54 protein-coding genes (2 of these 54 only partly in view) are annotated in these 55474 nt (G+C 59.4%); 27 read left to right on the forward strand and 27 right to left on the reverse strand.

What is annotated here, in order from left to right; all coding sequences use genetic code 11:
* Both Q1K31_RS13420 and Q1K31_RS13425 read right to left on the reverse strand, forming a co-directional pair.
* Window positions 1-1780: the 5' end (the start) of an NAD-glutamate dehydrogenase gene (locus Q1K31_RS13420; RefSeq protein WP_300380500.1), read on the reverse strand. The gene continues 2966 nt to the left of window position 1, outside the view; only the first 1780 of its 4746 coding nucleotides appear in the window; it begins with the start codon at window positions 1778-1780; its stop codon lies beyond the left edge, outside the window.
* 111 nt (window positions 1781-1891) lie between these two features.
* Window positions 1892-4627: a M1 family metallopeptidase gene (locus tag Q1K31_RS13425; protein WP_300380502.1), complete on the reverse strand. Its 2736-nt coding sequence runs from the start codon at window positions 4625-4627 to the stop codon at window positions 1892-1894.
* A 117-nt stretch (window positions 4628-4744) separates the two neighbouring features.
* On the opposite strand from Q1K31_RS13425, the gene Q1K31_RS13430 reads away from it, so the two are divergent.
* The 3 genes from Q1K31_RS13430 to mtgA are packed head-to-tail and all read left to right on the forward strand — an operon-like array spanning window position 4745 to window position 7263.
* Window positions 4745-5419 carry a glutathione S-transferase family protein gene (locus Q1K31_RS13430; RefSeq protein WP_300380505.1) on the forward strand — a complete coding sequence of 225 codons (675 nt, stop codon included), beginning with the start codon at window positions 4745-4747 and terminating at the stop codon, window positions 5417-5419.
* Window positions 5420-6550 carry a tRNA epoxyqueuosine(34) reductase QueG gene (queG, locus tag Q1K31_RS13435; protein WP_300380508.1) on the forward strand — a complete coding sequence of 377 codons (1131 nt, stop codon included), beginning with the start codon at window positions 5420-5422 and terminating at the stop codon, window positions 6548-6550.
* 47 nt (window positions 6551-6597) lie between these two features.
* Window positions 6598-7263, forward strand: a complete 666-nt coding sequence (mtgA, locus tag Q1K31_RS13440; protein ID WP_300380510.1) for a monofunctional biosynthetic peptidoglycan transglycosylase — start codon at window positions 6598-6600, stop codon at window positions 7261-7263.
* Here mtgA and Q1K31_RS13445 read toward each other — a convergent pair.
* Window positions 7260-7922, reverse strand: a complete 663-nt coding sequence (locus Q1K31_RS13445) for a hypothetical protein (protein WP_300380513.1) — start codon at window positions 7920-7922, stop codon at window positions 7260-7262. The two genes, mtgA and Q1K31_RS13445, sit on opposite strands and share 4 nt — an antisense overlap.
* A 63-nt stretch (window positions 7923-7985) precedes the next feature.
* Between Q1K31_RS13445 and Q1K31_RS13450 the strand changes: the two genes are divergently transcribed.
* Window positions 7986-8843 (forward strand): SDR family NAD(P)-dependent oxidoreductase, encoded by an 858-nt coding sequence (locus Q1K31_RS13450; RefSeq protein ID WP_300380516.1) that lies wholly within the window; start codon window positions 7986-7988, stop codon window positions 8841-8843.
* A gap of 90 nt (window positions 8844-8933) precedes the next feature.
* Entirely contained in the window at window positions 8934-9806 is an 873-nt protein-coding gene (yghU, locus tag Q1K31_RS13455; protein WP_300380519.1) for a glutathione-dependent disulfide-bond oxidoreductase, read from the forward strand.
* Between the two features lie 85 nt (window positions 9807-9891).
* Here the strand turns inward: yghU and metH are convergent, their stop codons facing one another.
* The 5 genes from metH to Q1K31_RS13480 are packed head-to-tail and all read right to left on the reverse strand — an operon-like array spanning window position 9892 to window position 15889.
* Window positions 9892-12534 carry a methionine synthase gene (gene metH, locus Q1K31_RS13460; protein WP_300380521.1) on the reverse strand — a complete coding sequence of 881 codons (2643 nt, stop codon included), beginning with the start codon at window positions 12532-12534 and terminating at the stop codon, window positions 9892-9894.
* Window positions 12531-12962, reverse strand: a complete 432-nt coding sequence (locus Q1K31_RS13465; protein WP_300380523.1) for a gamma-glutamylcyclotransferase — start codon at window positions 12960-12962, stop codon at window positions 12531-12533. The genes metH and Q1K31_RS13465 overlap by 4 nt, the downstream gene beginning before the upstream one ends.
* The gene (locus Q1K31_RS13470; RefSeq protein ID WP_300380526.1) at window positions 12959-14005 is read right to left on the reverse strand and encodes a homocysteine S-methyltransferase family protein; all 1047 of its coding nucleotides are present in this window, start codon (window positions 14003-14005) and stop codon (window positions 12959-12961) included. The genes Q1K31_RS13465 and Q1K31_RS13470 overlap by 4 nt, the downstream gene beginning before the upstream one ends.
* A gap of 1 nt (window position 14006) precedes the next feature.
* Window positions 14007-14915 carry a methylenetetrahydrofolate reductase [NAD(P)H] gene (gene metF, locus Q1K31_RS13475; protein ID WP_300380529.1) on the reverse strand — a complete coding sequence of 303 codons (909 nt, stop codon included), beginning with the start codon at window positions 14913-14915 and terminating at the stop codon, window positions 14007-14009.
* Complete coding sequence (locus tag Q1K31_RS13480) at window positions 14912-15889, reverse strand: metalloregulator ArsR/SmtB family transcription factor (protein WP_300380532.1); 978 nt, start codon at window positions 15887-15889, stop codon at window positions 14912-14914. The genes metF and Q1K31_RS13480 overlap by 4 nt, the downstream gene beginning before the upstream one ends.
* A gap of 161 nt (window positions 15890-16050) precedes the next feature.
* Between Q1K31_RS13480 and Q1K31_RS13485 the strand changes: the two genes are divergently transcribed.
* Together Q1K31_RS13485 and Q1K31_RS13490 are read left to right on the forward strand one after the other, a co-directional pair.
* Entirely contained in the window at window positions 16051-16839 is a 789-nt protein-coding gene (locus tag Q1K31_RS13485; RefSeq protein ID WP_300380534.1) for a VacJ family lipoprotein, read from the forward strand.
* 4 nt (window positions 16840-16843) lie between these two features.
* A complete protein-coding gene (locus Q1K31_RS13490; RefSeq protein ID WP_300380538.1) occupies window positions 16844-17464 on the forward strand; it encodes a phospholipid-binding protein MlaC in 621 nt (206 codons plus the stop codon).
* A 166-nt stretch (window positions 17465-17630) separates the two neighbouring features.
* Here the strand turns inward: Q1K31_RS13490 and Q1K31_RS13495 are convergent, their stop codons facing one another.
* Window positions 17631-18503, reverse strand: a complete 873-nt coding sequence (locus tag Q1K31_RS13495; protein WP_300380541.1) for a PRC-barrel domain-containing protein — start codon at window positions 18501-18503, stop codon at window positions 17631-17633.
* 209 nt (window positions 18504-18712) lie between these two features.
* On the opposite strand from Q1K31_RS13495, the gene Q1K31_RS13500 reads away from it, so the two are divergent.
* A complete protein-coding gene (locus tag Q1K31_RS13500; protein WP_300380544.1) occupies window positions 18713-19822 on the forward strand; it encodes an S-(hydroxymethyl)glutathione dehydrogenase/class III alcohol dehydrogenase in 1110 nt (369 codons plus the stop codon).
* Here Q1K31_RS13500 and Q1K31_RS13505 read toward each other — a convergent pair.
* A complete protein-coding gene (locus Q1K31_RS13505) occupies window positions 19819-20910 on the reverse strand; it encodes a glutathione S-transferase family protein (protein WP_300380547.1) in 1092 nt (363 codons plus the stop codon). The genes Q1K31_RS13500 and Q1K31_RS13505 overlap by 4 nt on opposite strands.
* Window positions 20911-20968: 58 nt before the next feature.
* Here Q1K31_RS13505 and Q1K31_RS13510 point away from each other — a divergent pair, with 58 nt between their 5' ends.
* The 3 genes from Q1K31_RS13510 to fghA all read left to right on the forward strand — a co-directional run bounded on the left by Q1K31_RS13510 (window position 20969) and on the right by fghA (window position 22670).
* The gene (locus tag Q1K31_RS13510) at window positions 20969-21289 is read left to right on the forward strand and encodes a hypothetical protein (protein WP_300380550.1); all 321 of its coding nucleotides are present in this window, start codon (window positions 20969-20971) and stop codon (window positions 21287-21289) included.
* Between the two features lie 167 nt (window positions 21290-21456).
* Window positions 21457-21759: a hypothetical protein gene (locus Q1K31_RS13515; protein WP_300380553.1), complete on the forward strand. Its 303-nt coding sequence runs from the start codon at window positions 21457-21459 to the stop codon at window positions 21757-21759.
* A gap of 71 nt (window positions 21760-21830) precedes the next feature.
* Window positions 21831-22670, forward strand: a complete 840-nt coding sequence (fghA, locus tag Q1K31_RS13520) for an S-formylglutathione hydrolase (protein ID WP_300380556.1) — start codon at window positions 21831-21833, stop codon at window positions 22668-22670.
* A gap of 71 nt (window positions 22671-22741) precedes the next feature.
* On the opposite strand, the gene Q1K31_RS13525 is transcribed toward fghA, so the two are convergent.
* The 6 genes from Q1K31_RS13525 to ectA all read right to left on the reverse strand — a co-directional run bounded on the left by Q1K31_RS13525 (window position 22742) and on the right by ectA (window position 29403).
* On the reverse strand, window positions 22742-24217 hold the full coding sequence (locus Q1K31_RS13525) for a sodium/proline symporter (RefSeq protein ID WP_300380558.1): 1476 nt from the start codon (window positions 24215-24217) through the stop codon (window positions 22742-22744).
* Window positions 24214-25557 carry an MFS transporter gene (locus tag Q1K31_RS13530; protein WP_300380561.1) on the reverse strand — a complete coding sequence of 448 codons (1344 nt, stop codon included), beginning with the start codon at window positions 25555-25557 and terminating at the stop codon, window positions 24214-24216. The genes Q1K31_RS13525 and Q1K31_RS13530 overlap by 4 nt, the downstream gene beginning before the upstream one ends.
* On the reverse strand, window positions 25557-27002 hold the full coding sequence (locus tag Q1K31_RS13535; protein WP_300380564.1) for an aspartate kinase: 1446 nt from the start codon (window positions 27000-27002) through the stop codon (window positions 25557-25559). Before Q1K31_RS13535 ends, Q1K31_RS13530 begins: the two co-directional genes overlap by 1 nt.
* Window positions 27003-27092: 90 nt before the next feature.
* Complete coding sequence (locus Q1K31_RS13540; RefSeq protein WP_300380567.1) at window positions 27093-27479, reverse strand: ectoine synthase; 387 nt, start codon at window positions 27477-27479, stop codon at window positions 27093-27095.
* A gap of 5 nt (window positions 27480-27484) precedes the next feature.
* A complete protein-coding gene (ectB, locus tag Q1K31_RS13545; protein WP_300380570.1) occupies window positions 27485-28786 on the reverse strand; it encodes a diaminobutyrate--2-oxoglutarate transaminase in 1302 nt (433 codons plus the stop codon).
* A 53-nt stretch (window positions 28787-28839) separates the two neighbouring features.
* Entirely contained in the window at window positions 28840-29403 is a 564-nt protein-coding gene (ectA, locus tag Q1K31_RS13550) for a diaminobutyrate acetyltransferase (RefSeq protein WP_300380572.1), read from the reverse strand.
* Between the two features lie 182 nt (window positions 29404-29585).
* Here ectA and Q1K31_RS13555 point away from each other — a divergent pair, with 182 nt between their 5' ends.
* The 3 genes from Q1K31_RS13555 to Q1K31_RS13565 all read left to right on the forward strand — a co-directional run bounded on the left by Q1K31_RS13555 (window position 29586) and on the right by Q1K31_RS13565 (window position 32565).
* Window positions 29586-30152: a MarR family winged helix-turn-helix transcriptional regulator gene (locus Q1K31_RS13555; RefSeq protein WP_300380575.1), complete on the forward strand. Its 567-nt coding sequence runs from the start codon at window positions 29586-29588 to the stop codon at window positions 30150-30152.
* 105 nt (window positions 30153-30257) lie between these two features.
* On the forward strand, window positions 30258-30815 hold the full coding sequence (locus tag Q1K31_RS13560; protein WP_300380578.1) for a cytochrome c family protein: 558 nt from the start codon (window positions 30258-30260) through the stop codon (window positions 30813-30815).
* A gap of 97 nt (window positions 30816-30912) precedes the next feature.
* Entirely contained in the window at window positions 30913-32565 is a 1653-nt protein-coding gene (locus Q1K31_RS13565; protein WP_300380580.1) for an acyl-CoA dehydrogenase family protein, read from the forward strand.
* 5 nt (window positions 32566-32570) lie between these two features.
* On the opposite strand, the gene pabB is transcribed toward Q1K31_RS13565, so the two are convergent.
* The 4 genes from pabB to fliL form a co-directional block, all read right to left on the reverse strand.
* Window positions 32571-34679: an aminodeoxychorismate synthase component I gene (pabB, locus tag Q1K31_RS13570; protein ID WP_300380582.1), complete on the reverse strand. Its 2109-nt coding sequence runs from the start codon at window positions 34677-34679 to the stop codon at window positions 32571-32573.
* An 81-nt stretch (window positions 34680-34760) separates the two neighbouring features.
* Window positions 34761-35387: a hypothetical protein gene (locus Q1K31_RS13575; protein ID WP_300380585.1), complete on the reverse strand. Its 627-nt coding sequence runs from the start codon at window positions 35385-35387 to the stop codon at window positions 34761-34763.
* A 2-nt stretch (window positions 35388-35389) separates the two neighbouring features.
* The gene (locus Q1K31_RS13580) at window positions 35390-35884 is read right to left on the reverse strand and encodes a DUF6468 domain-containing protein (RefSeq protein ID WP_300380588.1); all 495 of its coding nucleotides are present in this window, start codon (window positions 35882-35884) and stop codon (window positions 35390-35392) included.
* A gap of 4 nt (window positions 35885-35888) precedes the next feature.
* Complete coding sequence (fliL, locus tag Q1K31_RS13585; protein ID WP_300380591.1) at window positions 35889-36407, reverse strand: flagellar basal body-associated FliL family protein; 519 nt, start codon at window positions 36405-36407, stop codon at window positions 35889-35891.
* A 129-nt stretch (window positions 36408-36536) separates the two neighbouring features.
* Between fliL and fliF the strand changes: the two genes are divergently transcribed.
* The 5 genes from fliF to Q1K31_RS13610 are packed head-to-tail and all read left to right on the forward strand — an operon-like array spanning window position 36537 to window position 40846.
* Window positions 36537-38063 (forward strand): flagellar basal-body MS-ring/collar protein FliF, encoded by a 1527-nt coding sequence (fliF, locus tag Q1K31_RS13590; RefSeq protein WP_300380594.1) that lies wholly within the window; start codon window positions 36537-36539, stop codon window positions 38061-38063.
* Window positions 38056-38652, forward strand: coding sequence for a hypothetical protein (locus tag Q1K31_RS13595; RefSeq protein WP_300380596.1), 597 nt, complete (start codon window positions 38056-38058; stop codon window positions 38650-38652). Before fliF ends, Q1K31_RS13595 begins: the two co-directional genes overlap by 8 nt.
* A gap of 11 nt (window positions 38653-38663) precedes the next feature.
* Window positions 38664-38978: a FliM/FliN family flagellar motor switch protein gene (locus Q1K31_RS13600; protein ID WP_300380599.1), complete on the forward strand. Its 315-nt coding sequence runs from the start codon at window positions 38664-38666 to the stop codon at window positions 38976-38978.
* Window positions 38979-39746 carry a flagellar type III secretion system pore protein FliP gene (fliP, locus tag Q1K31_RS13605; protein WP_300380601.1) on the forward strand — a complete coding sequence of 256 codons (768 nt, stop codon included), beginning with the start codon at window positions 38979-38981 and terminating at the stop codon, window positions 39744-39746. It begins immediately after the preceding gene.
* A complete protein-coding gene (locus Q1K31_RS13610) occupies window positions 39743-40846 on the forward strand; it encodes a FliG C-terminal domain-containing protein (RefSeq protein ID WP_300380604.1) in 1104 nt (367 codons plus the stop codon). Before fliP ends, Q1K31_RS13610 begins: the two co-directional genes overlap by 4 nt.
* A 55-nt stretch (window positions 40847-40901) precedes the next feature.
* Here Q1K31_RS13610 and Q1K31_RS13615 read toward each other — a convergent pair whose 3' ends face one another.
* Genes Q1K31_RS13615 through Q1K31_RS13635 form a run of 5 tightly spaced genes read right to left on the reverse strand, consistent with a single transcriptional unit; the run spans window position 40902 to window position 46696 of the window.
* Window positions 40902-42011 carry a flagellar basal body P-ring protein FlgI gene (locus Q1K31_RS13615; protein WP_300380607.1) on the reverse strand — a complete coding sequence of 370 codons (1110 nt, stop codon included), beginning with the start codon at window positions 42009-42011 and terminating at the stop codon, window positions 40902-40904.
* A gap of 4 nt (window positions 42012-42015) precedes the next feature.
* On the reverse strand, window positions 42016-42996 hold the full coding sequence (locus tag Q1K31_RS13620; protein WP_300380610.1) for a flagellin: 981 nt from the start codon (window positions 42994-42996) through the stop codon (window positions 42016-42018).
* Window position 42997: 1 nt separating this feature from the next.
* Window positions 42998-44446: a flagellar hook-associated protein FlgK gene (gene flgK, locus Q1K31_RS13625; protein WP_300380613.1), complete on the reverse strand. Its 1449-nt coding sequence runs from the start codon at window positions 44444-44446 to the stop codon at window positions 42998-43000.
* 27 nt (window positions 44447-44473) lie between these two features.
* A complete protein-coding gene (locus tag Q1K31_RS13630; RefSeq protein WP_300380617.1) occupies window positions 44474-45778 on the reverse strand; it encodes a flagellar hook protein FlgE in 1305 nt (434 codons plus the stop codon).
* 45 nt (window positions 45779-45823) lie between these two features.
* A complete protein-coding gene (locus tag Q1K31_RS13635) occupies window positions 45824-46696 on the reverse strand; it encodes a flagellar motor protein MotB (protein ID WP_300380620.1) in 873 nt (290 codons plus the stop codon).
* Window positions 46697-46861: 165 nt separating this feature from the next.
* On the opposite strand from Q1K31_RS13635, the gene Q1K31_RS13640 reads away from it, so the two are divergent.
* Genes Q1K31_RS13640 through Q1K31_RS13675 form a run of 8 tightly spaced genes read left to right on the forward strand, consistent with a single transcriptional unit; the run spans window position 46862 to window position 53637 of the window.
* A complete protein-coding gene (locus Q1K31_RS13640; RefSeq protein WP_300380623.1) occupies window positions 46862-47788 on the forward strand; it encodes a FliM/FliN family flagellar motor switch protein in 927 nt (308 codons plus the stop codon).
* A gap of 43 nt (window positions 47789-47831) precedes the next feature.
* Window positions 47832-48698 carry a flagellar motor stator protein MotA gene (gene motA / locus Q1K31_RS13645; RefSeq protein ID WP_300380626.1) on the forward strand — a complete coding sequence of 289 codons (867 nt, stop codon included), beginning with the start codon at window positions 47832-47834 and terminating at the stop codon, window positions 48696-48698.
* The gene (locus tag Q1K31_RS13650) at window positions 48695-50419 is read left to right on the forward strand and encodes a hypothetical protein (protein ID WP_300380629.1); all 1725 of its coding nucleotides are present in this window, start codon (window positions 48695-48697) and stop codon (window positions 50417-50419) included. The genes motA and Q1K31_RS13650 overlap by 4 nt, the downstream gene beginning before the upstream one ends.
* On the forward strand, window positions 50419-51135 hold the full coding sequence (locus Q1K31_RS13655) for a flagellar hook-basal body complex protein (RefSeq protein ID WP_300380631.1): 717 nt from the start codon (window positions 50419-50421) through the stop codon (window positions 51133-51135). Before Q1K31_RS13650 ends, Q1K31_RS13655 begins: the two co-directional genes overlap by 1 nt.
* Window positions 51136-51163: 28 nt before the next feature.
* Window positions 51164-51949, forward strand: coding sequence for a flagellar basal-body rod protein FlgG (flgG, locus tag Q1K31_RS13660; RefSeq protein ID WP_300380633.1), 786 nt, complete (start codon window positions 51164-51166; stop codon window positions 51947-51949).
* Window positions 51950-51951: 2 nt separating this feature from the next.
* Window positions 51952-52359, forward strand: a complete 408-nt coding sequence (flgA, locus tag Q1K31_RS13665; protein WP_300380635.1) for a flagellar basal body P-ring formation chaperone FlgA — start codon at window positions 51952-51954, stop codon at window positions 52357-52359.
* Window positions 52356-53075: a flagellar basal body L-ring protein FlgH gene (locus Q1K31_RS13670; protein ID WP_300380638.1), complete on the forward strand. Its 720-nt coding sequence runs from the start codon at window positions 52356-52358 to the stop codon at window positions 53073-53075. Before flgA ends, Q1K31_RS13670 begins: the two co-directional genes overlap by 4 nt.
* A gap of 7 nt (window positions 53076-53082) precedes the next feature.
* On the forward strand, window positions 53083-53637 hold the full coding sequence (locus Q1K31_RS13675) for a hypothetical protein (protein WP_300380641.1): 555 nt from the start codon (window positions 53083-53085) through the stop codon (window positions 53635-53637).
* A 43-nt stretch (window positions 53638-53680) separates the two neighbouring features.
* On the opposite strand, the gene Q1K31_RS13680 is transcribed toward Q1K31_RS13675, so the two are convergent.
* Window positions 53681-54355, reverse strand: coding sequence for a flagellar hook capping FlgD N-terminal domain-containing protein (locus Q1K31_RS13680; RefSeq protein ID WP_300380643.1), 675 nt, complete (start codon window positions 54353-54355; stop codon window positions 53681-53683).
* 12 nt (window positions 54356-54367) lie between these two features.
* Window positions 54368-55474, reverse strand: the 3' portion of a protein-coding gene (locus Q1K31_RS13685) for a flagellar hook-length control protein FliK (protein WP_300380645.1). The gene runs 489 nt beyond the window's last position; 1107 of the gene's 1596 nt are visible here — the last part of the coding sequence; its start codon lies beyond the right edge, outside the window; the stop codon is at window positions 54368-54370.

Genomic DNA, 55474 nt, shown 5'->3' on the forward strand with positions numbered 1-55474 from the left:
GCATCTTGAGGGAGTGGACCCAGTAGGTGTCCGGTGCATCCGGTGCAGGCTTGGGGTCGGGCGTGACGGGATAGCCTGTCTCGAACTCCACGAAGAGGCCCATATTCTCGAAGACCGGCACGCAGTCCGACAGCGCGATCGCCCCACCACGTGAATAGATCTTGGCGCGGACCGTGTCGCCGCTGTCATTGTCATGACGGAAGGCGCGAAGGCGCACCTGTCTCTGCGCGGAGAGCGGGCGGATGGCTTCGACATCGACAAGGGCTTCCTGTGGGCCGAAAGCCTCGCGATAGGCGGCGTTGAAGCCGCCGCGAAAGCCGCTTGCGCGCTCGAATTCGTCGCGACCCAGTCCAGCGTCCATGAGGGCGGCACGGAAGGAATCATCCCAGGTGCGTGCGATGTTTGCAGCATCACTCTCAAGCGCTTGCAGGTCCGGCTGGACACGGCCGTCCTCGAGTTCGATGAGCAGGTGCAGGCGGGCCAGCGGCGAAGCATCAAAGCGCGGCTGGAAGGAGATGAGGCGGCCCTTGAAGGCCTCGCGCATGTGTTCGCCCAGCCGAATGCGTACAGCCGTGTCATAGGCTTCGCGCGGCACGAAGATGAGCACGGACACAAAGCGGTTGAACTGGTCACGGCGTACGAAGAGACGGGTTCGCGGACGGCCGACGAGGTGCAGCGCGCCCTTCATCAGGGGGATCAGCGTTTCGGCATCAGCCTGGAGAAGCTCATCGCGCGGCCAGGTCTCGAGGATGTTCGAAAGGGCCTTGTAATTGTGGCTGCCTTCGACCGCACCGGTTGCTTCCAGAACGCGGGCAACGCGCCGCCGCACGAGCGGGATATGGCGGACGCTCTGGTTGTAGGCCTCGGCCGTATAGAGGCCGAGAAAACGGGTCTCGCCGGTCAGCTGGCCGGTCTCGTCGAAGTGTTTGACGCCGACATAGTCACACAGGGAACGCCTGTGCACACGGCTCTGGAGCGTGGATTTGGCGACAACGAGCGGATCGGGCTCGGTCAGGAAGGAGCTGATAGCAGGCGTCAGCACCAGCGGCTCGCTGCCGCGCCTCAGGACGTTGCAGTCATCGTCGCGCAGCAGGCCAAGATTTGAGCCTTCCACCATGTCCGGTTCCTCGGGCAGGACGCTGCCGTCAGGACCGGTCTTGAAGGTATATTCGCGTACCCCGAGGAAGACGAAATGCTCGTCGGCCAGCCAGTCGAGGAAAGCGACCGCTTCCTTGCGCATGTCGTCGGCGCAATGGCTCGAGGCCTGGACCTGTTTTATCGCGTCCTGCATCCGTGCCTGCATGGCCGCGAAGTCTGCGACGGCCATTGTGACGTCTCGCAAGGTGGCGTCGGCTTCCTCTTTCAGGCGCTGGCATTCCTGCGCACTGAGCGCGGGAATGTGAACCTGGATGAGAGACAGCTTGTTGCCGCGATCGGTTTCCAGGATCGGGTGAAAGAGGGCGCGGACCTCGAAACCGAGCTCCGCACAGAGACCAAGCAGGGAGTCGACCAGGAAGGGTTTGTCATGGCTGACGGTCTCAAGCACGCAATGGCCAAGATTGCGTCCGCCTTCGCCCTTTGCATCACGGACACGCGTGATCGACTCTTTGCCGGAAAACCCTTCGGTGAAGTCATGAATGGCTTCTGCCAGCGTATCGACATCGGCTGGCGCGATCGAGGTCAGGTTCTCGTTCTCGGCGTCCTCGTGGAAACTGCGGCGAATATCCTCAAGCCGCAATTTTCCTGCGGGCTCTGCAGGGCTCTGGGCGTGGTCCGGCATGGAAAAATCCTGAAGCGCTGTAGACTTGGAATCCTAACTAGCCCTTTGCTGACGCAGCGGCAATTGCCCTCTCGCATTGTGCAGTGCGAAGGGCAATTGCGATTGCAGCGACTAGCGGTTTTTCAGGGCTTCGATCAGCTCCTCGGTCTTCTCGTCACGGAAGGCCGCGCAGAGGTTCCCGCTCTCCTCAGCCTGGGCGAGTGACCGCTCATAGCCCGGGATCATCTCTCCCTTGGTAACGAAAAAGTCGCTGGCTTCGGCGACTTTCTCTGCGTCACAGAAGGCAGCAACAGCTCCGGCCGTCTGCGGCTTGCGGATTTCAGGCGTGCTCGCGATGAATGTATCGAAGTTTGCCTTGTAGATGTCCCAGGCAGCGTCCTGATGGGCCTGATTGTTGACGGCGCTCTGCATGACAGACCATGTCTCCTGGCCTTGCCATTCATCGGCCTGCATCTCTTCCATCAGGTCTGCGACCTCCTGTTCATCGCCATGAAGGGCGATGAGCTGAAGGGTGCGGCGGCGCTCGTACTGGTTGTTCGTCGTGCGGGCATGTTCGAGCGCGGCTTCATAGAAATCCCGTCCGCCCAGTTTCACGCCGTACTTGATCGCGGTGAAGAGCGTGTCGGCATCAACAGCCTGCGGGTCAGGTTCGCCCTCGACGCCGATATAGGCCGCCGCCTGATCGGCAAGTGCCTGACGGGCGTCCTGCATCTCGCCGATTTCGAGCAGCCCGGCATAGAGGTCCTGCAGGAGAAGGTCCTCGCCCTGGCTGAGCTCGTCCTCGCGGGCCTTCAGCGCGTCATGGACCGGCCCGTATGTGGCCTGTGCCCATGCCCGCATCGCGTCCTTGTTCTCTTCTGGCAGGGCTGAGAAATAGCCCCGTGCCGTTTTCATTGAAGCAATGGCCACGTCCCATTCAGCTGTGGAGGAGGCCTCCAGGACGTCGAGCACGGCGCTGGCAGGTGCGTCACCGGCCCGGAAGGCCGCTGCGATACTGTCAACGAGAGAGAGCTGTTCACGTGCCTCCAGGGCATCGAAATTCTCCGTCAGGGCTCCCCAGTTCTCGTCGGACAGGGAGAAGCGCCAGTAGCCGCCTGCGGCGTTTGGCATGACCCAGTCCGCGCACTGGCCATCCAGTTCGATCTCGGTGGTCTTGCCTGTCAGCATTTCGCGGTGGACGGTCTCGCCGGAAGGGCCGCTGATGCGCATGGCAAAGGGCACCTGCCACGTCGCTGCACCCGCGTCGATTTCCGAGCCCAGCGGTGCATAACGCTGCTGTGTTACGGTGATCGTGCCGGAGTCGCCTTCGTCACTGGCCTCACACTGGGTCTCTACATCGAGGTAGGGAATACCCGGCTGGAAGATGAAGGAGCGGAAGCTCTCGACGACGTCTGCATCTCCGCTGCCATCGGCGAGCGATTGCATGAAGTCTTCCACGTCTGCGTCATCATCCTCGAAGCGCTTCATGTGCTGGCGCATGCCTTCCCGGAAAGCTTCCTCGCCAAGATAGGATTCGAACATGGACAGCACGCCACCGCCCTTGGAGTAGGTGATGCCATCAAAGGCGTCATTGATATCGGCATTGCGTTCAATCGGATTGCGGATCTGGCGTGCATTCTTGAGGCTGTCTTCGCCCATGGCTGCGATCCCGCGGCGTTGCGGGGCGCGGTCATAGCCCTGATCGGGATAGACTTCGTCCATGGTCTTGTAGCTCATCCATGTGGCAAAAGCCTCGTTGAGCCAGATATCGTTCCACCAGGTCGGTGTGACGAGATTGCCAAACCACTGGTGGGCCAGTTCATGGGCGTGCGTGGTCAGTATGCCGCGGCGGCGGTCGAGCGGCGTGCGGTCATTTATCAGTAGTGCGCTCTCGCGATAGATGATCGCGCCGGCATTTTCCATGGCCCCATAGGCAAAGTCGGGCACTGCGATCAGGTCGAGCTTGGCGTACGGGTAGGGATAGTTGAAATATGTCTCGAGATAGAGGTTCATCTCGTCGGTGACATCCATCGCCGTCTTGAGCTGGTCGCCTTTGCTGGCGGGCGCGAACCCGCGGAACGGAACAGGCGTGGCGCGCAGCGTATTGGATGGTAGCGGCGTGCCTTCGCGAAGGTCGTAAGGGCCAACGGCCAGGGCAACGAGATAGGACTGGATCGGCCGCGTGGTTGCAAAGCTGTGGCGGACCATGCCGTTCTCGAGCTGGCTGGTGCCCTGGAGCGGCGCGTTGGTGATCACCTGGTTGCCCTGCGGAGCCGTGATGTTCAGCGTCCATGGGGTCTTGAAGCTCGGCTGGTCGAAGGACGGCATCATGCGGCGCGCATCGATCGGCTCCATCTGCGTGGCCAGATAGGAACGGTCGTTCTGAGTTGCCTTGTAAAGGCCCGCCAGTCCGGTGTTGTAGGGAGCGGTATACTTGATGACGAGGGTGGCGTTGCCAGCCGGAAGCGGCTCGGCAAAGTCGATTTTCGAGACCCCGCCATCAGCGAGATTGCCTTCGAAGGTACCCTCGATCTCGGTGTCATCAGGCAGGCGGGCAATAACGCTCTCAATGGTCTGGTCCAGGGAATGCAGCCAGATGCGCGCATGCGGTTCTTTCATGCGTACGCCAATCTCGGCGGTACCGGAGAAGCTGTCCTTTTCCGGATCGGTGGTAAGGTCGAGATGATAGGAGGTCGGTGCGACGGTTTCCGGCAGCTGTCCGGCAGGCGGGGTTTCGAGCTTTACAGGATCGGTGATTTCCTCACTTGCAGTATCGTCTGCCTGTTCGGTATTGGGGCCGCATGCGGCGAGCAGGGCGAAACCTGCAACAGTTGCAAGGAAGCTTGTTTTGACCCTGTTAAGCGTCATGAGCGATTCTCCTGAAAATTCGTCCAGACCGGATGAAACATGGCTGGCTCATATGCGTGAAATTCTTCTTTTGATCACCCCGCTGGCAGGCGGGATCAACCCCGGGAGTGCGAAAATATGAAACGGTTATGGCACTGGCCCATAGACCCGCTCGCACGGACGGTCCGTCTCGCACTGGGCGAGAAACGCTTCGAGGTGGATCTGGTTCAGGCCCTGCCCTGGTCACCTCCGGACGAGCTTGCAGAACTCGCACCCGGGGCAAGAGCGCCTGTGCTGCTTGATACGGATGCCGAGGAGATGGTCAGTGCGGTCGGCGCGCATGCAATCTGTGAATATCTCGAGGAGATGTATGAAAAGCCAAGGCTTTTACCCTTCGGAGCGAAAGAGAAGGTCGAGGCCCGGCGGCTGTGGCGCTGGAGCGAGGATTCCTTTGCTGAAGTTAATGCAAGCCTTCTCAACGAACGCGTGAACCAGTGGGTGCGCCGTGCCAAGTCACCCGACAGCGGCGCGCTCCGCACCGGTGTCCATGCCCTGAAGTCGAAAATGACCTTCCTGAACGGCCTGGCCGAGACACGGACCTATATGGCCGGGCGGTCGCTGACACTGGCCGACCTCTCGATCGCTGCGCATCTTTCAGCCTATGACTATTTCAATGATGTACCCTGGGACATGACGCCGGACCTCAGGGAATGGTATTCACGGATCAAATCCCGGCCGAGTTTCCGCTCGCTCCTGTCTGACAGGATACAGGGGACACGCCCGGCAAGTCACTATGCTGATCTGGACTTCTGAATGGTGCCTGATGCGGACTCCCTGAAAGGCCGCCTGAAAGACCTGGCGGAGGATCTCGGCTTTGCCGCGTGCCGGATCTGCCGCGCCGATGAGCCCTGGCAAGCAGGCGAACGGCTGGAGGCCTATGTAAGTGAGGGCCGCCACGGCCAGATGGCCTGGATGGAGACCACGCTGGCGCGGCGCAAGACCCCGACCGCGATGTGGCCGGAGGCGCGTTCAGCTGTAATGCTCGCGATGAATTACGGGCCTGACACGGACCCGTTGCCGCAGCTGGACATGAAAATGCACGGAAATATCTCCGTCTATGCGCGCGGTGCCGACTATCACGATCTCATCAAAAAGAAGCTGAAACAGCTTGCACGGGACTTTGCATCGGTCGCCGGCGAAGAGGTAAAAGTGTTTGTCGATACCGCACCGCTGATGGAAAAGCCGCTGGCGGAAAAGGCGGGTGTGGGCTGGCAGGGCAAGCACACCAACCTCCTCAACCGCGAACATGGCAGTTGGCTTTTCCTCGGCGCGATGCTGACGGCAGCAGAACTGGAACCCGATGACCCCGGCGAGGATCATTGCGGCAGTTGCCGGGCCTGTCTCGATATCTGTCCCACGAAGGCATTCCCGGCCGCCTACCAGCTCGATGCGCGCCGCTGTATCTCGTACCTCACGATCGAGCATCATGGGCCGATCCCGGCTGAATTCCGCGAACCCATGGGCAACCGGATCTATGGCTGCGACGACTGTCTCGCCATCTGCCCGTGGAACAAGTTTGCGCAGGCCTCATCGGAACAGAAGCTGTGGGCACGGGCTGAGCTGAAGCTGCCCGAGCTGGAAGAGCTTGCCGCCCTCGATGACGCGGCGTTCCGCGACGTGTTCGCCGGTTCACCGGTCAAGCGCACGGGCCGGAACCGGATGATGCGCAATGTGCTTATAGCGATAGGCAACAGCGAAGCGCCGGAACTGGTCGAAGAGTCCGTGTTGCCGCACCTTGAGGATGAAGACCCTGTGGTGCGGGGGATGGCCGTCTGGGCATTGTCGCGTCTTGATAGGGCCCGCTTCGAGCGCGAGAGAGAGGCGCGGGCCGGACGTGAGACTGATGAAGGGGTAAGGGCTGAATGGGCGCTAAGACCAGAGTGAAAGCGGGTCGGAAAAGGTCACGTAGAGGCAGTGTAACGACCTGGCTGTTGCGTATCCTCAAGGGCCTGATTGCGATCCTCATCCTGATGCATGTCTACGCACTGGCGCTGAAATGGGTGCCGGTGCCGGGAAGCATCCTTATGATGCAGCGCACGATCGAAGGAGAGCATTTCCGCCGGGCCATTGTGCCGCTTGAGGAGATTTCACCCAACCTGGTCACAGCCGTGATCGCGGCAGAGGATACACGTTTCTGCGAGCATCGCGGCATCGACTTCGAGGCGGTCCAGAAGGCGATCGACGAGCGCCAGTCCGGCGGTCGGCTGCGCGGGGCCTCAACGATTACCCAGCAGACGGCGAAAAATGTCTTCTTCTGGAACGGTGGCAGCTATGTCCGCAAGGCGGGGGAAGCCTGGTTCGCACTGGTGATCGATGCGGCGTGGGGCAAGCGACGCGTTATGGAAAACTATCTCAACACGATCGAATGGGGCGATGGTATCTTCGGGGCCGAAGCGGCCGCACGGGTACGCTTTGGCAAGCCTGCAAGCGATCTGAGCGCGTATGAGGCAGCGCTGCTGGCCTCCGTCCTGCCGAATCCGAACGAATGGCGCGTCGACCCGCCGGGCCCTTATGTCAGCGGACGTGTAGGGACAGTACAGTCCCGCATGGGCGTGGTGGCTCGTCAGGGGCTCGATGACTGCGTGCTGGGGCGCTAGCCGTCTTCGCTTTCATCCGCCAGGCGTTTTGCCTCGCGGATGTCGCCGCGCAGGACAAGCGTGTCGATATTCTCACCGTCGAGCAGGAGCGCCTTGCTCATGTCAGCCTCGGCCGCGTCCAGCCGGTCAAGGTTGAGATTGGCGCGCGCGCGGAATTGCAGGGCCTCGACATCATTGGGGTATCTCGCCAGTGACCTGTCGAGATCGCTAATGGCCTTTTGCCACTCATCCTTCATGAGATAGGCAGCCGCGCGGTCCTTGCGGACATCACCATCATTCGGGGCGAGCTTTAGCGCGTTGGTCAACGTTGTCACCGCGGCATCGGGATAGCCTGCCGTCAGCCAGGCATTGCCGGACTGGGCGAGGTAGAGCGCGCGGTCGGCTTCGCCGCCAGCATCCGGGGCGTTGGCGAGTTCTTCGAGACGCGCAGCACCCTCCTTGTAGTTCTCCAGCCCGATCATGGCGAGCGCATTGCAATGGCGGGCCGGGGGTACGGCCCCTTCGCCGAGCCAGCGCAGGCTTTCTTCATAGGCCGCTTCCGGGTCTTCATCGACGAGTTCGATACAGGCGTTCAGGCGCTCCTGTTCAGCGCGCTCGATCTCCGCGACGGCGGACTGACTTACCGGAAGAACGGCAAGGGCCATGGCAAGCAGACTCATATTCTGATAATCCCTCAGATAGTAATCTCCCACAGCGATAAAGAGCCGCTCCCCCTGACGCAAATGACAGATACGTCACCGCTGCTATTCCTGATCGGGCCGGGTTTTTCCGCCCGCCGGCTGGCCGCATTGTGCCGCAGTCACTCCTATTGGCAGGTGAGCGGCACAGCCCGCAGTGAGGAGAAGGCGCGCGGCCTTGAGGGAGAAGGGATTACGCCGGTCCGGACAGATGATGCGAAGGCCATCTCCAGTGCGGCTGAAGGCAGCCACTGGGTGATCTCGACCCCGCCGGGTGAGGAAGGATGCCCGGGGTTCGAACTGGCCGGCGCACATGCCCTGAAAGCCGCCTCGATCACCTATCTGTCGACAACCGGCGTCTATGGCGACCTGAATGGCGGCTGGGCTTTCGAGTGGAGCCCGGTCAATCCCGGCACAGCACGGGGCAAACGACGCGTGCTGGCTGAGCGGCAATGGGCGTCCGTGCGCCCTGATACACGGTTTGTCCGCCTGCCGGGTATTTACGGGCCGGGGCGTTGCCAGCTCGACCGGGTGCGGAAGGGCAAGGCTGAACAGATCGTCAAGCCGGGGCAGGTCTTCTCACGCATCCATGTCGATGACCTGGCGGCCGGGCTCTATGAACTGGTGCAGCGGCCCGGATTGCGTGGTGTCTTCAATCTCTGTGATGAGGAGGCTGCACCGCCTGAGACTGTTATGGACTATGCGGCGAAACTGCTCGGCCTTCCGGCACCAGCGCATGTCTCACTCGATGAAGCCGACGTCAGCGAGATGGCGAAAAGTTTCTATGCCGAGTGCAAGCGTGTCTCGAATGCGCGCCTGAAAGCGGCCACCGGCTGGCGGCCGGACTATCCGACCTACAGGGAAGGCTTGAGCGCAATCCTTGAGGCGGAAAAGCGCGCCTGAGGGGTCACAAGATATTGATCTGATTGAACGTCCGGCCTGACTGCCTACCTTTCAGGGGCAGAAAACAATCAGCCAAGAACGGACACATCCATGAGCGAACAAGAGTATCAGCCACCGAAAGTCTGGACCTGGGACCGTGAAAGCGGCGGGCGCTTTGCCAGTATCAACCGTCCCATTGCCGGGCCGACACATGACAAGGAACTGCCGGTCGGCAAGCATCCATTCCAGCTCTATTCTCTCGGCACGCCGAATGGTGTGAAAGTGACCGTGATGTTCGAGGAGCTGCTGGCGGCAGGCCATAGCGATGCCGAGTATGATGCCTGGCTGATCAATATCGGCGAGGGCGACCAGTTTGGCTCCGGCTTTGTCGATATCAACCCGAACTCCAAGATTCCGGCGCTGATGGACCGGTCCACCAATCCGCCGACGCGGCTGTTCGAGAGCGGCTCCATGCTGCTTTACCTGGCCGAGAAGTTCGATGCCTTCCTACCGAAGGATCATGCCAAGCGGACAGAGGCGATCAACTGGCTGTTCTGGCAGATGGGGTCTGCCCCCTATCTCGGCGGCGGGTTCGGGCACTTCTATGCCTATGCGCCGGAAAAGCTCGAATACCCGATCAACCGCTTCGCCATGGAAGTGAAGCGTCAGCTCGACGTGCTCGACCGGCGTCTTGCCGATAATGAGTACATGGCCGGGGACGAATACACGATTGCGGACATGGCGATCTGGCCCTGGTATGGCGCGCTGGCAGCAGGGGCGGCCTATGATGCCGGAGAGTTCCTGCAGGTCCACGAGTATGAAAACGTCCAGCGCTGGCGCAAGCAGATCGGCGCGCGCGAACCGGTCAAACGCGGGCGCATGGTCAACCGTACCTTCGGTGAGCCTGAAACCCAGCTGCGCGAACGCCACGACGCCAGCGACTTCGAGACGAAGACGCAGGACAAGGTTGAGTCGAAAGACTGATTAGCTTCAACTTACGTACATATTCAAAAGCCTCCCCGGACTATCCGGGGAGGCTTTTTTTGACCTCTTTCTCAGAATGAGAGCATCACGCCGCTTCGTCGCCTGCCTGCGCATACGGGTCGTAGTTGAGGATGGGGGCGAGCCAGCGCTCGGCGACGCGGGTCTCCCACCCCTTGCGCCTGGCATAATCCTCGACCTGGTCACGCTCGATGCGGCCAACAGCGAAATAGGCGCTGTCCGGGTGGGCGAAATAGAGGCCCGAGACGGACGGAGCCGGGCTCATTGCGAAGCTGGTCGTCAGCGACACGCCGATGCGCTCCTCGGCTTCAAGCAGCTTGAAGAGAAGCTCCTTCTCGGTGTGGTCCGGCTGGGCGGGATAGCCCGGGGCGGGCCGGATGCCCTGATACTTCTCCTTGATGAGCTCGTCATTATCGAGCCCCTCATCGGCGGCATAGCCCCAGAGCTCCTTGCGGACCTTCTCGTGCATGTATTCTGCCATCGCCTCGGCGAAACGGTCGGCCAGGGCCTGCACCATGATGGCGGAATAGTCGTCGCCGTCTTCCTTGAACTTCTTCGAGATTTCGTCGGCTTCGGACCCCGAGGTCACACAAAATGCGCCGATATGGTCGCCATGCGGGGAGAGGAAGTCGGCCAGCGCAAAGTTCGGCTTCTCATTATTCTTCACCATCTGCTGGCGCAGCGTGTAGAAGGTGTCGCCGGTCGACAGCTTGATGTCATCGCCGTCGCGCTTTGCCTCCCAGAAGCCGATCACGGCCTTGGGCGAGAACCACTGCTCGCCAAGCAGGCGCTGGAGCATGGTCTGGGTGTCGCGCCAGAGATCGCTTGCAGCCTCGCCGACCTTCTCGTCTTCGAGGATGTTCGGGAACTTGCCTGCAAGATCCCAGCTCGCGAAATAGGGTGTCCAGTCGATATAGTCGCGCAGTTCGGAGAGATCGATGCCCTCGAAGGTCTGCACGCCGGTGAAGCTCGGTGCCGCTGCTGAAGCCTCCTCGGTCTTGAAGCCCTTCTCACGCGCTTCCCCGATCGGCAGGCGCGGGGTCGGCGGGCCGCCTGAGCGGCTCTCGCGGATGCGGTCATAGCGCGCCTTGGTCGTGCCCCACATCGTCTCGCGTTCTTCATCGTTCATCATGGCTGAGACCACGCCGACGGCACGGCTGGCATCGGTAACGTGAATAACAGGCGAGGAGGGGAAGACCGGGTCAATCTTGACCGCGGTGTGGGCCGGCGAAGTTGTCGCCCCGCCGATCAGCAGCGGCAGGTGGATGTTCTGGCGCTCCATCTCGGCAGCCACGAAGACCATTTCATCAAGCGATGGTGTGATCAGGCCGGACAGGCCGATCATGTCGGCATTTTCCTCGATGGCGGTCTCGAGAATCTTCTCGGCCGGGACCATGACGCCGAGGTCGATGATGTCATAGCCGTTACAGGACAGAACCACCGACACGATGTTCTTGCCGATGTCGTGGACATCGCCCTTCACGGTGGCGAGCACGACCTTGCCATTGGAAACCTTGTCGAGGCCGAGCTCCTTCTGCTCCTCCTCGATGAAGGGGGTGAGGTGGGCGACGGCGGCTTTCATGACGCGGGCGGACTTGACCACCTGCGGCAGGAACATCTTGCCGGCACCGAACAGGTCACCGACGACGTTCATGCCGTCCATGAGCGGGCCTTCAATGACGTGCAGCGGACGCTCGGCGCGCTGGCGGCATTCCTCGGTATCCTCGACAACGAACTCTGTAATGCCGTGGACGAGCGCATGTTCGAGACGTTTTTCGACCGGCTGCTCGCGCCAGCTCATATCCTTCTTTTTGACCTCGCCCTTCTGGCCGCGATACTGCTCGGCCAGATCGAGCAGGCGCTCGGTCGCGTCATCGCGGCGGTTGAGGATCACATCCTCGACGGCCTCGCGCAGCTCCGGGTCGATATTGTCATAGATGTCGAGCTGGCCGGCATTGACGATCGCCATGTCGAGCCCGGCCGGAATGGCGTGATAGAGGAACACCGAGTGCATGGCCCGGCGCACGATCTCATTGCCGCGGAAGGAGAAGGACACATTCGAGAGACCGCCGGACATGTGGCAGTGCGGCAGGTTCTTGCGGATGCGCTCGCAGGCCTCGATAAAGTCGACCGCGTAATTGTTGTGCTCCTCGATACCGGTCGCGACAGCGAAGATATTGGCATCGAAGATGATGTCTTCCGGCGGGAAGCCGATCTTCTCAGTCAGCAGTTTGTAGGCGCGTTCGCAGATCTCGTACTTGCGGTCTGCGGTATCGGCCTGGCCGACCTCGTCAAACGCCATGACAACTGTGGCCGCGCCGTAGGCCATGACCTTCTCGGCCTGTTCGAGGAACTGCTCCTCGCCTTCCTTCAGAGAGATGGAGTTCACGATGGCCTTGCCCTGTACGCATTTGAGGCCAGCTTCGATCACTTCCCATTTCGAGGAGTCGATCATGATGGGAACACGGGCAATATCGGGCTCGGCGGCGATGAGGTTGAGGAAGGTCGTCATCGCATCGACGCCGTCCAGCATGCCCTCATCCATGTTCACGTCGATGATCTGCGCGCCATTCTCGACCTGCTGGCGGGCAACATCGACGGCAGTGTCATAATCTCCCGCCTTGATGAGGTTGCGGAATTTCGCCGAGCCGGTGACGTTTGTCCGCTCGCCGATATTGATGAAAACGTTTGAGGCGTTGTTCTCGGTCATATGCGTGGGCGTCCTTTCTCAAGGGGCCAGTTGCCGTCTTCAAGGACAGGGTAGCCGTCTGAGTTCTGATTATAGATGTAGATCCAGGCCGTCCTGCCCGTGGGCTGGCCCGATGTGTCGATTAGGTCTGTTGTCTCGCGCCTGTACAGCGAGCCTGCCGGATCGTCCGGTGTGATGCTCTCGAAGGCGTCCATCTCGCTTGCGAGGCTCTGCGTATCGAGGCGGTAGAGCACGCCGCGACAGGTGTCCTCGCCCGGCACCACGCCTGGAAAGCCGCCCAGGTCGAGCATCCGGCCCCTGAACTGGCAGGGACCGAGAAATTCACCGTGAGCCGGGAAGTCCAGATGCGCAGGCGCACCCGCGGCCCCCTGTTTCAGGAGGCCGTAGAAGACGAAATGATCACCGGAGGAGACAGGCGGTGCGATCATGATGCCAGCAGGAAGGGCTCCAGCCCGGATAGTCGCATGGCCGTTTCCGGCTGCGGGATTTCCCGTGGCGTCTTGCCAACCGTGGCCTGTTTGATCGCCTCGATGTGGGGCGGGGTCGTGCCGCAGCAGCCCCCCAGAACATTGACCAGTCCGCTCTTGGCCCATTCCTCGAGCTGTTCGGCGGTCTGTTCCGGCGTCTCGTCATACTCGCCGAACTCGTTCGGCAGGCCGGCATTCGGATAGGAGATGACACGCGTATTGGCCGTCTTGGAGATCGCATTGATGTGCGGGCGCATCAGCTTGGCACCGAGCGCACAGTTCAGGCCGACCGCCCAGGGCTCGGCATGGCGGACAGAATGCCAGAAGGCTTCGGCCGTCTGGCCGGATAGCGTGCGGCCCGAGGCGTCCGTAATCGTGCCGGAAATGATGATCGGGATGTCCTCGCCGGTCTCTGCCTTGAGGTCCAGCAGCGCCTTGATGGCCGCCTTGGCGTTGAGCGTGTCAAAGATCGTCTCGATCAGGAAGAAGTCGATATGCGGTGCCATAGCACGGGCCTGCTGGAGATAGGCTTCGCGCACATCATCGAAGGTGACTTCCCGGTAGCCGGGATTGTTCACGTCCGGGGAGAGCGACAGCGTCTTGTTTGTCGGCCCGATAGCGCCGAGCACGGCGACAGGCCGGTCGGCCTTGTCGGCTGCCTTGCGCGCGCACTTCACGCCTTCTTCTGCGATCTCCGGAGCGAGGTCTTCCATGTTGTAGTCGGCCTGGGCGATGACGGTCGCGCTGAACGTGTTCGTCTCGATGAAGTCGGCCCCTGCCGCGATGAACTGTTCATGCACTTCTGTCACGGCGTCCGGCTGGGTCAGGTTGAGAAGGTCATTGTTGCCTTTTACCGGGGAGTCCCAGTCGCTGAAGCGGTCGCCACGGAACTGCTCTTCGGAGAAGTCATACTTCTGGAGCATGGTGCCCATGGCGCCGTCGAGGATCAGGATACGGTTCTTCGCCTCTTCTTCGAGGGCGGAAATACGGTCTTGTCTGTTCATATCAGGCAGCCTCCGCAGGTGCGGGTTTCATGCCGAGAAGGTGGCATGTCGACAGGGCCAGGTTGGCCTTGTTGAGCGTGTAGAAGTGGAACTGGTTGACCCCGCCATCGGAGAGCTTGTGGCAGAGCTCTGCGGCGACATTGGCGGTCACCAGATCGCGCGTATCCGGGTCATCGTCGAGCCCGTCATAGAGCTTGTGCAGCCAGTCGGGCAGGTCGGCGCCGCACATTTTGGCGAACTTCTTCAGACCGTTGAAATTGGGCTGAAGCATGATGCCGGGAACCAGGGGAATGGTGATCCCGGCCGCGCGGGCCTTGTCGACGAATTCGAAATAGACGTCCGGTTCGAAGAAGAACTGGGTGATCGCTCGGTCAGCGCCGGCGTCCTGCTTGGCCTTGAGGTGGGCAAGGTCAGCTTCCCAGCCCCGACTGTCCGGGTGCGGCTCTGGATAGCAGGCAACCGAAATCTCGAAGGCTTTTCCAAGCTCCGGACGGTGGGCGCGCAGGTCGGAAATGAGGTCGGTAACGCAGGTATAGCGTCCCTCTGGCTCCTCGAAGTCCTTATCCTGCGGAGCGTCGCCGCGCAGGGCCACGATGTGACGCACGCCCGCTTCGTAATAGTCCTCGGCGGTCTGTATCACCTCGTCACTCGGTGCGCCCACACAGGTCAGGTGAGCTGCCGGCGTGAGGCTTGTGTCGCTGGCGATACGGCTGACTGTCTCATGGGTGCGTGTGCGGGTGGACCCGCCAGCCCCATAGGTCACCGAAACAAAATGAGGCGACATGGGCTCGAGGCGCTTTACGCACTCCCAGAGCTTGTCGTTCATCTTCTCATTCTTCGGCGGGAAAAATTCGAAGGATACCGATGGGGTATCTTCAGTCTGTCGTGTGGCAACTGAAAGGTCGCTCATGCAGCTACGTCCTTTTTACTTGCGGGTTTGCGGGCGGTCCAGATCAGGACAGCAATCCCGGTTTCCAATTCTTTCGGTGGGTCGAAACGGGTAGGATCATCAAGATCCAGACCTGCGCGTGTCGCCCAGGCTTTCATGTTGTCGTGTCGAATCCCGAGGCGATGGTGGCCGAATTCCTCGCGCATGAACTCGTGATCATGCTGCGCGAAGTCAACCACGATAAGTTGGCCACCTGGCTCGAGGATGCGTCCAGCTTCGGAAAGGACGCGCTCGGGCTCTTCGAGATAGTGGAGCACCTGGTGCACAATGACGATGTCGGCGCTCGCCGAAGGGAAGGGCGTAGCTGTTGCATCGCCCTGCCGTACGCGTGCGCTCGTCAGGCCTGCGTCTGACAGGTTCGAGCGGGCCAGCGCCAGCATCTGGTGTGACAGGTCGAGCCCTTCAGCCTCGCCAGCCTTCTGCCCCAGCAGGGTCAGCATCCGGCCGGTGCCTGTGCCAAGGTCAACAACGCGGCGGAACGGGCCTGTTCCGGCGAGCTTGAGTATGGCTGCCTCAATGAGGTTGTCGGGATAGTGCATCGCCCTGATGCGGTCCCAGTCAGGAGCAATCGAGCTGAAATAATTTTCCGCCGCAGCCTGGCGAGACCGGCGGACAGCTTCAAGGCGTTCAAGATCTACCGGGAAGTCACCCTGTTCCAGGTCTATCTGCGTGAACAGGCTCTCCAGCAGGGCATTTGCCCAGCCGTTTGCCGGCGGGCGATAGAAAACGCGAGCGCCTTCCGGCAGGCGTTCGGTCAGGCCAGCCGATGTCAGCGCCTTGAGGTGGTGCGATAGCCGTGGCTGGCTCTGTCCGAGCACGGTGACAAGCTCGCCTACGGCCAGTTCACCATGGCGAAGAAGCGCGAGAATGCGCAGGCGTGTCGGTTCCCCGGCAGCGCGCAAGGCATCAATGGCAATATCGGCTGAAACGCTCATATTATCATATAAACATCCATTTATATGTATTGCAACATGCTGATCTTGAAGTGTTGCGCCAAATCCACTCCTGATTGGTACGGCGCTTCATTGCATGATTTTAAGTATTGAAAGCGCAGCGCCGTCTTCACATATCGCGTTGCTAGAAACGGGACCCAGCCATGAGACTTGCAGTACCAGCCCTCATTGCGGCGCTAACGCTTTCTGCGTGTGCGACGACGGAGACACAGGCGAACTCTTCTGAAGTCTATGATCCATGGGAGGGCTGGAACCGCGGCGTCTACCAGTTCAATGAAACTGTGGACAAGGCGGCTATCGGCCCGGTTGCGGATGCCTACCGTGTCGCGACGCCGGGTTTCTTCCGGGAAGGTGTGCATAATTTCCTGACCAATCTGCGCCAGCCTGTCGTCTTCGCGAATACGATCCTTCAGGGGAATGCGAATGCGTCCGGAGAGACATTCGGCCGGTTCCTGATCAACTCGACAGCCGGGGTTGCAGGTGTCTTCGATGTCGCCTCCACCCTGGGTGTTGCGGAACACGATGAAGATTTCGGGCAGACGCTTGGCGTCTGGGGCGTCGATGAAGGCCCGTTCCTGATACTGCCGCTCATGGGGCCGAGTAATCTGCGCGACACGTTCGGGCTTGGCGTGGACAATGCTTTCGATCCACTGAACTACATCGAATATGAAGATCCCGACCTTGATGACCAGATCGGGGTCGGACGGGCGATCATAGGCGCCATATCGACACGGGCGCGGCTTGATGAACAAATTGAAACACTCAGGTCACAGCCGGAACCCTATATCGCTCTGAGGCGTACATACACCTCCCAAAGGAGAGCGGCCGTCCGAAATGGCGAAATTGAGGACGATCCCTACAAAGATTTGCCCGATTTCGATGATTATGAAGACTCCGTAGAAGAGTCAGGGCCTGCCCAGAAACAGGAATAATCCAATGAGACTGCGTAACACCATTATATCTGCGGCGGCGGCGCTGATGCTGCCAGCTGCAGCGTTTGCTGATGCCGATACGGAAAGTTTCGTCAAAGAGAATGCAAACGAGGTTCTCGACTCCCTGAACAATCCGGACCTGAACAAGCAGGAGCGCACAGAGCTGTTCAGCGGATACATGGAGGAGTTTGCAAACCTCAATGCGGTTTCGCGCTTCGTGATCGGCAAATATGCGAACCGTTTCAGTGAGGAAGAGCTCAGTCGCTATCAGAAGGCTTTCAAGACATATGCGCTTGCTGTGTATGAAAACGAGCTCGACGCCTATCGCGGCGAGGAAGTCACGATTGAAGGCTCCACCGACCGGACTGCGAACGACTCGATCGTCGATACCAAGATCGCGCGGGCAGACGGCAGGGAAATGAATGTGCGTTGGCGCGTACTGAACCGGAATGGCGAATACCAGGTGGTTGATGTTGCGCTCGACATAGAGGGCAATCTGATCTGGTTGGCTATCGAGCAGCGTGCCCAGTTCCTCTCCCTGCTGGATCGGACAAACGGGTCGGCTGATGCGCTAATCAACAAGATCGACAGCATGACGCAGAAACTGGTTTCCGAGCGCCGATAGACAGAAGCCTGCCTTGCATGAAGCATAAACCCCGTGGGCCATCTGCCTGCGGGGTTTTCCATGTCTCCATTGCCTGTCTTCTGCCGGTTACGGCCTCGATACATTCAGCAAAAAATGGCCCCGCCTGAACAGGCGGGGCCATTGCTGATCGAGATGAATACGTCACCTATTTCGGTGATGTAGTATCATCATCTTCCATGTCGGCATCACTCTCCATCGAGCTGTCAGGCGTCATGTCCATATCATCGGTGGACATATCCTCGTCATTCATGCGCTCCTGATACTCGAACAGCGACATGGTGCTGAGTTCATCGACCGTCGCGTCGATCATGATTTTTGAATTGTCGCTCCCATCGACGCTAATCCGGTCGAAGCCGATGACGCGCATTTCATCCATGACTGCCGGGTCGGTGACGACGGCATACTGAATGCGGCCTGAAGAATCGAGAATGACGTCTTCAATCCGGGCGCTGTCATCTGATCCCGAGAGATCCGCTGTCGTGCCGATCATTTCAGAGATCAGCCTGTAATCGTTCAGGCCTTCCTGTTCGAATTCGGCAACCTGGTTGATGGCCTCGTCAGACATGGCGACGGTGAAGCGTGGATCTTCGCCATCGTTCATGGTCAGGTCGACCTGATCGTAAGCCAGGGCACCCTTGTCACCCGCGACGTCAATTACTTCGCCGCTGCGGAAAATGAGGGAATCGATCTGGCCGGACGCATCGACAAGCAGGTCTTCGACATTGGCGATCTTTTCACCGTCGCTGCCGATTACTTCTGCCCCGATCAGGCTGTCGGCGCTGATTTCTGAACTCCCAAGATAGGTCGTTTCGGTTGAAGCGTCCGCCATTTCAGTATCGGCATCCATCATGTTGGCATCATCTTCTGCCATCTCATCGGTGCCAGTCGTCTGTTCGGCTTCTGTTGCGGACATGCTGTCTTCATTATCGCTCATCGCGATATCGTCGGAAGATTGCGAGCACGCTGCCATACCCAGCATGAGGGCAGACAGGGCCGCTGTCGTCATAAGGGGTTTCATATCACGTCTCCTTTTGAACTATGACGGGGCATAAACGAATTCCGTGGGCTGACTGTTCCCTTGCCCGAAAAACAGCGGCCCTTACAAAATTGTAAGCTGGTCAGCCGTGTAGGCGTGCAGACAGGCACAGGAATGACTTGCCGCGACCCATCTGGATCGGCATCCTCGGGCTGTTATTGTTGTTACCGCACCCATGAAGGAGCCCGCCCATGAAAACCCGTGCCGCCGTCGCATTCGAAGCCGAACAGCCGCTTGAGATCGTGGAGCTGGACCTTGAGGGCCCGAAGGATGGCGAAGTGCTCGTCGAAATCATGGCGACCGGTATCTGCCATACCGATGCCTACACGCTGGACGGGCTCGATTCGGAAGGCAATTTCCCGGCCGTCCTTGGCCATGAGGGGGCAGGCATAGTGCGCGAGGTTGGCAGGGGCGTGTCCCATGTGAAACCGGGCGACCATGTGATCCCGCTCTACACACCGGAATGCCGCCAGTGCAAAAGCTGCCTATCGGGCAAGACCAATCTCTGCACCGCGATCCGTGCGACACAGGGCAAGGGTGTGATGCCGGACGGGACGAGCCGGTTTTCCTACAAGGGCCAGAAGATCCATCACTATATGGGCTGCTCGACCTTTTCGAACTTCACCGTCCTGCCGGAAATCGCGGTTGCGAAGATCGATCCGGACGCCCCCTTCGACAAGACCTGCTATGTTGGGTGTGGGGTGACGACGGGCGTCGGCGCTGTAACCAATACTGCGAAAGTGACCCCCGGTTCGAATGTCATCGTGTTCGGGCTCGGCGGCATCGGGCTGAATGTCATCCAGGGTGCCCGCATGGTCGGGGCGGACATGATCGTCGGCGTAGACATCAACCCGGACAAGGAAGAATGGGGCCGCAAGTTCGGCATGACCCATTTCGTCAATCCGAAGGACATCGATGGCGATCTCGTCTCCCACCTCGTCGAGCTGACAGATGGTGGCGGGGACTATACGTTTGACTGTACCGGCAACACCGATGTCATGCGCGATGCGCTGGAGTCCGCCCATCGCGGCTGGGGCGAGAGCATCATCATCGGTGTCGCCGAAGCGGGCAAGGAAATCGCCACACGCCCCTTCCAGCTGGTCACGGGCCGCGTCTGGAAAGGCACAGCCTTTGGCGGCGCACGCGGGCGCACGGACGTGCCGAAGATCGTCGACTGGTACATGAAGGGCAAGATCGAGATCGACCCGATGATTACCCATGTCCTGAAACTCGAGGACATCAACAAGGCGTTCGACCTGATGCACTCCGGCGAGAGCATCCGGAGCGTGGTGGTTTATTAAGCCAGCACCACCCGGCAGTTTTCGCGCTTGAGACGGGCGGGGAGTTTGAACGTTTTCAGGGCTTCCCCGCCGGTCTCGTCCAGAAGTGCATCGGCCCGCTCACGTGTTTCGGCGTCCATCCCGGCATAGATATCCAGTGCCGCCTGTAACCGCCAGAGCTGGAAGCTGCGCGCCTTGGCGGTTTCGCGGTGGCCTTCAATGTCGATCTCGAGATCGCCCAGGGCGCGCGGCACACGCTCGCCTGGGCTGGCCTGCGCGACCCAGTCGGCAAACATGGCGTTGATCGTCTGGAGCGAGGGCAGTTGCTCGCGCATCTGGCGCGCGAGGATGGGCCGGAGTGTTGTGGGCACAGTGTCACCCTCAGGTAGCGTGCCATCACCGCGCTGGCCTTCATGTGCGCGCTCGACCCAGTCCGCGACCTTTGGTGCGAGGCGTTTCATCAGCTTGCCGGAAGCCGGATCGCGGTAGAGGTGGGCATAGAGTGGACCGATGAAGGCGAAGTCCGCCAGTGTCGGCCGCGCGCCCATGACAAAGGGATACTGCTCAAGATGGGCGGTGAACTCGGCAAGAAAGGCCTCGTAGCTTTTTTCGATGCCGGGAATGGTGGCTTGGCTGATGCCGAGCACGGGCAGGGCGCCCTTGAAGCGGGCGCCGTTTTTCTTGCCGAGCTCGTATTGCGCGTCCGGGGAAAGATCAGGTGCAGACAGGGCCCCGAATTCGCCATAGGCCCAGTCTTCGTTATAGGTCCAGCGATAGTGCATGGCCGGGATCACCAGCCACTCGTCGGCATAGAGGTGGAGGAGCTCGCAGACAAAGCGCTGGAGCGGTGTCTCCGGCCTGACAGGGGGTGTGCGGGCTTCAGCGGCCTCGACATGGGCGATGATGTCGGCGGTGTCCTGTATTATCTCACCATCCGGTGCTTTCATGACCGGGATTACCGGCCAGCCGACATTCGGCATGATGATATTGCGGTAGACGTCCTGGGTTGCCTGCTCTTCGCTGAAGTCTACGCTACGCCAGCGCAGATAGGCGCGCGCCTTTCCCGTGAAATAGCTGACTTCGGAGCCATAGAGCGTATATCCAGCCATCGTCTTTCAATCTCCCTCTTCTGTTCTTATGTGCCGGGATCAGCACGAAAGGGATTTCATGTCCGAGTTCAAGCATTTTTCACTCGTCGCCGGCGGCGATACCGTTGAAGGCCACCAGGTGCCCGAGGGCATTGTCGGCCCGTCCGTCATGTCGATGAAGGTCTGGGCTGAAACAGTTGAAGAGGCCGTCGATGTGGCCTGCAATGTCGGCGACCAGATCGGCTTCAAGATCGAGAAGAATGTCGAGGTCCACAGCACCCAGGCCCAACAGGGCCCTGGCGAGGAACCATTTGCCTATGGGTTACGGGTCATTCCGTGTTCGGCAGACACCCGCGCCGATACTGTGGCGCAGGAAGCAGAGACGCTGCGCAGCGAGTAAGCCGCCGCCTTTGCGGGGAACCGCAACCCCGACTGCCACGTTCAGCAGGGCATATGCACACGCATTGACTCTGGAAAACCCAGAAAACGATGCGACGTGCGGGCCTGCAGGTGATCTGACATCAACGTCCTTCCTGCTGGCGCACCAGAACGGAAGGAGTGTTTCCGATGAAACTCACAACCGCATTCGTTGTAGCCGTCTCGGCCATGTCTATCGCCGCATGCGCTGCAAATCCGCCCCCGACTCACGTTCAGGGGCCGGCTGCCGGGCCCGCCTATGGCGACGGGCGCTATGACAATAACCGGTATGGTGATCGTTACGGGGAACGGCGCTATGATGATGGACGCTATGATGACCGGCGTTACAACGCCGGTGAGCGCTATTATGATGAGCGCGCCCGGCGCTATTACACCTACGATCCGCGCACCGGCTATACCTATTGGGAAAACGGTGAGCTCCGCAGCCGGTAGGATGATTTGCGGCAAAGCCGGGTCCGTGTGTTAGACCCGGTAACCAACAGCTACAAAAGCGAGGTAATGATTTGCAGACAGTATCGGAATGGACCTGCTTCGGCGGAGACCTGAGCGTCCATGATCATGACAGCGAAACGCTCGGATGTACCATGCGGTTCGCTGTCTTCGAACCGCCACAGGCCGAAGAAGAGCCTGTGCCAGTGCTCTGGTATCTGTCTGGTCTGACCTGCACCTGGGCGAACGTCATGGAAAAGTCCGGCCTTCAACGCAAGGCGGCTGAGCTTGGCGTGATGATCGTCGCGCCGGATACAAGCCCGCGCGGGAAGGATGTTCCGGATGATGAGGCCTATGATTTCGGGCAGGGCGCAGGCTTTTACCTGACGGCCACTGAGGACCCGTGGGCTAAGCACTATAAGATGGACCAGTATATCATGGAGGAGCTGCCCTCCGTGATCCGCTCCAATTTCGCTGCTGACATGCGCCGCCAGTCCATATTCGGGCACTCCATGGGCGGGCATGGTGCCCTGACGCTGGCGCTGAAGAACCCCGGCCATTTCCGCAGTGTGTCGGCTTTTGCGCCGATCGTCGCGCCGAGCCAGGTGCCGTGGGGCCAGAAGGCCTTCAAGGGTTATCTTGGTGGCGACGAAGCTGCCTGGGCGGAGTATGATGCCTGCGAGCTGGTCAAACGCGCGCAGGTGGACACGACCATCCTGATTGACCAGGGCGAGGATGACCAGTTCCTCGAAGAACAGCTAAAACCCGGCCTGTTCGAGGAGGCCTGCCGGGAGGCCGGCCAGAGTCTCGCCATCCGGCTACGCCCTGGTTATGATCATTCATACTATTTCATTGCCACCTTCATGGATGATCACATCATGCATCACGCCAATGCGCTGTATGCCGATGAATAGGTAGGGAAAGACCGTCCTGACCAAGAAAAAAGCCCTCATGCTGTATGGTCATGAGGGCTTTTTGCTGTTTGCTAGTCGACCGTGCGTTCCGCTGCAGGGCTGTCTTCTTCCATTGGACTGGCCCGACGTTCGGCTGGAGTTGCCGGGCGCGAGAGGGCCCAGCCGAGAATGAACGGTATGGCGATACCTGGCAGGCCCTCATAAATGCCGCCATGCCAGCCCAGCTGGAACCGCCAGACAAGTGTAATCGCTATACCCAGAACCATCAGGCCAATCGCTGTGATTTCACTCACGCGCCGCTTCAGCGCATACAGGCTCAGCAGTGGTGCAAAGGCAGCAGCTAGGGCCGACCATGCGATGATGACAAGGCTGAACACGCTCTGATTGTCGAGCAGCGCGAGGAAGAGTGCCAGAAGCGTCACAGCCGCAGTGGCCGTTTTCAGGAGCCACGGGTGCTCGAGGCGTTGTGGTACCAGATCGTGTGTAATTGCTGCCGAGCATGACAGTACGACAGAGTCGGCAGTCGACATCGTGGCGGCAAAAATTCCCGCCAGAATCAGCCCGACCATGACATCCGGCAGCAGGGTTTCCGCCATGCGAGGCAGGGCAAGCTCTGCATCAATGTCACCCAGTTCCGGCATGTACACGCGGGCCAGCAGAGAGAGCCCGGCAGCGAGAATGTAGAAGATCACAAAGAAGCTGTAATACCAGACGCGGGTGCGCTGCATGTTGGCGTCATCGTCGAGCGCCATGAAACGGACCATGATATGGGGCTGGCCCACGACCGAGAAGCCGGCAAACAGCCAGCCGAGGACGAAGAAGAATATCCCCAATGCACTTGTCAGGAGGAGTTCATTGTCCTCTGGCCACAGGTTCAGGAATGTCCCGTCATCCATAGGGCGCAACTGCTCGATCATGCTGGCGATGCCCCCGGCACCATGCAGGCCGACGAAGAACAGGGCGAAAAGAGCAACCAGCATCGAGATGGACTGGATCGCATCTGTCCAGATGGAGGCGCGAATACCGCCTGCGATCGAGTAAGCCAGGATGATGACGGCAGACCCGATTGCGCCGTAGCGCCAGTTGAAGCCTTCAAAGACCCCTTCCAGCGCCTTGGCACCGGCAGTGATCTGTGCCGCGCCATAAACAATGAGCAGAACGACCATGATAATGGCAGCGAGCCTGCGCCATACCGCGAAATCCTCGCCGTGCCAGTTCGACAGGACTGAGGCGAAAGAAGCCTGGTTGGTAACGCCTGTCGCCTTGCGCAGCTGTCTGTGAATGAAGGTCGACCCCAGAAAGTCCCCGACGATCCAGCCGAACATCAGCCAGACCGCTGACAGGCCGGTGGCATAGCCGTAGCCGATCACACCGATAAAGAGATACCCGGAATTGTTGGTGGCGACAGCCGAGAGACCGGTCAGCCAGGGCGAAACGCTCTGCCCGGCGAGATAGTAGTCGTTACGCTCACCTGTTGCGACACGTGCCGAGGCAAGCCCGACAATAAGGAAGATGGCAAGAATGACGAGAAAACTGGCTATGATCATGTATCGGCCTCTGATGACGCCATCCAGGCCAGGAACAGGTCAAACTGCTCATTCTCCCCCCCACTGCTGCGCGGATCGAGTTCCGACAGGGCGAGACTTGTGGCCTGGGTGGCCGTGAACGGCTCTTTCTCCTCATCCGAGGTCGCCGGTTTGTTGACTGTCCGGGTAAACATGGTTGCAGCCAGAAGTGCAAGGCTTGCGCCCGAAAAGGCGAAAAGTCCGGGTGCCCCAAGTGGGCCGGACATGATGAAACCGGCGGCCAGCGGGCCAAAAATAGAGCCGATGCCCCAGATGACGAGAATGCCCGCCATCATTGAGGTTGCCTGATCGTCCCGTGCCCGGTCGGCTGCGTGCGCAACGGCAACGGCGTAGTAGGACATGGCACCGATGCCAAAGGCAAAGCCAAGCGCAAGAATGATGATGGGGTTGGCCGTATGGCTGAGCAGGGCGAGGCCCAGGGCGGCCAGTGCGCCGATGATTCCCGTGCCGGCAATCACGGTACGTCGGTCGATCCGGTCTGATATGAAGCCAGCCGGCCAGAGACCGACCATCGCGCCTGTGAGCATGGCGGCATTGAAATTGGCAGTGAAACCGGCTGCCGATGTCGGTGAGACGGCAGTTGCGAAAACCGGGTAGAGTTGTGCCACTGCATTGTTGACCGCACCGGCACAGAAGGCCGCAAATGCCGCAGCGGGGGCATATTTCAGGATCTTGCGAGGCCCGAAAGGAGTACCCGCGATCATTTGGGGTTGGGATTTGTTGGTTGCCGTGATCGGCATGATGGTCAGCGCGAACAGGGCGGCAACCATGAGAAAGCCTGTCAGGCCATTCGCTCCCGCAACAATGGCAAAAGGCCCGGCGATTACGCCAAGTCTTGAAACAACGTGATAGAAACCGAGAATGGCGCCACGTTTGTCTGGCGGCGCGCTGTCGGTGATCCAGCTGTCGCCTGCCGTCAGCAGGGCGGACGTACTGACCCCGATAACAGACTGGACAAGCGCCCAGCCGAAAATGTTGACCCCAAGCGTAAAGCTGAGCGACGCAATTATGGCGAGCGCTGCGAAGAAGGCGAAAGAGCGGATGTGCCCAATCCGTGAGATCTGCTTCGGCGAGGCAATGGCTCCGGTGAGGAAACCGCCGGCATAACACGCCGCTACCAGACCAAGCGCAGCGTTGGATGCACCGGCTGCCTGCAGGCTCAGCGCGATCATCACGGACAGGGCAGCTGCCGCGCCCTGAAGTACTGTCAGGGCGGACACGATGGCGAGAACGTTACGGTATAGACCGAGCGTTTCCCGCAATCCGGAATCTGTGGTTTCTGCCGGTGCCGCGTAAGGCATCAGGCAGCGGCACTGATTTCCGATTCAGTCTTGCCTTCGTCGTGGTCCTCCACGAGTGCCTTGTGAAGCACCTTGACCGCCTCATCATAATCTTCTTCGGCGACAATAGCCTGAAGATCCGTGTTGCGGGTCAACTGGTGGAGGCCAAGAAGGCGCACGTTATTTTCGAACAGAGCCGTCGTCGCGCGGGCTGTCAGCCCGTCAAGATTCAGGTTCGCCCCGATAACGGAGACGATGGCCACCTTGCGCATGGAGACTTCGGCGTTCTCGAAAACGGCCTCAATGTCGGCCGCGGCCCGTTTCAGGGATTTGCGGGGGGCGCTGACATAGTGCGTGATCGTGTTGGCGTTCGAGCATTTGGTCACGATCCAGACATTATGCCGGGTTAGCGCTTTCAGAGCTTCTGCGTCATAGCCTTTCACGCCCACCATATCCTGTTCATACAGCTCGAAGGCATAAAGGCTCGGAATGCCTGTCACGATCTCGGCACGTGGATCATCCGGCATGAAGTCTTCGAGGATGATCGTGCCGGCATCCGTCGGGTCGAATGTGTTTTTCACGCGCAGCGGGATGCCAGCCTGACGCAGACCCTTGGCGGCTTTCGGGTGAACAGCTTCCATGCCCATGTTCGAGAGCTGGTCGGCAACATCGTAATTGGTCTTGCCGATCTTGCGCACCTTGTCGTCGCCGACCAGCTTCGGGTCAGCGCTGGAGAGGTGAAACTCCTTGTGAATGATGGCTTCGCTTGCCTGGGTCAGCGCGCCAATGCGCGAGAAAGTCACCTCGGTGTAGCCACGGTCATACAGTTTCACCATGCCCTCGAGACAACTGGCATAGCCGGTCACGATCGGCAGCTCCTTCGAAAAGTCGACACCGCGGAATGAAGTCTCGATGCGCTCATCCAGCGTCATCTTCTCCTCGTCGCGCCAGCCGGTCAGGTCGACGAAGACCGAGTTGATGTCGCGTTGGCGCAGCAGGAGGGCGGTATTATGTGCGGAGTGGGCCTCACCGAGGGCGGCGAGCATTTCACGCACGGTCATCAGGTGCTCGTCGAGCCGGAACTGGCCGTATGAGCAGAGACGGTGAAGGTCGATCAGGCAGTTACGTACGCCTTCGACGCGCTCAAGCACGAAATTGTCCGCTACCTTGCAGTCGGGATGGTCACCGAAGACCTCGGCATTCTTTTCCCGCATGGCTTTGGAAAGTTCCGTGAGCGCTTCGCTCCATTCCCATTTGTTCTCGGCGCTGGCGAACAGGGAGTAGACGCCAGGCTTTCCGGACTTCTTGTGCTCCAGAAGCATGTTCGTCATGCCCGCATAGGCCGAGACGACAATGATGCGATCGTACATGTTTTCCGGCGTGCGGTCGGCCACCAGGACGTTGTCGAGGATGACGTCCGTGTTGGCGATGGAGGTGCCGCCGATTTTTTCAACAGTATGGGTCATTTTCGTAAACCCTCTTGGATGGTCTGGTCTGGTTGAGTGGAGCAGCCTGCCACTCGGTAAATACCCGGCAGGCTGCCACCATTTCAGTTCTTAGGAATCAGGCGCGGCGTAGGAGCCGTCGGCCTGGTGAACTTCATTGCCGGTGACCGGCGGGTTGAAGCAGCAGGCCATGTGAAGCTCTTCCTCGGCACGCAGCGTATGCTTGTCGTGCAGGTTCAGCCCGTACATGACGCCCGGCTTGATCTCGTGTGTCTCACCCGTGGCGTGGTCGGTAATCGAGCCTTTGCCCTTCATGCAATACACACTCTCGAAGTGGTTCTTGTAATGAAAGGTGTGCTCGGAACCGGCCTGAAGCACGGTGATGTGGAAGCTGAAGCCCATCTTGTCGTCAGCCAGCAGCATCCGGTACGAGGTCCACTGGGCATCAGAGACAGCCCGTTCTGTGTTCTTGATCTCGTTCAGGTCACGAACAATCATGCAATTTACTCCGCTGCGATCTTGGTATTTGCCGCGGCTTCACGTGCCGCTTCGATCAGGATGTCGAGGCCCTTGCGGAACGTCTCGACCGGGGTCGTCAGCGGCGCAAGGATTTTCACGACTTCATCATCTGCGCCCGAGGTCTCGATAATGAGGCCCTTTTCAAAGGCGCGGCTGCAAATGTCCGCCGCAAGATCGCCGGTGCCGACATCGACACCCTGCATCATGCCGCGGCCCTTGAGGCGCGACCCTGGGATCAGATCGACAATCTCTTTCAGGGCGGCTGTCAGGATGTCGGCCTTTTCCTTGACGTCCTTGCTCAGCTTGTCGTCTTTCCAGAATTTCTCAAAAGCGACCCTGGATGTCACGAAAGCGTGGTTGTTGCCGCGGAATGTGCCGTTGTGTTCGGCTGGATTCCAGACGTCATGCTCTTCCTTGATGAGGAGCGCGGCGAAGGGAAGCCCCATGCCCGACAGTGATTTTGCCTGAGTGACGAGGTCAGGTTTGATGCCGGCTTCCTCGAAGGCAAAATAAGTGCCCGAACGGCCACAGCCGGACTGGATGTCGTCGACAATCAGCAGGGCGCCATGTTCCTTGGCAAGGCGTGCGATAGCCTGCATCCACTCATTGGATGCAGCATTCAGGCCACCTTCGCCCTGAATGGGCTCGAAAATAAAGGCGGCAGGTGCGTCGACACCGGATGACGGGTTGTTGAGCATCATCTCGATCTGTTCGAGCGTATCGACATCGTCACCGAAAGCGCCCTCATAGGGCAGGTGGGTGACACCGCCGAGGCCGCCGCCATTCGTGCCTGCACCACCACGCTTGGCGGCATTGCCGGTGAGCGACAGGGCACCCATCGTCATGCCGTGGAAGCCATTGGTGAAAGCGATGATGTTGTTCCGGCCGGTGATCTTGCGCGCGAGCTTCATCGCCGCTTCAACCGAGTTCGTCCCGGTCGGGCCGGTCATCATGATCTTGTAATTGTCCATGCCGCGCGGCTTGAGGATGATTTCCTCAAAGGCGCCCAGCCATTCGGCTTTGGCGTCGGTAAACATATCGAGGCCGTGAGCAACACCATCACGGCTGATGTGTTCGATCAGCGCGGCTTTCATGTCCGGATCATTGTGCCCGTAATTGAGGGTCGAGCACCCGGCGAGAAAGTCGATATAGGTCTTGCCATCGGCATCGGTCATTTCCGAGCCCTGGGCCTTCACGAAGACGGTGTCGAAGCTGCGGCAGTAACTGCGCACTTGCGACTCGCGTCGTTTGAAGATGTCTTCCTGATTGGGGTCTGTGAACGGCATGCGTTCGGCTCCTGTTTGGTCTGGTGTGGTATTCTACTGCTGTCAGACAGGCCTCAAGCCTGATCTGGTAGCTCAAATGGCCCGATTGTTACGAGAATTTCGCTATCGTGGCGGCCTTTGAAGTGGCGATCCTTGTCAAAGAAATCGCTTTCATTGAGCGGGGCATCGAGCCACCGTGCAATACTCTTGAAAAGGCCCCATGATGCATCGTTATCGGGGGTGATGGTCGTCTTGAGATACTTGACGTTCCGGCACGCTGCGCGGGAGAAAATATCCGCGACGAGACGCTTCGGAATACGCTTGCCGCGGGCTTTTTCGCCGACGGCAACCTGCCACAGGAAGAAGACGTCCGGCTCCTGCGGCGGAATATGTCCCGAAACCCACCCGATAACCTCATCACCTTCGCGCGCAAGCGCACAAGTCTGATCGAAATGGGTGGTCTGAATCAGGTTCATGTAGAGTGAATTGGTGTCGAGCGGCGGGCAATTTGCGATAAGATCGTGAACTGCGGCACCATCTTCGCTCGCCGGCGCGCCGATAAACAGGCCATCATTGCCCGGGCCGGACCCGGGCATTTGCCCATTGTCTGTATCTGTCTTGGCTGTGATGGTGTTCATCCTCTTGCCTGTATTTTGTTTGACGATCTATTTAATTAGGACGCAGTGAGGATCAACCCGTCTTCTGTAGAAGCCGGATTGCCTTTGTCAGCTGCACTGGAAGGAACGTCAGGTCTACATATTTGTTCCACTGATACTTAGTTAAGAAAATAATTTTGTGCGCAAAGGAATTGCCTTAGGAAATGGCTCAATTATCAGAAGGGTTTGAGGCGGTCCGCCTCTCATCCGTGAATGCAGATATCTGGAGCGATGCGATGCAGGATCAGACAGAGACAGCACTCGTCGCTCTTCGCCGTATTCTCAAGGCGACGGCCGGGAATGTCAGGACGGTGGCCTATAATACAGGGCTCACCGCATCCCAGCTATTGGTTCTCCAGGTGCTGAAATCGCGGGGAGAGACCCTGACCGGGGATCTTGCAAAGGCTGTGGACCTCAAGCAGGCGACAATATCCATCCTTCTGGACAAGCTCCAGGATCGCGGGCTTGTCGAGCGCCAGCGTGGACAGTCGGACAGGCGCCGCGTCTGGGTGAAGATCACGGAAGAAGGGGCCCGCACGCTCCAGGGCGCGCCGGACCTTCTGCATCAAACGTTCCGGGCGCGTTTCCGGGACCTTGCAGACTGGGAGCAGGCGAGTCTCGTGGCGTCCCTCTTGCGGGTGGTCTCACTGCTTGATGCTGAAGAAATCGAAGCCTCACCCCTGCTTGATGTGGGGGGCATCAACGACCTGCCCTCTGGTAATTCACGTTAGATTATCCTGATAATCCGCCTGATCCCCGGTTTCGGGAATTGATCCGCCACCATGCAGGTTTAAGGTCGCCCCGTCAGATATATACGTGAATGGAGTGACTGAGTGATGAAACCGGCAACAACAATGGCGGCCCTGATGCTGGGCCTGGCGGTCATGACCGGCTGTGGCGGCGCGGATGAGCCGGCTGGTGATACATCCCCGGAAGAGATTCGTGCATCTGAAGAGAATGCGGATCAGGTGGACGGTGAAAACGGGTCTGCTGCTTCGCAAGCCAGCTCTGAAGAGGGCGCTACAGAGGAGGGGAGTTCGCAGTTTTCCGAACTGCCTGCCCCTTATACGTCAGCCGATTACGCTGCGGGCAAGCGCGTCTTCAAGCAATGTTCGACATGCCACACGCTGGACGAGGGCGGACCGGCCGTGATGGGCCCGAACCTCTATGGTGTTTTCGGCCGTGAGGCAGGCGCAAGGGAAGGCTTCGGCTATTCAAAGGCGCTACAGGAAGCGGACTTTACATGGACGCCGGACAAGCTGGATGAGTGGCTGACCAATCCGCGCAAGTTCCTGCCCGGAAACCGGATGAGTTTTTCAGGTGTCCGCCGTCCAGACGACCGTACAGCCGTCATCGCCTATATCATGGCCGAAACGGGATATGAGCCCTCCTGAAGGGCAAGATATGTGCGGTGACCGGCGTTTTAGGCTTTAGGCCGGTTCGGGTTTGACCCTGACCGGCCTGTCACGAGCAAACGGGAAGAGTTTCCAGATGTCGTATCATGCGCCCCAGGCAGACCTTGAAACCCATACTGTCACGAACCAGCCAACACCATTCGAGGGTCTGAACCTCTATGAAGGCGACGCCGCGCTCAAGGCGGCTGTTCATGCTTTTGGCGGAGCACGCCACAATCCTCATCTCAAAGCCTTCGGTGCAAAGTGCGGGACGGCGGATACAGCCCTCTGGGCGCGGCAGGCGAACGAAAATCCGCCGAAGCTGAAATCCTTCGACCGTTACGGCCATCGCCTCGATGAAGTGGAGTTCCATCCGGCCTATCACCAGCTCATGGCCCTCGGCCTTGATAATGGCATCTCCGGTGCGCCCTGGGTTGCAGATGAGGCAGGTCACGTCCTGCATGGGGCCATGATGATCCTGATGATGCAGGCGGATGCGGGTGTGACCTGTCCGATGTCGATGAGCTATGCCTGCGTCGCTGCGCTCAAGGCCAATCCGGAGGTTGCAGAGCGCTGGACACCACGTGTCACGGCACAAAGCTATGATCCGCGCTTCATTCCGGCCGATGAGAAGACGGGCGTCACGATCGGCATGGCGATGACGGAGAAGCAGGGCGGGTCGGATGTGCGGGCGAATACGACCCGGGCGGAACCGGCAGGTGATGGCGGCTATATCCTGACGGGCCATAAATGGTTCTGTTCGGCACCCATGTCGGACGCCTTTCTAACGCTCGCCTACACCGAAGGCGGCATGTCCTGTTTCCTTGTGCCGCGCTGGCGCCCGGACGGCACGCGTAACGCCATCCACGTCATGCGGCTGAAGGACAAGATGGGCGACAAGTCCAATGCGTCGTCAGAGATTGAATATCATGGTGCCTGGGCCGAGCGGTTGGGAGAGGAAGGCCGCGGTATCCGCACCATTATCGATATGGTCCAGCATACCCGGTATGATTGCACATTGGGCTCAGCCGGCGGTATGCGTGCCGCGCTTGCTCAGGCGCTCTGGCACACCTCGCAGCGCCGCGCTTTCCAGAAAGCGCTTATCGACCAGCCGGCCATGCGGGCGGTGCTTGCCGATCTCGCGATTGAGAGCGAGGCGGCAACGGCTATCGCCCTGCGGGTCGGAGCGAGCCTCGACCGGGCAGCTGACGACTCCAGGGAAGCCGCTTTCATGCGGCTGGCCACGCCGATCGCAAAATACTGGGTTTGCAAGCGACAGCCAGGCTTCGTCTATGAAGCGCTCGAATGTCATGGCGGGGCAGGGTTTGTGGAAGAAGGTCCTATGCCGCGCCTGTTCCGGCAATCGCCGCTGAATGCGATCTGGGAAGGGTCCGGCAATGTCATTGCGCTCGACATCCTCCGGGCCCTTTCAAGAGAGCCCGACAGTCTCAAGGCGGTCCGTGCCGAGCTGGAAACCGCGCGGGGTGTAAACGATGCCTATGACCGCCACTGCGCCGGGCTCGATGCCTATATGGAACCGGGTGCCTTGCATGAAGGGTCCGCACGCGCCTTCGCGCAGGCCATGGCGCTCGCGCTTCAGGCGGCCGCGCTGAAGCAGACCGCGCCAGACTTTGTTTTCGACGGGTTCTGCACACAACGCCTTGGCGTAAACCGGCGCGGTTATCTCTACGGAGATGTCGAGGCATCGGTGGATCAGGATTCCATTCTCGAACGCGCCATGCCTGGCTGATGAAGTCAGGCCTGCTTTTCGGCCGGGGCGGGCAGGTTGTGACTGTCTCTCTGTTCGAACGCGTCCAGCGCCTTACGAAGAAGTTCGCCCTTGAGCATGGTCTCGTCGAACTCCGCGTGCGGGTCAGATAGGGCAATGATCGCGCCACCCGCGCCAATCGAGGCTTCCCTGCTGTCCAGCACCGCCGTGCGAATGACGATGTTGAGATCTACTGCACCATCGAGAGAGATATAGCCGATGGCTCCGGAATAGACGCCGCGCGGGCCGGCTTCCAGCGAATCTATTATCTCCATTGTGCGGACTTTCGGTGCGCCCGTCATCGAGCCGCCGGGGAACAGGGACCGGATACATGACACCGCGCTCTCATCCTCGCGCAGCTGGCCTGTCACGGTGCTGACCATCTGGTGCACGCTGGTGAAGGACTCGATGTCGTACAGTTTCGGCACTCTGACGCTGCCGGTGCGGCAGACGCGGTTGAGGTCGTTGCGGATAAGATCGACGATCATCAGGTTCTCGGCCCGATCTTTCTCGCTGGCGGCAAGACGGGCCTTCAGGGCCGCATCTTCCTGCCCGGTTCTGCCACGGCCGATTGTGCCCTTGATGGGCTTGCACTCGACCTGGCCATCAGCGGCGATCCGCACCATGCGTTCGGGCGAGCAGCTGAGAACACTCAGTCCGCCGAATTTGAGATATGCGCCATAAGGGGCCGGATTGAGTTCGCGAAGGGACTGGTAGGTGCTAAGAGGGTCGCCACCATAAGGTCGTCGCCATTCATTGCAGAGGCAGATTTCGTAGCTTTCGCCATCCCTTATCCTGTCCAGTGAAGTGGCGATCCGGTCGAGATAGGCTTTCCGTGTATGGCGGGTGGACCATGCAGGCGACGATCCATGACCTGCCTCTGCGGCCGGTGCTTGCCGGGCCACAGATCGAGGCTGTTCGTCTGTCATGGCCGCCTTCACGGATGCAAACCATTCTGTGGCAATTGTTTCTTCAGCCGATGGCACAAGGCAGGCGAGCCAGGCTTCGCCGGTTTCATGGTCGAAAGCGAGAAAGCGGTCCGCAAAGACGAGCTGGGCGTCCCGGTGCGGGCTTTCATGCGTGTTGCGCCCTCCGCAATCAGCTTTCAGTTCATAGCCAAGATAGCCGACATAGCCGCCCTTGAAGGGAAGGGGCGTGTCATTGTCATCCAGGTAAACAGAAGCGGTCTGACGCTCCAGATAATCGAAAATGGTTTCGTCGAACTGGTATGTGCCTTCACGCGTAATGACCTCGACACGCCGTTGTGCGACGTCATAGCTGACAGTTTCAGCCAGCGGGCCCTGCGCATCGCCCATAAAGGAGTAACGGCCCTGCCCGGCATGATGCGAGCTGCTATCGAGCCAGAAAGCATCCGGAGACGTCGCATAGAGACGCTCGAAACAGGTTTCAGGCTTCAGACCTGTTTCGAGCTTGCGCGAGACCAGTTTCAGAGGCCGGACATCTGGTTGGGCCGTGGGCGCAGTTCGCCGCATGGTTCCTGGCCTGGGCGGACGGGCCAGGCGGGAGCCGGCCAGCCGCAGGAAGTTCCGGATGATCGCTGCGCCATGATCGGTCGCAACGGATTCAGGGTGAAACTGGACACCCCAGCGCGGCAGATCCCTGTGGTGGAGGCCCATCACAAGCCCGTCTTCACTCCAGGCATCGGCAGCAAGGCTTTCAGGAAGGTCTTGCGCGATAAGCGAGTGATAGCGCACCGCGTTAAAGGGAGAGGGGATGTTCTCGAAAAGCTGCTCTCCTGCATGAGCGATTGCGCTGAGCCGGCCATGCATCGGTTCAGGAGCATGGCTGACCTTCCCGCCGGCCAGAAGCGCTATCCCCTGATGGCCGAGACAGACACCGAGAACCGGTATCTCTGTGTCCCGGAGGAGTGTCGCGCAGAGGCCGAAGTCGTGCGGGCGGGCCGGATGGCCGGGGCCGGGTGACAGGATGGCCGCATCGAAGTCGACTTCCTGTAGTTCAGCCGGTGTGATGGCATCGTTCAGCAGGACGACTGGCTCTGTGCCAGACGCTGCGGCTACAAGCTCTGCGAGATTGTAGGTAAAGCTGTCATAGTTATCGATGATCAGCACTCTCATGGCGCGTCTTTAAGCACGCGCCTGCCGCGCGGCAAAGCGCCCAGTCTCAGGTGCTGGAAACTGTCATGTGGCCGGCTGGTGTCAGGGGGCCTGCTGTTTCGCCGCGCGAATATCTTCGTTCTTGCTGGCCAGCCTGACACTGACGACATAGGCCTTGCTGGTTTCCATGCCTGCAAGAATGCCACCGGCCTGATCGCTGGGCATGAGCCGCAGGAAACCGGCGGCAAAACTGGGGTCCATCTGGTTGAAGATGGCGGCGGCCTGATCGGGCTTCATGGAGCTGTACATATCCGCAAGGTGCTTGATGTCCTGATTGGCCGAGCTGGTCATCTCCTGCCATCTTTCATCAAGGGTCGCCTGCAACGCCTTGAGCTCGTCACCCTGGCGCTCAAGTTCCTGCTGGCGGGCCTGTAGCGAAAGTTCCTGTTCCTGAAGGGCCTGCGAACGATCCCTGAAAGTCTCCTGATCCTTCGCCATGGCAGTGGCGGCAGCACCCGTGAAGCAGACTTCATCGCTGGCCGTGTCGCCATCGGGGCCTGGCATGTAGGACGCCTGAATGAGTTCCGGTTCGGATGAGGCCTTGTCCTCGGCGGAGGCCGGGCTGTTCTCTGCCTCGGCAAGCGTATCCGGTATGATGCGCGTCAGCCCTGCCACGGTAAACAGGACGCCAAGTGTCAGAAGGACATGGGAGCGGGTCTTGCCAGCCATGCTTAGGAGGTCCTCTCAAGCCGCGAAGCGTCATCTTCGTCGAACAGGTATTCTGAGTGCTGGATAGTCGTAGCTGCAATACCTGTCAGGCTGCGCATCTGCTTGAGCAGGGCACGCATTTCACGCATCTCCTGGCGCGACTGGCTGACAAGTTCACTCATCGCAGCGCGCAGTTCGGTTTCGGCGGCGGTGGCGTGTTCGCCGGCTTTTGCCTGCGCCGCCTCCATTTCCCGTGTCTGTGCTGACAGGCGGCTGGACATGGCGTCGGCCTCTTCCATGAGTGTTGAGAGGCGCGTGGCCAGCTCACCGGCCTGTGCGCGGGTTTCACTCGTGGCGGAGGACATTGCGGAAATTGACTTCGACAGGGCCATGATCGTGGCACCAAGTCCGTCGCGGGTGTCCTGCAGGGCTTTCAGGCGGCGGCTGAGCACGATGCAGTATACGCATGCCGCAAACGAGACGAGGAAGATGGCAATATCAATCGGATCGACGGTCATCTTGTCACCTCAGAAGGAATTCCGTGATAAGTACACCCTGGGACACGTCTCCTCCGAGAACGAGTTCCGCGCGGCGGGAGAGCTGTTCCCGCAGGCGGGGATAGAATGCTGCCGATTCCAGGTCGCTGAGTTCCAGTGAACGAAGATATCCAATAAAGGCGTCCTTCAACATGAGTTCGGCTTTGCCAACCTTGCCGGAATCGCCCTTGTCCGCAACAATTGCTGTCTTGATCTTCACGTAGCGGGTGGCTGGCTCGTTGCCGATAGTAATGATGATCTCGTTCAGTTCGACATAAGCCTGGTCTTCGCGGGCCAGTGGCTCGGACGTGGTTGAGGCGGCAGCAGCGCAAACGGGCGTGCCGGCATTGCCTGACGGCGCCAGCATGAAAACCGTCCCGAAAGAACAGCCGAGCGAGACAAGACCGAGCAGGCCATACTTGACCAGTCCGCCCGACGATTTTGCCGGCGCATTGTCGGTCTCCTGGCGTGCCTTGTCTTCTCCGGAAGTTTCTTTTTCCGCCATCAGCCCCTCTTCGCAAAACGTGCTGCGTCCAGTCCGGCGTAATCAATCTCCGGTAAAGGAAGCGTTAAGAATTTCGCGAGAAACGTTAACCAATGAAGTTACACTGATTTGCACGGGGCAGATGGGTTCATGAAGTTTGTCGAGACGCTAAAAGGCTTGTCCTTGACGCGGCAGCTAGCGCTTGCAGGCGCCGTCCTCGGTGTCGTTCTCGCGATGACGATGATGGTACGTGGCGCCGTACAGGAGCCCATGGCGCTGCTTTACTCCGGACTTGAGCCTGCCAGTGCGGGTGACGTGATCGAGGAGCTCGACAAGCGTGGCGTCGATTACGAAATCAAGGGCGAATCAATTTTCATTCCGCAGAGTGAGCGAGATGGCATCCGGTTTGCCCTGGCCCAGGACGGGTTGCCGCAGCAATCTGTACGCGGATACGAGCTTCTCGATGACGTAAACGGGTTTTCCGTCACGTCCGAGATGTACAATGCGGCTTACTGGCGGGCGAAGGAAGGCGAGCTTACACGCACAATCCTGGCCATACAGGGCGTGCAGTCGGCACGGGTGCATATCGGGGCGAGCCTGCGGTCGGGGTTCTCACGGTCCGGGCCGCCGCAGACAGCGTCAGTAACACTTCAGACCTCAGGCGATCTGAGTGCGCGACAGGCTGAAGCCATTCAGTACATGGTTGCGCTTGCTGTTTCCGGTCTGTCCCCTGAAGACGTTGCCGTGATCGATCCGCAGAAGGGCATGATTGCAGGCCCGGATGTCCAGCAGGCCGAACAGCCCTCCATGGTCGCCGATACCAAGGCCAACATGCTCGAGCAGAAGATCATGCGCCTTCTGGAGGCCCGTGTCGGACCGGGCAATGCGAAGGTCTCTGTTACCGTCGATGTGAACCGGCAGCGCCAGCGCGTGTCCGAAGTAACTTTCGACCCTGAGTCACGCGTCATTCGAAACCGGACCAGCAATGATGTCAGTGAAACCAATGCAGGCGGTGGCACGGGTGTAACGGTCGCGAGTAACCTGCCCCAGGGCGGGCAGCAGGGAGGTGGCGGCAGCGAAGTACGCAACACCACCGAAACGGTCTCTTATGAGATGAATGAACGCCGCACCGAGACCGAGACACTGCCCGGCCAGATCGAGCGTATTTCTGTGGCTGTCCTGCTTGACCAGGAGCAGCTGGGGATCGACCCGCAATCGGCGAATGCAACGACAATATCGCAGCAGGTCATCAACGATTTCGAGCAGCTCATACTCTCTGGTGCCGGACTTGATACGGCGCGTGGCGACACGTTGACCGTCGAATTGATGCCGTTCCAGCAGGCACCTGTCGCCGACATGGTCCCCGCACCGGGCATGGTGGAAACACTGATCGAGCGCTACTCGTGGCAGGCCGTTCAGGCGGTTCTTCTTGGACTGGTCGTGGTTGCGCTGGCTTTCGGAGTTATCCGGCCGCTTCTCAGGAAAGACCCCATGCAGGGCACTGGCGCCCTGAATGAACCCCGCCTGATCGGTAGTGATGCGGGGGCAGGTGACGCGCATCAGGAAACGGATCCCTTCGACTTCCTGAAGGATTACACCCGCGAGCGCCAGGATGAGACGGCCGCACTGCTACAATCCTGGCTTGATGAAGACCGGAAGGTGGCCGTGAATGAATGATACGGTGTTCGCCGGCCTGCCCAGGTTCGATACCGCGACACAGCGCCGGAGCAGGATAGGTGAGGATTACGCCTCTGTCTCGACAGCCTCTGCTGCTTCGAAAAGTGAAGCTGCCGCTCAGGATAGTGGGGACAGCACACAGGATGCACTGGAGGCCGTGCAGGCTGAGGCAGTCCAGCGCCTGAGTGCAATCGAGGAAACCCTGACACGACTGTCGGTCGCGGCAGAAGAGATCGACACCCGGCTTCGCCAGCAGGCGACGCAGAACGTCACGGCGATCGCTGAAAAGCTCTTTCCACAAATGTCGCGCCTCTTTCTCGCCGAGGAAATCTGCCGGCATCTGCCGGACCTGTTGCCGCTGGCTGCTCCTTCGGTGACGATCCGCGTGGAAGCTCAGCTAGCTGATGATTTAAGGTCTGTCGTCGAGCGATCCGAAGAGCTAGCGGGGTTCTGCACTGTTACGGAAGATGCGGCGCCGGGCGCGAATCGCGTCACCATCGACTGGAAAGAGGGTGGCGCTGACGTGGATTTTGACAGGCTTCTCGAGACATGCCTGGAGCGGCTCAAGGCTGCGAATTCAAACGCATAGGGTAGGATTTCATGGCTGAACCGGAAGCATCGCAAAAAGAATCGGAAATCCTGGACCGCCGGGATCCTTCGCCTGAGAACCAGCTCCGGCGCTCCATTTACAGTGTTCCCGTCAATGTGACGGTGTCGATCGGGCAGAAGCGTCTCAGTGTCGCTGAGATACTGGAGCTTGGGCCGGATTCCATTGTCGCCCTGACGTCACGCATCGAAGACCCGGTCAGCCTGACAGTGGATAACAAGCTGATTGCAAAGGGTGAGCTTATCGAGACCGATGAGGGTGGCCTTGGCGTGAAGATCACCGAAATCGTGGAAGAGGATGACGACTAGATGCTCCGGGCGGGCTGGGGAAATCGTGCACTTCTGCTTCTTCTCTTGCTGGCCTGCCTCTGTGTATTTGGTGCCCAGGCTCAGGAGACTGGCGGAGAAGGCCTGCTTGGCGATCTGACCAACCCGGGCGGTGAAGGTGGGCTGAGCGGTACAGTCATCATCCTGTTTGCGCTGGTAACTGTGCTCAGTCTTGTGCCGGGCCTCGCCATGATGGTGACTTGCCTGCCATTCCTGATCATCGTCTTCTCGTTCATCCGCCAGGCGCTGGGCGTTCAACAGGCCCCCCCGAACATGATGCTCATGGCGCTTGCCATGTTCCTGACCTTCTTCATCATGGAGCCAACCTTCACCGAAGCGTGGGCGAATGGCATCCAGCCCTATACACAGGGCACGATGTCGGAAGAGCAGGCCTGGACGGCCGCGACAGAGCCTTTCCGCGAGTTCATGACAATGCGCACCGACCCGGAAGCCATTCCGGTGCTGGGCGAGGCGCTGGGACGACCGGTGGCGGAAACTGAAACCCCGTCCTTCTCGCTGCTCTCGACGGCGTTCATGCTGTCTGAAATCAAGCACGCTTTCCAGATCGGCTTCGTGATCTTTTTACCCTTCCTCGTCATTGATCTGGTGGTCGCATCAGTCCTTATGGCTGTCGGCATGATGATGGTGCCGCCAACGGTGGTGTCACTGCCCTTCAAGGTCGGCTTTTTCGTGCTGGCAGACGGGTGGCTGAAAATAACCGAAGCGCTATTGCGGGGGTATATCGGATGAGTGCAGCGTCAGACCGGACCGATGCCAGCAAGGCCAAGAACAACCTGCGGGCTGTGCCGACTGGCCAGCAGGAGTCGCGTGTCGCCTCGATCAGCCGCGCCCAGAGGGCTGCGGTCGTCATTGCCATGCTTGGCGAAACGGCTGCCAAGCCGGTGGTCGACAAGCTCGATGACAGGGCGCTCGCCCAGGTCGCAGAGGCGCTAGAAACGGTCTCATATCTGGCACGTGAGGAGCTTGCCGAGATCGTCATAGATTTCCTGCAGCATCTGCGCAGCACTAAGGGGGCATTCCGTGGCGGACCTGACCGCGCGCGAGAAATCGTTACCGGGCTTCTGGACGATAACCGGTTCGGTGTCATCTTCGGTGACAAGGGTGACCCGGGGGCTGAAGCGCCGGACAGGGACGGCACCTGGGCACGTCTAGAGAAGCGCGACCCGAAAAAGACAGCCGCCTATATGAGCGGGCTGACCCCGAACATTATCGCGCTGATCCTGCGCAAGCTCGATGTTTCGGTGTCATCCGAGATCGTGACCCATCTCGACGATGAAAAACTCGACCCGATGATCGGTTTGCTTGTCGAGAGCGGCCAGAGTGACCCCGAGATTGATTCTGTCATCGCCCGCATGGTCGATATAGAGTTCCTGAACAATCAGGAGGAGAGCGCGGAAGAGGGCGACGAGCACCTGCAGTCTGTAGGTGAACTTCTCAGCCTGATCCCGAGCGACCGGCGTGACCGCCTTATGGCAGTCATCAAGAATACGGATGAAAACAAGATGGCCAGCATCCAGCGCGTCATCTTCACGATCGACGGTCTGCCGGACATGCTGGGGCGCGCATCGGTTCCGGTTGTATTCCGCGAGCTTGGCGAAGATACGATGGTGCGCCTTCTCTCCACGCTGGGTGGGACGACGGCGAGTGTTCAGGAATACCTTCTTGGCAACATATCCTCACGCCTGGCTGACCAGTATAGAGATCAGCTTGAAGATGCCGGGTCTGTTACGCCGGCTGAGGCTGAAGTCATTCAGCGTGAGTTCCTCACTTCGCTCATGTCCATGAAACGCCGCGGCATGATTGTCCTGGAAAAACCCGCGGCTACCTGAATTCAGGCAAGCAAGGCGGACAGGCTGGCCGGGCTGTCAGGCCCCGGCCTCTCTTCTATTTGACGATAAGGTCTGCGTGAATGGCGCCTGCTGCTTTCATGGAGCGAATGATGTCTGCCATTTCCTGGGGGGAGACACCAAGGGCATTCAGCCCGTCGATCAGCTGGGAGAGCGTGACGTTCGGATTGATCATGGCGATGTTCTCGGTCCCCGTTTCCTGCACATCGATCTGTGAACGTGGCAGCACGATGGATTCACCCGAAGAGAATGGGTTGGGCTGTGAGACGACAGGCGTTTCTGTCACCCTTATGGAGATATTGCCCTGGGCGATCGCCACTTTCGAGACCGTGACATCCTTACCAAGAACGATCGTGCCGGACTGCTCGTCTATGACGATGCGCGCCGGGATGGCGACCTCGACCGGAAGGTTCTCGATATTGGCGAGAATACGTGAAGGTGAACCATTAAGGGTACGCAGATCGAGGTTCACTGTGCCGGGGTCACGCATATACGCAACAGGTGAACCCATCGCGGCATTGATTGTGTCTTCAATGCGTGCGGCAGTCGTGAAATCCGGATCACGAAGGGCAAGCACGAGCGAGTCGCGGTCATTGAACTCGTATCCGATTTCACGTTCCACGCGCGCACCATTCGGGATGGCCCCGGCGGTCGGTGTGCCGCGGCGTTCCCTCGCACCGGCTGCCTGAACATCGATACCCGAAACCACGATTGTGCCCTGTGCTACTGCATAGACTTCGCCGTCGGCGCCTTTCAGGGGGGTGAGGATAAGCGTGCCGCCCTCCAGGCTTTCCGCGTCCCCGATAGAAGAAACGGAAACATCCACACTGGAACCGTTGCGCGCAAAGGAAGGTAGGGTGGCCGTGACAAGGACGGCTGCCACATTATCCGGTTTGATGTCTTCACCCTGAACATTCACGCCAAGGCGTTCGAGCATGTAGGTCAGCGAGTCTTCTGTGTAGGGCGAGTTACGCACTGTATCGCCGGTGCCGTTCAGGCCGACCACGATACCATACCCGATAAGATCATTCTTCCTGACCCCTTCGACATCGACCACGTCACGGATACGTGTCTGGGCATCCGCGGGTGCCGGTGTCGAGAAAGGCAGCAATGCTGCGCAGGCGAGAAGCAGGAGAAGTCGCTTCATCTGATTACCTCAGATAATTCGTGAGTGAGAGGTTCGAGAGACGGGCCGTCAACAGGTATGAGGCTTCGAGATTGCTCTCGAGTTCACGCAGCTCGGAAGCGGCTTCATACTGATCGCGGCCGGTCATCTTGTTGAACGCCTCTGTGAGGATAGTCTCTTCCATATCCAGGGCAGACTGTTCGTCGGCAATTCGTTGCTGCTGAATGCCTTGGTCGGCGCGCAGGTTCGTGACGGCTGTCTGACCTTCGGCTGTGCGGATGGCCGCAGATTCGACGAGGCCAGGATTTTGCCTGAGGAGAGCGAGATTATCGGTCTCTCCGGATACGGCCATAACGGCCAGCCCGGATACAAGCTTTGTGATGGCCGGGTCGGCGCCGGTTACACCGTCCGCATCGGTTGGGTTCGCGGAACCCGCGAAGGTTCCCTGCTGCCAGCCACCTGTCGGATCGTTGAAGTAGGTGTCGATCTGCGCTTCGAAGTCTGCAGCATCTGTCGCTGTTTGTGCGATCTGCCTGATGTCGTCGAGCAGACCTGCAGTTGTCCCAAAGGGCTGTGTCGAGGTCGCCTCGCCGGAGAACAGATAGCGCTCTCCGTGCCGTATGTTGAGTGATGAGAAGATAGTGTCGAGGGCGACCTTCGATCCGCTGGCAGCCGCATTCACATCTGTCGTGTTGTTGCTCCCAATACCGGAAAGCATGTGTGTGCTCAAACCTTCGGCGCTGTCCTGAACCCTGCTGAGGCTCTGCTGGAGAATGTCGAGGCGTGTTTCGCGCAGGCTGAGAAGGCCGCGCTGATCTGTAAGGTCGTTGAGCGCTTTCTGGCTGAGCATGGCATCGCCAATGCGCCCGGAAAGCTGCTGCGTCAGGTCAGACCACCGGCCCGTGACGGCTTCGCTCGACGTTTCTTTGATACGGGCCCGCAGGTCGGCAATGTTCTGTGACAGTCCTGCGCTGAGCAGGGTGGAGTTAATCGAGTAGTTATTCATCTCAGAGCTCCATCAGCCGGTTGACCATCTGGCCGGCAACTTCGATGACACGGGCATTGGCGGCATAGGCCTGTTCGATCAGGAGCAGTTCCTGCATCTGTGTGTCCACATCAACGCCTGTCTGTGCCTGCTCGGCCTTGATGGCTGCGGCATGCTGCGTCGATATTGATGAAAGCACGGCCTCGTTGGAGATACGGGACTGGCCTGTGCGTGAGGCAAATGTGGCCGCAAGGTCTGACGAGGTGAAGCTGCCCTGGAAGCCATTCGCGTTAAGGGACCGGGCACTGGTCAGGGCATCGACCATGGCCGACAGGATGTCGCTGTTACCAGGTGGGCCCTCAGCAGTGGCGCCAATGCCATCGCGCAAACGCCATATCTCGCCGCCTTTCGCAGGGTCGATAGCGGCGTTGACGGACAGACGGCCCGCCAGCCCCGGCCCACTGGCCGGAGCGGTATCAACGAACAGGCCCGGATCTCCCGCTGGCTTGGTCGGGTCCACGGCACTGTCGGACAGGCGGCTCATCAAATCCCCGGCCAGTGTGTCGAGCTGTGCTGTAAAGTCCGGCAGGTCATTGTCGCGCAGCGTGAACAAGGCGCCGAACATGCCACTGGAGACAGCCGAATATTCGGTAGCGCCGGGTGTGAGGTTGAGACCATCGACGCTTAGGCCCGACAGGGTGCCATTATCGACTGTCTGGTTCGGCCCGAAGTTGTTGGAAGGGGTAAACTCAATCTGGCGGGCGGTGCCGCCAACAAGATAGACACCTTCCTTCGTGACCACATCAACACCGCCGTAATCACGTGCGACCGTCTCGACAGGCATGTACTCGGAAATCGTGTCTATGACCCGCTGGCGTTCATCCATGAGGGCGGCTGCGCCGGAGCTTGTCCTATCCATGCCGGAGAGACGAGTATTGAGTTCCTCGACCTGCTTCAGTGCCCTGTTGACCACGTTGACGCCATCGGCGATCTCGCGGTCGGCCTCGGCGCGTTGATTGGCTGCCATATCGGCAAGTGCATTGAATTCGTTTGCCAGGGTGCGTGCAGCGTCAATCACTGCAGTGGCATTGGTCTTGGACTCCGGCGATGTTTCGGCAGCTTTCAGGGTAGAAGCGAGATCCGACATCATGCCGAATATGCCGCTGCCTGCCGCTGTATCGCCGACCCGCGTGGAAATGGACTGCCATGTGGAGGCCATGACGCTGGCCTGGGCAAGATCACTTGAAAGGGACTGGCGCTGCGCTGTCAGCCCGCCATTGCCGGCCCGGGCAATACCATCTGAGTGAACGCCGACGGAGTTTGGCCCGGCAAGCGTCTCGCTCAGCAAAGCAGAACGCCGGACATAGCCCGGCGTCGTTGCGTTTGCGACATTGTTGGCGACGATGTCGGCCCTCAGTCCACTGACTTGAAGGCCGGATCGTGCCGCATTGATGGCGTGAGAGAGACTCAAGGAATCAGGCGCCTTTCATTCGTCAGATTAGCGCTTCAGGTTTGTGGTTTCCTGAAGCATCTCGTCGACTGTCTGAACGATCTTCGCGTTGGAAGAATAAGCCCGCTGCGTCTCGATCAGGTCGGTCAGCTCCGAAGCGATGTCTGTGGTCGATTCCATGAGCGAGTAGCCGGAAACAGATCCGACAGGGCCCGACCCCGCATCCCAGAGATAGAGGTTCCCGCTCTCTGCAGAGACTGAGTAGGCTTGGGAATCCAGGGAATTCAGGCCGTTCATGTTCGGCACATCGCCTACGGGAATCTGGTAGAGCGTGCGACGGAAGCCGGTGTTATAGATGGCTTTCAGATAGCCCTCCTCGTCGACTTCAACGGACTGGAGGTCCCCGATTGGAGCCCCGTCCTTGGTCACGGCTGTAGGAGAGAAGGGCGCTGAAAGCTGGGTGATGCCGGAACTGTCGCCCGGACGGCCGATGAAGATATCAACCGGTCCATGCGGCAGATTGAGAGACACCTTGCCGGAGCCTGTATCATAAGAGGCGCCATTGGTCGCTGTGACGCTCTGGATGCTCCCGCCATTATTGGGGTCATCGGAGAATGTGATGTCCAGGTCGCCGATGGAAGTGGCCGGATTGCCGGCACTGTCGAAGACCTCGACGTTCCACTGGTTGGAGTAGCCGCTGGCTGGAGTGTTCGGTGTGAACTCAAGGGTAAGCGTCTGCGCGCGGCCGAGATTGTCGAAATATTCGATTGGCAGCGGGTAGCTTTCCCCCGGTCCGCCTGCTTCCGTGGCGTCGACAGGCAGGTTGATACCAAGGTCGATCGATTGCGTCGGCGAGGCGGTGTATTGTGAGGCTGAAATGTTGACCGGCTCGAGGTCGACACCGCTATTGCGGCTGACATTGCCGATCTCGCCTTCGGTACTGGCCGGCCAGCCGAGCAGGAAAAGACCACTCTGTGTGCGGAGATTGCCGTTCTGGTCGGCATAGAAAGAGCCGGTCGGCGTCAGCATGAGGTCACGCTCAGAAGCGAGTGTTCCCACGCCGGTATTATTGGTGACAGGCATCAGGCCCCGGCCGGAAATGGCCACGTCCGTTGCATTGCCTGTCGAGATCAGGGAGCCGCTGGCCGAAATATCCTTGAAGGCGTTTACGCGCACACCCCCTGCCGCATAGGCGGAGGAGCGCTGCTGAAGCACCATGCTGGAAAAGTCGACCTGGCTGCGCTTGTAGCCATAGGTCGAGGAATTGGCGATATTGTCCGAGATTGTCGACAACCGGGTGGCGTTGGAATTCAACCCCATCACGCCGGCGTTGAGAGATGACGATATGCTCATAGACTACTCCACTGACGAAACACCAGTGAAATTGGCGATCATAGGTTAATAAGCGGATAACTCTGATGGCGCGCCGCCACTGGAGGGTTTTCGTGTGTCTGTAAGAATGGTGATCGAAATCCGCCGGTTCTCCGGCGCGGCCGGATTGTCAGGCTTCAATAGGTCCGTATCGGCCCGGCCTGAGACTTCCTTGAGGCGACCGGCGGGCAGGCCGCCAGCCAGAAGCAGTTTGCGGGCGGTGTTGGCCCGGTCGGCTGACAGGTTCCAGTTATCGTAGCCGCCCCCCTGTTTATACTGGCGGCTATCAGTGTGACCGACAATCTTGATGTCATTCTCAAACCTGCTCAGCGAGCCGCTAACGGCACCAAGCAGGTTTTCAAGCAGGCCGGTCGGGTCGCTCTGACCGAGATCAAAAAGGGGTGAGCTGTCGGATTCGACAATTTCCAGAACGATGCCTTCCGGAGTCATCTTGACCAGCATGTGCTCCGACAGTTTCTGGGACTGCTCGCCAAGTTTTTCACGCAGTGTGATCAGGCTGTCGGCGATTTCTTCACCACTGGCCTGTTCACCTGACGGGCGTTCGGGCTTGGGATAGTCCACGGTTTTCTTCCGCTCTGCCCCGATGCCCATTTTTGCGTAAGTCATCTCAGTGAAGATGGACGAGCCGTTCAGGGCGTCTGACCCACCCCCGGAAATCCGGCTGACGGGAATTGTGGGATTGAAATAGTCTGCGATGCCCTTGCGCTGCTCTTCAGTCGTTGCGTTGAGCAGCCACATGAGAAGAAAGAAGGCCATCATCGCTGTCACGAAGTCGGCATAGGCAACTTTCCACGCGCCGCCATGATGGCCATCAGCCTTCACGACTTTCTTGCGCTTGATAATGATCGGTCGCTCGGTCTTGGATGGCTGTTCTGCCATAGGTTGTGGTCGCTCGCCTGCTTGCTTCTTCGCCTCTGTAGCAGAGCTCCATCAAGCAACCTTATACGCCATGTTCAGGATTTGAGCGTCGTTAATAACTTTTCATCAACCAAATAGACTCAGTGGTCGCTAACAGGATTGTTAACGTTGCCAAAGGTTGTGCCCGTGTCTGCGGTACTGCGTAAAAAGATACAGCTCGCCGGTGGGCTTGCGCCGAAAATACTACAGTGTTCACCATTGTGGGACGGGGTCGTCGCTGGTGCCGAAGCCTGGGCTGGTAATGCCTATGGGCACGAACTCGATGCCCGGATCATAAGTCGCCGGGTGATCAGCGGCAGGTCCACGCATGAGCGCCTTGAAGAGGGTTTTTCCTTCGTTCCGCTAACCAAGACATCCAGTCCGCTGGCCGCTATTTCGATCGACCGGCCGGGGGCAGCAAGATACGCAGCGGTTCGCCTCAACCAGAAATCGGAAAGCCTGATGAACGCGTCAGAGCTTTTCCTGAAACTGCTTTGTGAGCAGCCTGCGCATGCCCTCTGGGAAGCGGTTGGAAACGCGCTGTCCATCATTGGCGAAACGATGCCGCCGCTGGGGGACATTGAGGCCATGCCTGAGGCGATAGAGCCGCACGACCGTATCGTTCAGGTCAGCCTGAGCCTCACGACTGAAGGCGGTGAAGATGGATGGCTGCTTGAGGGCGGCGAAGAACCTCCCGAGATCCGGCTATTCTTTGAGCTGGCAGGGCTGGAAAAACTTGCGCGGTCACTGGCGCGCCAGGCCAGGAGCCACGCTGCCGGTCCGGCAGCTGGTAGCCAGGCAGCCCTGCGCAGCCGTTTACGTCAGTCGTCTATCCGTCTGGATGGGGTACTGGACCAGTTCGATATGTCGATTGGCGAATGTGCCCGCCTGGAAGTCGGGCAGGTGTTGCCACTGAACGGTAACGAGACGGGCCAGCTGGCCCTCTGCGCGGAAACAATGAACGGAAGCGTGGCCATTAGCCAAGGTGAAATGGGCAATTGGAAAGGGCAGCGTGCATTAAAGCTTAACGCTCCCGTGATTGACAGTTTCGTCCGCGAAATCGCGGGTATCTGAAGCTGAACGAGGGTTGTGCCGCAAGGCGCAAAGGAGGTTGAACGTGAATGCGATACTGGGGCTGATCGTCACCGTAGTCATGGTCTTCGGCGGGTATTTGCTGGCCGGCGGACACATGGAAATCATCACACATGCCCTGCCGTTTGAAGGTATGATGATCGGCGGAGCCGCGATCGGCGCATTCCTGGCATCGAATGATTTCAGCACCGCGAAACATACGCTCGGCGACCTGGCTGCGGCCTTCAAGGGGCCGAAGTGGAAGAAGGCCGATTATCAGGACCTTCTGTGCCTGATGACGGAGCTGCTGAATATCCTCAAACAGAATCCCATCGATATTGAGCCTCACATCGAGGAGCCGGAGCAGTCCGAAATCTTTCAGAAGTATCCGAAGATCCTGAAGGACAAGGATGCTGTGGTGATGATCTCGGACACGATCCGCTCCATGCTGATGAACTTCGATAATGTCCACCAGGTCGAGGAGCTTCTGGAGAAGCATCTCGACAGTATGCTTGATGAAAAACAGCACGGGGCCCATGCGCTCCAGAACATGGCAGATGCCCTGCCTGCGCTGGGCATTGTTGCGGCTGTTCTCGGGGTCATCAAGACAATGGCATCCATCGACAAGCCGCCTGAAATTCTGGGCGGTATGATCGGCGGTGCGCTTGTCGGGACATTCCTTGGTGTTTTCCTAGCCTATGGCGTGGTTGGGCCGTTTGCCACCCGCGTTCGCCAGATCCGTGCTGAAGAGCACTTCTTTTACGCAATGATCGGGGAAGTGCTCGTATCGAACCTGCATGAAAACCCGATCAATATCTGCGTTGAAGTGGCGCGCCGTCATGCTCCGGCAAGGGTGCGCCCATCCTTCAACGAGATCGAACAAGCGGTACGGGGGTTGAAAAAGGCAGCTTGAGACCCTCCTGGCGCATACTCCTTCTCGCATCCGCCGTTTCGGCGGGTTTGCCGGCTACCGCAGAGGGGCCGGCCCCGCCGTCTGCCAAGGCGGATGTACAGCTTGATGGCTCGGACCGCCTCGACTCTTTCGTACGCGAGGCGATTGACGAGGGCCTGTTAACGCCCTCTGGGCAGCAGGTTGAAACCGAAGCGCCTGACCCCGTAGCGGAAGCTGAAGCAGAACCGCGCCGGGTGGTCTCAGCCGATACGACATGCCCGGCTGCACAAGTATACGATTTCGCCCGCTACAGCACATTAAAGACCTATGATGACCTTCTGGCCTGGCGCAAACAGGCCAAGACGGAAAGTCTGGAAAACCCTGAAGCGAGCCTGGCTGGCGCCTATCTGGCGCTGGGCATGAATGAAGAAGCCCGCTTGCAGCTTCAGGGGAAGGCTGGAGCCGAAGCCACGGCGCTTCGGCAGCTGGCCGGTCTTATGGAAGGACGAGGAGCACCAGATCTCCGCCATTTCCACCAGGTTGCCGCGTGTGAGGGGCTATCGGATTTCTGGCTGGCCGTGGCGTTGCTGGAAACGGCCCCGGAAGAAGCAGCTGAACGACTGAAGCTGAATATAAACGCATTTCGTGCCCTGCCGCAGCAGATGCGGATTGAAGTCGCTGCCCGTGTCGTGCCGGTTCTGGAAACTTCGGGGAATGCTGCCTTTGCCGAAAAGCTGATGGCCATGTTTACCACCACGGAGATTGCCGGGTCGAAGCGGCTTGGCTTCAATGAAGCCCTGCTCGGTCTCAGTGCTGGTGGTGCGTCAGCCGAGCAGGCCATGCGGGCCTATCTCCGCCAGCCGGAGTTTCGCGAAGCGGCAGTGCAAAGCCTGCTGTCGCATGGGGCAAAGGTCGACCGTCGTTTCCAGAGTGATGTTGCCGACCGGCTGGTCGACCGCATGAAAACCGATGATGCGCCCCAGAATGTCGCGGGGAACCTCGATACGATGCTCAACGACCTGCAGGGCGTTGCTGATTATGACACGACCCTGCAGATGGCCGGTCTGCCAGCGACCCAGTCACCTGAGGCCCGCGACCAGCTTGCACGGCATTTTATCACGCTCGTCGAGACCGACCTCCAGAGTAAGGCGCTGATGGACAATCTGCGTGCCATGGATGCCCTGATGCGGGGGGACTACCTCGTCGAAGGCCGTCCCGAAGGTGATGCGGCCTTTTCGAAGGCCGCTGCCCTTGCCGTTGATCTGGGATTCCGGAACCTCGCCGAGACATTTGCGACCCGTTCCTCCGATACAGAGGAACTCGCCCTGGCTCGGGCTTCACTGGCCTATCGAACACTTGATCATGCTGCGCTGAAGTCCCTTCTCGGTGCCAATCGCCGTATGCCGGGCATAATCCGGCTGGCCGCCCTGAGTGCCGTGCGCGAAGGCGATGAGCTGCTCCTGTCGATGCTTGCCGATGAGGTGAGGCAAGATCCCGAAGCGAGCCTCGATGTCATTGAAATGGATGCCTCCAGCGGCCGATGGATCGTATCGGACGCTGTCTACCAGGCAGCTGCCCGGCTCGAGGGGGAAGAAAACCGCAAGCGGTATGAACGCGTTCGTGAACTGCGGGCCGGTGTGCGCACACCCGGCTCCATCCAGTCTTATGAGATGGCTGATATCGATGCCGCCCTTGCGCGGTCCCGCCGCATACTCAATCCGCAATCACAGGAGATGCGTTGATGTCCAATGCCGTTTATGCAGCTCTGACAAGACAATCCGGCCTGATGCAGGAAATGCAGGTTGTCGCCAACAATCTCGCCAACTCCAGCACCACAGGCTACAAGTCCGACCGCGCGATCTTCGCGGAATTTCTGGCTGGGGCCGGCGCGGCCTCAGAGAAGGTTTCGATGGGTGGTGTTGCCGCTCATAACTTCGACCTTGAGCAGGGTGGCCTCAGGTTTACTGGTGGCCGATTCGATCTCGCCATTCAGGGCGAAGGTTTCTTCATGATCGATACGCCAGCTGGCATGCGTTTCACACGCGCTGGACATTTCCAGCTTTCAGAAGAAAGCCGCCTTATCGACGGTCAGGGCAATCCAGTGCTGAACCCAGCGGGTGGTGCAATTCTCATTCCCGAGGACGCCGAACAGGTCTCGATCGGTGGCGACGGCTCGATCTCTGTTGACGGTGAGCTGTTTGGCCAGGTCGGTGTTGTCCGTCCTGAAGGACAACTTACCCGTGACGGCAATGCCAGCTTTGTTTCCGAGGACGGCTTCGAGGCGATCGAGGAGCCAAGGGTGCTGCAAGGTGCACTCGAACAGTCGAATGTCTCTCCCGTCCTGGAGGTTGCGCGCATGATTGAAGTGCAGCGTGCCTATGAAGCCGGGCAGGCCATGCTGGAAAAAGAAGACCAGCGGATCAACAAGTTCATAACCACATTGCGCCAGCAGCTCTGATGCTGGGCATTCATCAAAGGAGGAGCCTTTGAAGTCCCTACAGATTGCCGCCACAGGCATGGCTGCGCAGCAGCTTCGCGTCGATGTGATCTCGAACAATATCGCGAACATGAGCACGGCGGCCTACCGCCCGCGCACGGCCGAGTTCTCGGATCTCATGTACCAGCAGTATCTCAAACCGGGCACGATCACCTCGCAGGTTGGAACAGTCGTTCCGGCCGGTATCCAGCTTGGCACGGGTGTGAAACCATCGACTGTGTCGATGGAGATCACACAGGGTTCGCTGCGCCAGACAGGTGCTGAGCTCGACATCGCGATTGATGGAACGGGCTTCCTCGAAGTGACACTGCCGTCCGGCGAACCGGCCTATACGCGTGACGGCAAGCTCAACCGAAGCGCGGACGGGGAAATTGTCACCAAGGACGGTTATCCCCTGGCCGACGGCATCGTCATACCAGAAGACGCCCGCAGCATTTCGATCAGTCCGGATGGGGAGGTCGTCGCTTATTTCGACGATGAGCCAAATGGACAGCCTATCGGCAATATCTCGCTCGTGCGCTTTGTGAACGAGAAGGGGCTGGAGGCGATGGGCGACAACATGTTCCGCGAAACCGAGGCTTCAGGCACACCCAATCGTCTGGTTCCCGCAACCGAGGGGGTCGGCATGATCCGGCAGGGCTTCCTTGAAGATTCCGGTGTCGATGTTGTCCAGGAGATTTCCGAGCTGATCGAGGCCCAGCGGGGCTATGAGTTGAACTCGAAAGTGATCACGGCTGCCGATGAAATGCTGGCAGCCACGACACGGGTACGGTAATCATGAGCGCGCTTCTTAGCATCTCCGCCAGTGTTGCAATCATGCTCAACAGCGCGGCCTCCTTCGTGGCAACCGATGTTATCCGCTCGGGCGAGAAGGTTATGCCGACCAATATCTCCACTGAAGCAGGAAGCGCTGCACCGGTTGACCATCCTGTGATTGGCCGTGAGGTCCGGCGTACCGTCTATGCAGGCCAGGAAGTCTCGATGGGCAATACCCAGCCAGCGAGACTCGTCAAACGCAATCAGGTCGTCACGCTCAAATACATCAAGGGCGGGCTTGAGATCACAACGACAGGACGCGCCATGAGCGAAGCTGCTGCGCAGCAGGAAGTAACGGTCCTCAACCTGGATTCACGCAAGATGGTGCATGGCGTCGTCCAGAAGGAAGGATGGGTGCTGGCACAATGAAAGCGCTTGTTTCCCTCTCAATCGCCTTGCTTGGCGTGAGCGCCTGCGCAAGCGGCGGTGGCAACTCTGTCTCGCAGGCACAGATTGCAGCGGCCCGTCCACAGTCACCGGCGGTCCCGATCGCCACTGAGCCGCAGCAGTCTGAATCCTATCGCGACAAGAACTCGCTCTGGACGACTTCCCCCACAGCCCTGCTCGGCATGCGCCGGGCCAAGGCGATCGGCGATCTCCTGACCGTGGTTGTCGAGATGGATGACCAGGCGAGTGTCCAGAGTTCCCTGTCGCGGAGCCGCGACTCGAACAACAATTTCAATGTCGATGCACTCTTCGGGCTTCCGGACCTTGCGGGCGGCATGCTGCCTAGCGGGTCGAGCTTGTCTCCGGGCGTCGATTACGGGCGCAGTTCGTCACTTGGCGGGGCAGGTTCTGTCAACCGGGCCGAAAAGATCGCATTCACCCTGGCAGCGCGTGTGATTGGTCAGGAGCCGAACGGAAACCTGGTGATACAGGGCTATCAGCAGACGCGTGTGTCGAACGAGACCCGGCTGCTGACCGTATCCGGTGTGATCCGTGCCCAGGACATCACACGCACCAATACCGTGTCCTATGAAAAAATTGCTGACGCTCAGCTGTCTTACATGAACAGTGGCGAGGCGACATCTCCTGTCGAGCGCAGGGCAGGTACCAAGGTGCTCGACTGGCTGATCCCGTTCTGAGGCTGATATGATCAAGCAAATACTTCCCGCCCTGATCGCAGGCCTGTGCATCACCGCTGGCGGTGCAGCCGGTTTTTACCTTAAGGGCAGCTCTGGCGCCTCAGGTGAGAAAGCGCAGGATGTGGCTGAAAAGGCTCACAAGGAGTCCGAGGCCGATAAGCATGGCGGTAAAAAGGACGCACACGGAAAATCAGGGAAATCAGCGGGCAAAGGCGGACATGGCTCAGCCGACGCCTCTGCGCCGGCTTATTACAAGTTCAGCCGCGAGTTTGTCGTTCCCATTATCGCTGAGGAGCGGGTTCAGAGCCTCGTGATTCTGAACCTGAACCTTCAGATCGACCCGAGCGTCAGCGACGAACTGTTCTCGAAAGATCCCGTTTTACGAGATAATATCATGACCACGCTCATCAGGCTCAGCAATGAGGATGAGATTTTCAACGGGCTGAACAATGTCGAGAATTACGAGACCATGCGCTCAATGATCCTCAGAAACCTGAGGGATTCTGTCTCTGAAGGTATCCAGAATGTCCTGATCCTCGACATGGCCCGTCAGGACCTCTGAGCTTCAGCCTGAAACATCAAGCGATATGGAGGTTCAGCCGCTACTACTGGACCTGCCGGACACTGTTCATGTCAGCACTGAGGCGAGATGTCGTGCCGACACGCATCGTGCCGTTCTCGTTCCCGACGTCCGTTACTTCGGTGATGACCCGGGGCGCAGCCGTTCCGAGATAGTTGCCGGCCTCGTCATACATCTCGATCCCGAACTCGAAGAGCGTGTCCTGGGCAGGTTGTGCGCCTGAACTCGTGCGCCCGTCCCAGCTATAGGAACCGGCTGCAAGGTCCAGCTCTTTGCTCCAGACTTCAGCGCCATTCCCGTCATGAATCGTGAGTATCGCCTTCTCCGCGGCGGCAGGTTTGTCCACTTCATAGTCTACAGCGTCACCTGAGTAGGGCACCCATGAGGACTCCACGGAGACTGTCTTTCCAAGCCACTCACTGGCCAGCATGCCGTGCAGATCACCGATCATGCTGGCAATGCCATCCAGGCTGGTATTGGTTTTGACCTGCTGTTCGAGGTTGGAGAAAGTTGCCAGCTGTTCGACGAACTGGGTCGAATCCAGCGGTGAAAGCGGATCCTGATTCCGGACCTGTGCTGTGAGCAGCTTGATGAACTGGTTGAACTCTTCGCCGACTTCGGCCTTGCCGTTTGCGGTTGCTTCAGCAGGGCTCGCGGCCTGGTTGGCCTGGGTGTTTACGGCGGGGTTGATGATGCTCATCTCTGCGACCTTCTATAACTTGATATCCAGACCATCGCTCAGTGTGCGGATATTCTGGCGTGCCATGATGACGGGCATTACTGACTGGTCTGCTGACCCCTTGTCACTGCCATCCTGATAGGTGGAAAAGGGGAGCGGCGGTTTTCCGTCATCGCCCTGGTCCTGGCGGGCAAATTGCTGTTCGAACGTCATGTCCTGGCCGGAGAGGCCGTGCTGTTCCAGCGCCTGGGTGAGTTGATAATGCAACTGGCGCAACTGCTTCATTGCCTCCGGCGTCTCGCCGGTGACTGTGATGTGCTGAAGGCCCTGGGCGTCGAACTTGAAGTCGATCGAGACCCGGCCAAGTTCTGGGGGATCAAGCTGGACCGTCAGGCGTTCGGGTTTGCCGCCATCGGAGAGCTTGCCCTGTACAATATCGACCAGCTCAGCGGGGGCGGCCACCATGGCGGCCTGTGGACGCATGGCGGCAATCATTTGCGGGGACGCTATCTGGCTGGATGTGACATGTGCTGAAGCCGCGGTCGCGGCTGACCCGGTCATGAGATTGCTTGAGACGTCGGTCGCTGGAAGTGTTGTCATGTCGCCGGAGCTAACGCTCATGAACATTGCTGTGTCACTGGCTTTCGGTGTGAAACCGTTATCCGGTGCGGGATGAGGGATATCTGACAGCCGGGGCGTTCTTGAGGCGTGCGTCTGGGCTGCCAGATCAGCCCGGGTGCCTGTGTCGCTTTCCGGCAGGCGCCTTGCAGCGGTTTCAGAATCTGCAGCGGCACCCTTTCGGGAGATGGCGTCAAGCGTTTCGGCCTGGATTACATCACTACTGCTTGCAGATGCTGTCCGTGTGCTTGAGCTCGATCCCGTTTTTACAGCTTGTGCAGCCGGGATTCCGGTGTGGGCATGCTTTTTGGCGACCTGGTCAGCGGCTCCCCGCGAGGCTGTCTGCGCCTGCGCTGCTGCGCTCTCGTTAGCCTGATCTGCCCTGGAGAGCGGATTCTCGTTATGCTTCAGGGGGGCTTCCATATCCCTGATCGCCTGGGCGGGAACGGGCGCCGCCATTTCTGCTGATGCCGTTTTTCCGGTGGCGGTCTCTCCCGGACGAACCTGATCGGCCTGGTCGGA

Origin of the sequence: Henriciella sp. (genome assembly GCF_029936995.1) — a bacterium.
GTDB lineage: Bacteria > Pseudomonadota > Alphaproteobacteria > Caulobacterales > Hyphomonadaceae > Henriciella.

What these genes read in the sequence shown, in the direction of transcription:
- Q1K31_RS13425 (WP_300380502.1), bottom strand. Translation starts at nt 4,627, where the DNA reads ATGACGCTTAACAGGGTCAAAACAAGCTTCCTTGCAACTGTTGCAGGT.
- Q1K31_RS13430 (WP_300380505.1), top strand. Translation starts at nt 4,745, where the DNA reads ATGAAACGGTTATGGCACTGGCCCATAGACCCGCTCGCACGGACGGTC.
- queG (WP_300380508.1), top strand. Translation starts at nt 5,420, where the DNA reads ATGGTGCCTGATGCGGACTCCCTGAAAGGCCGCCTGAAAGACCTGGCG.
- Q1K31_RS13445 (WP_300380513.1), bottom strand. Translation starts at nt 7,922, where the DNA reads ATGAGTCTGCTTGCCATGGCCCTTGCCGTTCTTCCGGTAAGTCAGTCC.
- Q1K31_RS13450 (WP_300380516.1), top strand. Translation starts at nt 7,986, where the DNA reads ATGACAGATACGTCACCGCTGCTATTCCTGATCGGGCCGGGTTTTTCC.
- yghU (WP_300380519.1), top strand. Translation starts at nt 8,934, where the DNA reads ATGAGCGAACAAGAGTATCAGCCACCGAAAGTCTGGACCTGGGACCGT.
- metH (WP_300380521.1), bottom strand. Translation starts at nt 12,534, where the DNA reads ATGACCGAGAACAACGCCTCAAACGTTTTCATCAATATCGGCGAGCGG.
- Q1K31_RS13465 (WP_300380523.1), bottom strand. Translation starts at nt 12,962, where the DNA reads ATGATCGCACCGCCTGTCTCCTCCGGTGATCATTTCGTCTTCTACGGC.
- Q1K31_RS13470 (WP_300380526.1), bottom strand. Translation starts at nt 14,005, where the DNA reads ATGAACAGACAAGACCGTATTTCCGCCCTCGAAGAAGAGGCGAAGAAC.
- metF (WP_300380529.1), bottom strand. Translation starts at nt 14,915, where the DNA reads ATGAGCGACCTTTCAGTTGCCACACGACAGACTGAAGATACCCCATCG.
- Q1K31_RS13480 (WP_300380532.1), bottom strand. Translation starts at nt 15,889, where the DNA reads ATGAGCGTTTCAGCCGATATTGCCATTGATGCCTTGCGCGCTGCCGGG.
- Q1K31_RS13485 (WP_300380534.1), top strand. Translation starts at nt 16,051, where the DNA reads ATGAGACTTGCAGTACCAGCCCTCATTGCGGCGCTAACGCTTTCTGCG.
- Q1K31_RS13490 (WP_300380538.1), top strand. Translation starts at nt 16,844, where the DNA reads ATGAGACTGCGTAACACCATTATATCTGCGGCGGCGGCGCTGATGCTG.
- Q1K31_RS13495 (WP_300380541.1), bottom strand. Translation starts at nt 18,503, where the DNA reads ATGAAACCCCTTATGACGACAGCGGCCCTGTCTGCCCTCATGCTGGGT.
- Q1K31_RS13500 (WP_300380544.1), top strand. Translation starts at nt 18,713, where the DNA reads ATGAAAACCCGTGCCGCCGTCGCATTCGAAGCCGAACAGCCGCTTGAG.
- Q1K31_RS13505 (WP_300380547.1), bottom strand. Translation starts at nt 20,910, where the DNA reads ATGGCTGGATATACGCTCTATGGCTCCGAAGTCAGCTATTTCACGGGA.
- Q1K31_RS13510 (WP_300380550.1), top strand. Translation starts at nt 20,969, where the DNA reads ATGTCCGAGTTCAAGCATTTTTCACTCGTCGCCGGCGGCGATACCGTT.
- Q1K31_RS13515 (WP_300380553.1), top strand. Translation starts at nt 21,457, where the DNA reads ATGAAACTCACAACCGCATTCGTTGTAGCCGTCTCGGCCATGTCTATC.
- Q1K31_RS13525 (WP_300380558.1), bottom strand. Translation starts at nt 24,217, where the DNA reads ATGATCATAGCCAGTTTTCTCGTCATTCTTGCCATCTTCCTTATTGTC.
- Q1K31_RS13530 (WP_300380561.1), bottom strand. Translation starts at nt 25,557, where the DNA reads ATGCCTTACGCGGCACCGGCAGAAACCACAGATTCCGGATTGCGGGAA.
- Q1K31_RS13535 (WP_300380564.1), bottom strand. Translation starts at nt 27,002, where the DNA reads ATGACCCATACTGTTGAAAAAATCGGCGGCACCTCCATCGCCAACACG.
- Q1K31_RS13540 (WP_300380567.1), bottom strand. Translation starts at nt 27,479, where the DNA reads ATGATTGTTCGTGACCTGAACGAGATCAAGAACACAGAACGGGCTGTC.
- ectB (WP_300380570.1), bottom strand. Translation starts at nt 28,786, where the DNA reads ATGCCGTTCACAGACCCCAATCAGGAAGACATCTTCAAACGACGCGAG.
- ectA (WP_300380572.1), bottom strand. Translation starts at nt 29,403, where the DNA reads ATGAACACCATCACAGCCAAGACAGATACAGACAATGGGCAAATGCCC.
- Q1K31_RS13555 (WP_300380575.1), top strand. Translation starts at nt 29,586, where the DNA reads ATGGCTCAATTATCAGAAGGGTTTGAGGCGGTCCGCCTCTCATCCGTG.
- Q1K31_RS13560 (WP_300380578.1), top strand. Translation starts at nt 30,258, where the DNA reads ATGAAACCGGCAACAACAATGGCGGCCCTGATGCTGGGCCTGGCGGTC.
- Q1K31_RS13565 (WP_300380580.1), top strand. Translation starts at nt 30,913, where the DNA reads ATGTCGTATCATGCGCCCCAGGCAGACCTTGAAACCCATACTGTCACG.
- pabB (WP_300380582.1), bottom strand. Translation starts at nt 34,679, where the DNA reads ATGAGAGTGCTGATCATCGATAACTATGACAGCTTTACCTACAATCTC.
- Q1K31_RS13575 (WP_300380585.1), bottom strand. Translation starts at nt 35,387, where the DNA reads ATGGCTGGCAAGACCCGCTCCCATGTCCTTCTGACACTTGGCGTCCTG.
- Q1K31_RS13580 (WP_300380588.1), bottom strand. Translation starts at nt 35,884, where the DNA reads ATGACCGTCGATCCGATTGATATTGCCATCTTCCTCGTCTCGTTTGCG.
- fliL (WP_300380591.1), bottom strand. Translation starts at nt 36,407, where the DNA reads ATGGCGGAAAAAGAAACTTCCGGAGAAGACAAGGCACGCCAGGAGACC.
- fliF (WP_300380594.1), top strand. Translation starts at nt 36,537, where the DNA reads ATGAAGTTTGTCGAGACGCTAAAAGGCTTGTCCTTGACGCGGCAGCTA.
- Q1K31_RS13595 (WP_300380596.1), top strand. Translation starts at nt 38,056, where the DNA reads ATGAATGATACGGTGTTCGCCGGCCTGCCCAGGTTCGATACCGCGACA.
- Q1K31_RS13600 (WP_300380599.1), top strand. Translation starts at nt 38,664, where the DNA reads ATGGCTGAACCGGAAGCATCGCAAAAAGAATCGGAAATCCTGGACCGC.
- fliP (WP_300380601.1), top strand. Translation starts at nt 38,979, where the DNA reads ATGCTCCGGGCGGGCTGGGGAAATCGTGCACTTCTGCTTCTTCTCTTG.
- Q1K31_RS13610 (WP_300380604.1), top strand. Translation starts at nt 39,743, where the DNA reads ATGAGTGCAGCGTCAGACCGGACCGATGCCAGCAAGGCCAAGAACAAC.
- Q1K31_RS13615 (WP_300380607.1), bottom strand. Translation starts at nt 42,011, where the DNA reads ATGAAGCGACTTCTCCTGCTTCTCGCCTGCGCAGCATTGCTGCCTTTC.
- Q1K31_RS13620 (WP_300380610.1), bottom strand. Translation starts at nt 42,996, where the DNA reads ATGAATAACTACTCGATTAACTCCACCCTGCTCAGCGCAGGACTGTCA.
- Q1K31_RS13630 (WP_300380617.1), bottom strand. Translation starts at nt 45,778, where the DNA reads ATGAGCATATCGTCATCTCTCAACGCCGGCGTGATGGGGTTGAATTCC.
- Q1K31_RS13635 (WP_300380620.1), bottom strand. Translation starts at nt 46,696, where the DNA reads ATGGCAGAACAGCCATCCAAGACCGAGCGACCGATCATTATCAAGCGC.
- Q1K31_RS13655 (WP_300380631.1), top strand. Translation starts at nt 50,419, where the DNA reads ATGTCCAATGCCGTTTATGCAGCTCTGACAAGACAATCCGGCCTGATG.
- flgA (WP_300380635.1), top strand. Translation starts at nt 51,952, where the DNA reads ATGAGCGCGCTTCTTAGCATCTCCGCCAGTGTTGCAATCATGCTCAAC.
- Q1K31_RS13670 (WP_300380638.1), top strand. Translation starts at nt 52,356, where the DNA reads ATGAAAGCGCTTGTTTCCCTCTCAATCGCCTTGCTTGGCGTGAGCGCC.
- Q1K31_RS13675 (WP_300380641.1), top strand. Translation starts at nt 53,083, where the DNA reads ATGATCAAGCAAATACTTCCCGCCCTGATCGCAGGCCTGTGCATCACC.
- Q1K31_RS13680 (WP_300380643.1), bottom strand. Translation starts at nt 54,355, where the DNA reads ATGAGCATCATCAACCCCGCCGTAAACACCCAGGCCAACCAGGCCGCG.